This window comes from Streptomyces sp. NPDC002076 (assembly GCF_053593835.1).
On the sequence record NZ_JBSFDI010000006.1, the window covers coordinates 396,294 to 452,371 of the forward strand.

Consider the following 56,078-nt stretch of genomic DNA (forward strand, 5'->3'; position numbering starts at 1 on the left):
TGGTGGAGGAGGAACGGCTGCGCGCCCAGGGCGCCTTCCTGCGCACCGAGGAACAGCTCGGCGTGCAGCGGGAGAACCAGGCCCGGGAGATCGCCGTCGCCGCGAAGAACCGCGAGCGGGTCATCGCCGTCGAGAACGAGCGCATCGAGAAGGACCGCCTGCTGGAGGTCATCGCGCGGGAGCGGGAGACCCAGCTGACGAAGATCGCCGCCGAGAAGGAGGTCGAGGCGGAGAAGCGGGAGATCGCCGAGGTCATCCGGGAGCGGGTGGCGGTGGACCGTACGGTGGCCGAGCAGGAGGAGTCCATCAAGAAGCTGCGCGTGGTCGAGGAGGCGGAGCGCGAGCGGCAGGCGCTCGTCATCGCCGCCGAGGCGGAGGCGCAGGAGAAGCTGGTCAAGGACATCAAGGCCGCCGAGGCCGCCGAGCAGGCCGCCACGCACCGCGCCGCCGAGGAACTCACCCTCGCCGAGGCCCGGTTGAAGACCGCCGACCTCGACGCCCGCGCCAAGCTGCGGCTCGCCGAGGGCGTTCAGGCCGAGGCCGCCGCCGAGGGGCTCGCCGCGGTGCAGGTCCGCGACAAGGAGGCCGAGGTCACCGTGAAGGCCGGGCGCGCGGCGGCGGAGGCCACCGAGGCACGGCTGCGGGCCGAGGCCGAGGGCACCCAGGCCAAGGCGCTCGCCGAGGCGGAGGGCGCACGCGCCAAGGGCCTCGCGGAGGCCGAGGGCGCGCGGGCGGCCGCGGAGGCCACCGAGGCGCGGCTGAAGGCCGAGGCGGAGGGCGCGCGGGCCAAGGGTCTGGCGGAGGCCGAGGGGACCAAGGCGAAGGCGCTCGCGGAAGCCACGGCGATCGGCGAGAAGCTGAAGGCCGAGGCCGCCGGTCTGACCGAGAAGGCCGCCGCGATGGCCGCGCTGGACGAGGCCTCGCGCGGGCACGAGGAGTACCGGCTGCGGCTGCAGGCCGAGAAGGAGATCCGGCTGGCCGGGCTGGAGACCCAGCGGCAGGTGGCCGAGGCACAGGCGACGGTGCTGGCGACCGGGCTGGAGCACGCCGACATCGACATCGTCGGCGGGGAGTCGGTCTTCTTCGACCGGCTGGTGTCCTCCATCTCCCTCGGCAAGGGCGTCGACGGCTTCGTCGCCAACTCCCGCACCGCGCAGGCCCTGGCGAAGCCCTGGCTGGACGGCTCGGGCAGCTTCACCGACGACCTCTCCCACATCCTCGGCTCGCTCGGCTCGGCGGACGTGCGGAACCTGACGGTGTCGGCGCTGCTGGCGAAGCAGATCAAGAACGGCGGCCCGCAGGCCGGCCAGCTCCAGAAACTCCTCGACCGGGCGAGCGAACTGGGTCTGTCGGACACCCCGGTGACGGCCCTGAACGGAAGCGGCACGGGGAGCTGAGGGGGGCGGGCGTCGGGGCGCTGCCGGTAAGCGCCCCGAAGGGGCGCGGGGCTGTGCCGATATGCGGCTCCGCCGCGTGGGCGCGACCAGCCATCAGGCATCCGACACCCGGCAGACCACCCGCAGCCTCGAGATCGTAGCCGCACAGCCCACGAAGGGAACTACACGCAATGGCCACCGCTGAGGCGCCGCAGGTGGACGCCGGCACCTACGAGGTGCTCCGCGACCGGCTCGCCGGGCATGCCGCCGAGCTCGCCCGGCGGGCCGAGGACCTCAACGCACGCCGGGCCGAGGAGTTCGGCTCGGCGCGGCTGGACCTCGCGCGCACCGCGCGCCTCCGCACCGAGCAGGCGTGTGTGCCGAGCGACATCGTGGCCGTGGGGGACGCGCTCCTCTTCGGCGCGACCGGCGGAGTCACGGACGTCCTCGCGCTGTACGGCCGCGACGGCGAGCGGCGGGCCGATGACGCCGTACCCGGTCTGCTGGACGGCCCTGGGTTCGTAAGGGAGTTCGGCGCACTGCACCGTTACTACCGCGAAGCGAGCCTGCTGCGGCTGCGCCGGGTCGACGGCCGGCTGCTGGCGGTGTTCCGCACCGGCGAGAAGGCCGACGACGTCCGCGTGCTGCGCTGGAGCCTCGCCGAGGACGGCCACGTGGCGTTCCTGGACGCGCGCGGCGACCGCGACGACGTCTTCCCGCCGGCCCAGGACCTGACCTGGACGGAGACCACCCGCGAGGATCACGTCCTCGGCCGGGACCAGTACGTGGCCGTACCCGGGGGGCTGGGGGTGACCACCGTAGGCGGCTCCCTCACCGTGCGCACCCCGGACGGGGAGGAACTGTTCACCGAGCCCGTGCAGGAGCCACTGCAAGCACTCGCGGACGCCGAGGTCGCGCACGCGCGGGTCGGTGCGCTGGTACTGCTGCGGGTGCGGCCGTACAAGGAGGAGGACGACCGGTACCTCGTGTTCGACACGCTGTCCCGGACCGTCGTCCGGCTCGACGGGATCGGGCAGGCGTGCCGACGGCTGCCGGAGGAGCAGGGGATCGTCTTCCCGGGCGGGTACTGCCTGGCGGGCGGGACTCACAAGACGTACGAACTCGACGTGTCCGGCCTGGAGTTCGAGCGGGAGGTCCGCGCGCCGAACGGCGAGGACGTGCTGTACGCCTTCCGGTCCCGGGCCGGGGGGCGCGCGCTGCTGCTGTCGTACAACACCCTGCGCAAGGAGGTCGCGAGCCCGCTGCCGTGCCGGGGCTGGGCGCTGTTCGAGGACGGCGCGCTCGCCGTGCTGCGCGACGCGGGCGAGGAGCCCGCGCACACCCATCCGGTGCAGTGGTGGACCTCGCCGTACGTCTCCGACACGCACGCCGCCGCGCTGCGCACCGGCACCGGCGCGTTCGCCCGGGTCGGCAACGCGGATCTCGTGCGCGGGCTCGCCGACTGTCTGTCCGTGGCCCGGCTGGTCACCGACGGCATCGAGACCAGCGAGGGGTACCGGGCGCTGGTGGCGGCCTGTGTGCGGGCAGCCGACGCCCATCACTGGCTCGCCGATCCCGAACTGGGGGACCTGGCCGACCCGTTGGGTGAGGTCCGTACGGCCGCCGAGCAGGTGCTGGGCGAGTTCGAGACCGTACGGGAGCTGACCCGGCACGCCGCGGACGCCCTCGACGAGGCCGAGGGGCGGATCGCCGCCGTGGTGCGCCGGCTGCGCGGAGAGGCGCCGCGCGAGGCCGCGGCCTGGGTGCGCGGGCTGAGCGAACTCCGGCATGCGCACGGGCACTTGCTCACCCTGCGCGAGCTTCGGTACGTCGATGCCGCCCGGCTGGAGGAGCTGGCGGCCGCCGCCGAGGACGATCTCGCCGCCTTCGGGCGGCGCGCGGTTCAGTTCCTGGCCCGCGAGGACGCCTTCGCCGGGCAGCAGGCGGAGGTCGAGCGGCTGGTCGGGGAGGCGGCGGCCGTCGAGACCGTGGCCCAGGGCGCGCCCGTCGCCGCCCGGCTCGACGAGCTCGCCGACGGGCTGCGCACGGTCACCGAGCTGGTGACCGGCCTCGACATCACGGACGCCACCGTCCGTACGGCCGTCCTGGAGCGGATCGCCGAGGTGCTGGGCGGCGTCAACCGGGCCCGGGCGACCCTGGACGCCCGCCGCCGCAGCCTCCAGGACAGCGAGGGGCGGGCCGAGTTCGCGGCCGAGACCGCGCTGCTCGCCCAGGCGGTCACCGCCGCGCTCGCCGCGTCCGGCACGACCGAGGAGTGCGACGACCAACTCGCCTCCGTGCTCGCCCGGCTGGAGGACCTGGACGGCCGGTTCGCCGAGTTCGACGACTTCCTCGCCGAACTCGCCGACCGGCGCGCCGAGATCTACGAGGCGTTCGCCGCCCGCAAGCAGTCCCTCGCCGACGCCCGCGCCCGCCGCGCCGAGCAACTCGCGCTCTCGGCGGGGCGCATGCTGGAGTCGGTCGCCCGCCGGGCCGCCACCCTGGCCGACGCCGACGCGATCACCACGTACTTCGCCTCCGACCCGCTGGTCGCCAAGGTCCGGCGCACCGCCGACGAGCTGCGCGGCCTCGGCGACAGCGTGCGCGCCGAGGAACTGGACGGCCGGCTGAAGTCCGCCCGCCAGGAGGCCGCCCGCGCCCTGCGCGACCGCGCCGACCTGTACGCCGAGGACGGCCGTACCCTGCGGCTCGGCGGCCACCGCTTCGCGGTCAACACCCAGCCGCTCGACCTCACCCTCGTCCCGCACGGCGACACCCTCGCCTTCGCGGTCACCGGCACCGACTACCGCGCCCCGGTCACCGACCCGGACTTCGCCGCGTACCGCCCCTACTGGGACCGCCGGCTGCCGTCCGAGTCGCCCGAGGTCTACCGCGCCGAGCACCTCGCCGCCCGGCTGCTCGCCGAGCACGGCCCGGCCGCCCTCGCCGCCGCCGACGACCTGCCGGGCCTGGTCCGCCGGGCGGCGCAGGAGTCGTACGACGAGGGCTACGAGCGCGGCGTCCACGACCATGACGCGACGGTCGTGCTCACCGCTCTGCTGCCGTTGTGCGAGGGCGCCGGCACCCTGCGGCACGAGCCCGCCGCCCGCGCCGCCGCCCAGCTGTTCTGGGCGCACGGCACGACGGAGGACGCCCGGACGGCCTGGTCCCGGCGGGCGGTGTCGCTGGCCCGGGCCCGGGACGCCTTCGGTGCCGTACCGGCCATCGGGGAGCTGGAGCGGGAGCTGGCGGCGGCGATCGAGGCCTGGGACGCGTCGGTGGCGGGCGGGCCGGCCGCCGCGTATCTCTTCGAGGAGCTGACCGGCGGCCCGGAGGGCTTCGTCCTCGGTCTGACGGCACGCACCCTGCTGGAGAAGTTCCGGCACGCGGACGGCGGTTACCGCGCCGACCTGGAGGGCCTGACCGAGCTGGCCGCGCGCCGGCAGGTGGTGCACGCCTGGCTCGCCGCGTACGCCGCCGCCACCGGCACCGAGGCCGGTCCCGGCGAGCTGGCCGAGGCGGTCGCCGCCGAGCTGTGCCCGGACCTGCCGCGCTACGACGGCGACGCCCCGCTGACGGCGACGGCCGAGGGCCTGCTCGGCACGCACCCGCGGGTGACCGGCGGCCGACTGGCCCTCCGCCTGGACGAGTTCCTGTCCCGTACGGCCCGGTTCGCCGCCGACGAGGTGCCCGCGTTCCGCGCCTACCAGCGCCGCCGTACGGCCCTGGTGGCGGCCGAGCGCGACCGGCTCCGCCTGGACGACCACCGCCCGCGGGTGATGTCGGCGTTCGTCCGGGGCCGCCTCGTCGACGAGGTGTACCTGCCCCTGATCGGCGACAGCCTGGCCCGGCAGCTGGGCACCACCGGCGAGTCCAAGCGCACCGACACCGGCGGCCTGCTCCTGCTCGTCTCCCCGCCCGGCTACGGCAAGACGACCCTCATGGAGTACGTCGCCGACCGGCTCGGCCTGATGCTGGTCAGGGTCAGCGGGCCCGCGCTCGGCCACACCGTCACGTCACTGGACCCCGCCGACGCCCCGAACGCCACCGCCTGCCGCGAGATCGAGAAGATCAACTTCGCGCTGGCGGCCGGCAACAACACGCTTCTGTACCTGGACGACATCCAGCACACCTCGCCCGAGCTGCTGCAGAAGTTCATCCCGCTGTGCGACGCGACCCGGCGGGTGGACGGCGTCTGGGACGGCGAGCCGCGCACCTACGACCTGCGCGGCAAGCGCTTCGCGGTGTGCATGGCCGCCAACCCCTACACCGAGTCCGGCGAGCGCTTCCGCGTCCCCGACATGCTCGCCAACCGCGCCGACGTGTGGAACCTCGGCGACGTCCTCACCGGCAAGGAGGACGTCTTCGCGCTCAGCTTCGTCGAGAACGCCCTCACGGCCAACCCGGTACTGGCCCCGCTCGCCGCCCGCGACCGCGCCGACCTGGACCTCCTGGTGCGGCTGGCCGGCGCCGACCCGACGGCCCGCGCCGACCGCCTGAGCCGGCCGATGCCGGCGGCGGAACTGGACGCCGCGGTGGCCGTGCTCCGCCACGTGCTGGCGGTCCGCGCGACGGTGCTGAGGGTGAACGAGGCCTACATCGCCTCCGCCGCCCAGTCGGAGGCCACCCGCACGGAACCGCCCTTCCGCCTCCAGGGCTCGTACCGCGACATGAACCGGATCGCCGGGCGTCTGCGCCCGGTCATGAACGACGCCGAACGCGAGGCCGTCGTCGACGACCACTACACGGCCGAGGCCCAGACCCTCACCACCGGCGCTGAGGCCAACCTGCTCAAACTCGCCGAACTGCGCGGCACGCTGAGCCCGGCGCAGGCCGCCCGCTGGACCGAGGTGAAGACCGCCCACGTCCGCGCCCGCGCCCTCGGCGGGCCCGGGGAGGATCCCATGAGCCGTGCGGTGGCCGCGCTGGGACTGCTCGCTGACCGGATAGCGGCGGTGGAGTCGGCGATCGCACTCGCGCGGGAACGGTGAGCGCCGCGGGTTCAGCCGTACGCCTCGTCAGCCGAGGCAGAGCACGACCAGGCAGAGCTGGTTGGGGGAGGTCGACGACGGGGACGTCGGCGGGGTGGAGCTACCGCTGCCGGTGCTGGTGCCGCTGCCTGTGCTGCTGGAGGGTGGCTGCTGTGCCGTCGAACCCGTCGAACCCGTCGAACCGGTCGAGCCCGTCGAACCAGTGGAGGTCGCGGGGGTGTGCGCCGGCTGCGGGGCGGCCGGGACCGCCGGTGCGGCCGGGTGCTGGGCCACCGCCGTGGTGTGCGTGTGGCCGGCGGACTGCGCCGTGCGGGGTGCGGGGGCGAGGGACTGCTGGTGGGGGGCGGTCACGGCGGGCGTGTGTGCCGTCGGCGTGGCGGGGGTGCGCCGGTGCGTGGCGGTGGGCGGGGCCGGTGTGGACGCGGGGCTGCTGGGCGCGGCCGACGGGTCCTCGGTGAGGCCCATGCTCCGGTGGTCCGGTGCGGCGGCCGCCTGGGCCTTGTCGCCGTTGCCGCGGTCCAGTGAGGCGAGCGTCAGGCCGCCGCCGACGAGCGCGACGGCGGTCGCCACCACGGCCCGGCGCTGGTTCTTCTTCCAGCGCGCCAGCTGCCGGCGCCGGGCGGCGCGTCCCCGCGGGGCGGGCGGCGCGTCGGTGACGTCGGCGGGCGGTACGTCCGTGGCCGGGTCCGCGAGGCCGGCGGCCGGTCCGGTCATGGGTTCCCCGGCGCCGAACCAGCTGTCGGCGACGGGCGGTGCCGCCGAGGCGGCGGCGTCGGCGCGGGGCGATGCGGCGGCGTGGGCGCGGGGCGGGGCTATGTCCGGGGCGTAGGCACCGCACCCGGGACAGACCAGGGCGCCGTTGAGGTGCCGACGGCACGAGGAGCAGTAGTCCATCTGTGGTCTTCCTGAGTCCATGGGGGAGCGGGCGACCGTCACGGTAACGAGCCTTTCGAAAGGCTGTGTGCAGCCCGTGTGGCACTCCTGCACAGATTCGGAGGGTGCCTTCCCCGTGTCCCGGCCGATCCGGGCCGCCCGCGTGGGCATAGTGGCGGGCGGCTTCCGCACCGGACCGGCAGGAGGAGACACATGCTCGGCACAGAGTTCCGCACCGGCTCGCCCATCTGGATCGACCTCGGCAGCCCCGACACAGAGGCGGCCGTCGCCTTCTACAGCGCCGTCTTCGGCTGGGAGTTCGCCTCCGCGGGGCCGGAAGGCGGCGGCTACGGCTTCTTCCAGAAGAACGGCGGCACGGTGGCCGGTCTCGGCCCGCTGACCGAACCGGGGGCGAGATCCGCCTGGATGACGTACTTCCGCACCGACGACGCCCAGGCCACCGCCCGGGCCGTGAGCGACGCCGGCGGCAGCGTGCGGGCCGAGCCGATGAGCATGGGCGAGACCACCTTCGCCCAGTTCACCGACCCGCAGGGCGCGCAGTTCGCGGTGCTGGAGTCGGGGCAGGGGCTGCAGCGGGCGTCGGAGGACAACGCGCTGGTGTGGGTGGAGCTGCACGTCGGGGATCCGCGGGCGGCCATCGGCTTCTACCGCGGGCTGTTCGGCTGGCGGTCGCAGGAGATGCAGGCGCCCGGCATGACCTACCAGGTGCTCAGCATCGGGGAGGGCGACCAGCAGGAGGGGACCTTCGGCGGTGTGGCCCCGCTGCAGGACGACCGGGAGGACGCCCGCTGGGTGCCGTACTTCGCCGTGGCCGACGCGGACGCGATCGTCACGGCGGTCGGCGGCAGCGGCGGCTCGGTGCTGATGCCGGCGGCGAACGTCCCCGGCGTCGGCCGTATCGCCTGGCTGGCCGACCCGGCGCAGGCGGTGTTCGCCGTGCTCAGGCCGGACCCGCGCCAGACCTGAGGTCACTGGGGGATGTCGCGGCTCGCCTTGGCTCGTGCGCCGACGGCGAAGTTGACGTGAGCCGTCCCGCCGGCGTCTTGCGGGACACCGGCGGGACGGGCGTCTTGGGGTGCGGCCCTGCCCCGGAGCGGCCGCCATGGGGGTGCCTCAGTACGCCGTCCGCGCCAGCACCGGTGCGAGGACTGGGGCAGGCAGGGGCTGCTACTCGGAGTCGTCCGCCGTCGCCTGTAATCCGGCCGCGATCAGCCGCATGACGGCGAGCGGCGCGCACAGCGAGGCGGCCGACTCCATCGGCACCGACCAGTACGACACACACGCCCGTGGGTCGAACCGTGTCACGTCCACCCGCGGCACACCGAGATAGGTGCCACCGCCGAGAACCTCGACGTCCGCCTTCGCCCGCCACTCTTCGGCAGCCTGGCGCCAGCTGCGGGCCACGGTCGCCGGCACGAGCGCGTAGTAGCGGCGGCCGTGGGGGTCGCAGATGACCGGACCGCCGTTCAGAGCGTCGTCTAGGAAGGTGTCGACCTCTTCCAGGTCATCCGTCAGCGCCACCGCGGAGATCAGGCGGCCCGGGATGCAGACGGCGGCGAACAGGGCGCCCAGGGGCAGCAGGGTGATGCTGTGTTCCTGCCACTCGGCCCGGATCCGCTCGTAGCTGGACGGGAGGCAGGTCGCCATCAGCCAGTGCTCGGCTGCCAGCCGCCGGTCGGCGGTGCTGTGCAGCGTTGGCCATGCCCCCGGGCCGTGCCCTCGGTCGCGGGGGTCTGTGGTGTCCATGCATCGAGAGTCGCCGCCAGCGCGCAACTGAGGTATGACCGACAGGTGTTACCGAGGTGGTAATACACTCGTTCTCGGTTCGGCACGGCGTGACGAAGCGCATACGATCACCTCCGGAAGCTGGCCCCATGGACGCCATCACCCCCGGCCCGCTCGCACCCGACGTTCTCGAACGAGACGACGTGAAACGAGCCCTGGCAGAGCACGACTTCGCTGCGGCCTTCTCGCTCATCAAGAAGTGGGCCGGCCTCTCGCAGAACCGCATCGCAGTGGCCTGCCAGCTCACCCCGGGCAAGGTCTCCACGATCATCAGTGGCCAACAGCAAGTGACCAGCTTCGAGGTGATCTGCTGCATCGCCGACGGGCTACGCATTCCCGGACACATGATGGGCCTTGCCAAGCGCCCCTGGGAGAGAGAGTCCGAGGACCCAGAACCGAAGCCGCAACAGCCCCCGGCCTCACGGTTATCGGACGACGCACCCTGGCGCCCCGCCGCAACCGTGCACCTGGCGGCAGACCTGACCAGGAGTGATCTCGTGATGGACCGCCGAGCAGCCACACGCGCACTCGCTGGCGTAGCCCTGTCCGGTGCCACTCTCCTCGACTCCCTGGAGGGCTGGCTCCAGCCCGCACCAGCCTCCGAGGACGGCAACCGCCGGGGCCGGATCGGGATCCGGGAGGTACAGGAGCTGGAAGGGACGGCGCGCGCCTTCCGGGCCTGGGACCACCGGTTCGGCGGAGGCCTGCGCCGTAAGGCCGTCGTGGGCCAGCTCAACGAGGTCGCGGGCCACCTCGAAGAGCACCAGGCACCGGATGTCGAGCGAGGTCTGTTCCGGGTGATGGCCTATCTCGGAGGTACGGCAGCGACGATTGCGTGGGACTCCGGACTCCAGCGGCAGGCCCAGTCCTACTACCTGCTCGCACTGCGTGCGGCACACGCCGGCGGTGACGCAGCCTTCGGCGCCAACGTGCTGGCGGGCATGGCCAGGCAGATGCTGTACCGGGACCGCCCACAGGACGCCCTTGAACTCGTGCACCTGGCGCAGAAGGGCGCGGGCACAAGGGCGGGGGCGCGGCTGCGCGCGATGCTGCATACCCGGGAGGCTTGGGCATACGCGGCGATGGGGCGCCCATCCGCCTTCAAGCGAGCCACCGAGGAAGCCGTCAAAGCCCTCGCCGACGCCGACGCCTGGGCCGAGGAAGAACCGCACTGGATCGCGTACTTCGACCAAGCCGAGCTGGCGGGTGTCACCGGTGGCCGACTGCTGGACATGGCCCGGCAGCACCCCCAGGAACACGCCCAGGCAGCCGCCGACTCCATCCGCCAGGCCGTGAAGCGGCGCGGCCCCGAAGCGGGGCGCAGTCACGCCCTCGACGCGATCGGCCTGGCCGAGTGCCATTTCCTCATGGGTGACGTGTCCGGCGCGGTCGACCACACCCGGAGCGCCGTAGAGGCGGCCGCCCGGACGCAGTCCACTCGCGTTCGCGCCCAGCTCGGCCAGCTGTACCCGTACACGGTCGGGCGGAGCGCTTCGCAGCGTGTGGCGGAAGCCCGCACAATGATCCGCGACCTGCTGTCGAGCTGAGGGAGAACCGTGACCACGATCGCCGTGACGGGGCACATGGACCTGACCGAAGCCAGCGTGACCCTCGTACGTGACGCGCTGCGGGAGATGCTGAAGCCGTACGCAGCCGGTGGCGACCTGATCGGTGTCTCGTGCATCGCGAAAGGCTCGGACTCGCTGTTCGCGGAGACCGTCCTGGAGCTCGGCGGTCAGCTGATCGCGGTCATCCCCTCGCAGGACTACCGGCAGAACAAGGTCAAGCCGGACCATGCCGAGACGTTCGACCGGCTCACGGAGTCGGCAGCGGAAGTCGTGGTCCTGGACCACGCAACCGCGAACCGCTCGGCGTACGAGGACGCCAACCGCACACTGCTTCAGCGTGCCGACCGTCTCGTCGCCGTCTGGAACGGCGAACCGCCGTCCGGCAAGGGCGGCGGTACTGCGGACACCGTCCTCGAAGCCCGGGAAGCCGGACTGCCGGTGGATGTCGTGTGGCCGCAGAATGCGGCGCGCGAAGGTTGAGGCTCCACGCAAAGGCAGCCAGGCCCTGGGTGCTTGTTGGGCTCGCAGACGATCGCCGCGGTTCTCTGCGCGCCCGTGGCCGCTGCCGCTCATCCTCCGCGGCGAGCGAAGGAGTCCCGCACCGGCCCGGGGACCCGCCGTCCCCACGGCTTGAAGACGGACAGCACGACCATCGCCAGGTACAGCGACAGCGCGACGGACGGCGCGATCACCGTGTTGTCGCGGACGAACCCCAGGTGCATGGCCGCGATCGGGCCGGTCGGATGCCGGTCCACGGCGTGCACCGCGTCGTGCAGCCGGGCGGTGAGGGCGAAGATCGAGGCCACCGTGGCCGCGAGGGTCAGCCAGAACTTGACGGCGACCCAGTAGTAGCGGAACAGGCCCCAGGGTGTGCCGAGGCTCAGCACCACCCCGCTGAGCAGGGTGAGCAGGCTCAGCGGGACGATCAGCGCATCCCCCAGCATCCCCATCGCCCGGTACGCGCTCCGCAGCGTGTCCGCGTCGTCGGTCGCCAGTGCCGTGGCCCCGAGGGCGAGCAGGCAGAGCATCAGCGCCAGCCAGCTGACCGAGGCGACCACATGGACGACGACCCAGCTCTTCCGGGCCCTCGGTGACAGTCGACGGCTCACTTCACTTCCTTCAGGTCCGGATACGGGCGCCCGACCAGCGTCCCCGGCCGACCGACCCGACGCGTCCACCGACGGGAGCAACGTCGGCTGCGCCGAGCGGAGTACGCCCGCTGCGGCCAACACCGAGCGCAGTGCTGATCCAGTAGCTCCGAGCCCGTGAAGTAGCTTGCGAATCCGCCCGGAACCACGTCACCGACCGGAGGGTCGCCCATGCCCCGAAAGGCGCCGTACCTCGCCGTCGCCGACGCCCTGCGCACGCGGGTGCTCGCGGGGGAGTGGGATATCGGGACGCGGCTGCCGTCCCGGGCGCGGCTCGCCGAGGAGTACGGCGTCGGGCGCAATGTCGTACAGCGGGCCGTGGACCGGCTGATCATCGAGGGCCTGCTGGAGGGCCGCGCGGGCTCCGGCACCTACGTCCGCGCGCCCCGCGAGCGCCTGCGGATGCTCCGCTCGTGGCACTGCGAGCACCGCGGCGCCCGCGCCCTCGGCGGCACGCCGGAGCGGGGTCGGGCCGGTTCCTGGGACGCGCACAGCCTGGTACGCGTCCCCGCCCCCGAGGCCATCGCCGAGCGGCTCGCCATCAACACCGGGGACCTCTGCGTCAACACGCAGTACGAGTTCCTCGCCGACGGGCAGCCCGTCCAGCTCTCCGACTCCTGGGAGCCGATCGCCGTCACGCGGGGAACGCCGGTCGTCCTGCCCGAGCGGGGGCCGCTCGCGGGCAGAGGGGTGGTCGCGCGGTTGCGTGCCATCGGCGTGGACGCCGAGACCGTCGTCGAGGTGCCGCGCCCGGCGCGGGCCGGGCGGGCGGAGGCGCATCTGCTGGGGATCGGTGTCGGGGACCTTGTGCTCCGGATCGAGCGGATCATCTACGACACCGAGGGCCGGCCGGTGGAGACCGCCGACATCGTCATCCCGGACGTACGCCGGGAAGTGGTCTACGAGTTCGCGGTGGACGTGCGTTGAGCGGGCGGCCCGCGGTGTCCCGGCTCGGGCTGCTCCGCGAGCCGGACTTCGGGCGGCTGTTCGCCGCGACCGCACTCGGTCAACTGGGCGACCGTGTCGTCTTCCTGGCGTTGCCGCTGGTCGCCCTCCTCGCCCTGCACGCCGACGCCTTCCAGGTCGGGCTGCTGAGCGCGCTGACCACGGCCGGCTCGCTGCTGGTGGGGCTGCCGGCCGGGGCTTGGGTGGACCGCCTGCCCAAACGCCGGGTGCTGGTCGGCACCGATCTGGTGCGGGCGCTGGTGCTCGCGACGATACCGGCGGCCTGGTGGGCGGGCTTGCTGTCGATCCGGTGGCTGTACGCCGTCGCCCTGGTCCATGGCGTGCTGACCGTCTTCTTCGACGTCGCGTACGTCAGCTGTCTGCCGCACCTGGTGGGGCGCGGCCGTCTCGTCGAGGGCAACGCGAAACTCTCGGCGATCCAGTCGGTGACGAGTATCGGCGGACCGGCCGTGGCGGGCCCGCTCGTCGGCTGGGCCGGTGCCCCCGCGACGCTCGCGGTGAGTTCGGCCGGGATGGCCCTGTCGGGGCTCCTCGCGAGCCGGATCCGCGGACGCGAACCGAGACCGGAGGCGGGCGGGCGGCCCCCGATGCGCCGGGAGATCACGGAGGGGCTGACGTTCGTGTTCGGGCATCCCGTCCTGCGCGCGACAGTCCTCGGCGACGCACTGTTCAACCTCTTCCTCGCCCTGTACCAGAGCATGCTGCTGGTCTTCCTGGAACGGGAGTTGGGCCTCGGTCCGTCGGCCGTCGGTCTGGTGCTGTCCGGCATGGGCTGCGGTGCCCTGCTGGGCGCTCTGCTCGCGGCCGGCGTCTCACAGCGGCTCGGGCAGGGCCCGGTCATCTGGCTTGCGCCGCTCGTCACCTGTCCGCTCACGGCGCTGATGCCGGCCGCGCGACCCGGCTGGAGCGTGTGCGCGGCAGCGACCGGCCTGGCGGCTCTCTCACTGGGCGGCGTCGTCCGCGTCGTGGCCCAGACCGGCGTGCAGCAGTCCCTCACCCCGGACCGGCTTCTGGGCCGGACGATCGGCACGGCCCGGTTCGTGTCATGGGGAGGGCTGCCGCTGGGCGGGGTCCTGGGCGGGGCCGCGGGCTCCGCCTTCGGAGCGGCGGCCACGCTGGGGATCGGCGCGGCCGGCATGACGCTGAGCCTTCTGCCGGGCTTCCTCTCGCCGCTGCGGACCCTGCGCATTCCCCCGCTCGGGAACAAGTAGCGCTCCTGCGCCTTTTGTTCACCCACTGTTCGAACTCACTTTCCGGTGCCCCCCGCGCGTCATCACATACGGTCCTGCTGCCGACGAGTGATCGCTGGGACCCGAAGGAGCGCTGCGCGACAGCCGCGTGCGCCGAGGACGCCCGGGCTGCACACACGTTCCCGGGATGCGACGGGCGAGACGCTCGCGGCGGACAAGCAGGCACTCTTCAGGGGGCTACTCGTTGAGATCTCGCACGCGCCGTCGTCTTGCGGCGCTCACGTCGGCCGCCTCGCTGGCGGCCGGCCTGCTCGGTGCGGCGGCACCGGGCGCGCGGGCCGCGACGGATGACGTGACGGCAGGTCAACTCGGCCTGTACGGCGGTTCCTCCGGGGTGGAGACCGTCAACGCGGATGGAACGGGACTGCGTTCCGTCCCCAACATCCCGAACGGCGGCTACACCCCGAACTGGGCGCCGGACGGCAGCAGGGTCGTGGCCGGCTGGAGCCAGCTGGCCACCGGCCGGGTCACCGGCACCACCTCGCTCGTCACGCTGCCGTGGGCCACCAAGGTGCGCTCCAGCGCGTCGTACGAGGACCCCACGTTCTGGCTGGACGGCCGGTACGTGGTGTTCAGCACGGCGGGCCAGCTCGCCTACGGGCCCTCGGACGGATCCTGGGCGCCGGAGCCGCTGCTGACGGGCACCCAGGAGCCGTCGACGGTCTGTGACGTCCACCCGACGTCGAGCCCGGCGGGCACCCTGGCCTTCGAACGGCGCCACAACTACGGCTGCTACGACAGCCAGGGCATCTGGACCTACAACCCGTCCACCAAGGCGCTGAAGAACATCATCGCCGCCGGCTCCTCGCCGGTGTTCTCGGCGGACGGCACCAAGCTGGTCTTCACGCGTGAAGTGGACGGCTGGACCCAGCTGTTCACCGCCGACGCCGACGGCGGCAACGTCAAGCAGGTCACCACCGACGCCTCCGACCACCTGTCCCCGACCTGGGACCCGGCCGGTGGACGGATCGCCTACGAGGCGCACAGCTCGCACGCCGGCTGGTCCGACGACGTGCAGACCGTGCGGATCCTCGACCTGGCGAGCGGTACGTCGGCCGAGGTCACCGGCGCCGGCAAGGGCGCCAAGCCCACCTGGCAGCCGCTGCGGAAGAACTCCCTGATCCGGGTCTACGGCACCGGGTCCACCGGCATCGACGGCGCCGCCTCCCGGTGGACGTTCGACACCGTGGGCGCCACGCACGTGCCCGGCCTGCTCACGGCCAAGTCCGCGGTGCTGGTCAACAAGGGCAACGCCACCTACTCCGCCCCGGCGGTCGCGCTGGCCGCCGAGAAGCAGGGCCCGGTGCTGATGACCTCCGGCAGCGGACTGGACTCCGCCGCGGCCACCGAGCTCAGGCGCTCCCTGCCCAAGGGCAGCACCGTCTACCTCAACGGCAGCACGGGCATCCTCGGCTCCAAGGTGGCGAGCCAGGTCCAGGCGCTCGGCTACAAGCCGCTGCGGCTCGACGCCCCCGACCTCTCCTCGCTGTCGGTCCGGGTCGCCAAGCAGATCAGCGCCACCCCGAGCTGGATCTTCGTCGCCGACGGCAGCGAGTACCACGACCCGATCGCCGCCTCCACGGCCGCCGGCGCGCTGGGCTACCGCGGCACCGGAGTGGTCCTGCTGACGAACGGCAGGACGGTCCCGGCCTCGGTCAAGAACTACCTCAACGCCCTGGACCCCAAGACCACCAGGATGGTGGCGGTCGGCTACAACGCCACCCAGGCGATGGAGCACGTGACGCTGAACAAGGCGTGGAGCTTCTGGACGATCGGCGGCAAGACCCATGAGGAAGTGGCCGCCAACCTGGCCCGCTTCTGGTGGACCGCGCCGACCGAGGCCGCCGTCGAGGACACCTGGACCTGGCAGAACGCGGTCGCCGGCGGCGCCGCCTCGGCCACGTACGGCCCGATGCTCTGGTCCGCCGAGTCAACGCTCTCGGCACCGGCCTCGTACTACCTGAGCCAGGAGGCCGCGAGCATCTGGTCGGTGCAGACCTTCGGCGGGAACACCTCGTACCCGTCGGCCAACCGCACCGCCATCGCCTCGGCGATCGCCGCGAGCAGCGCCTGGACGACCACCTACTGGGTGCCGAACGGCAACCCGCCGACGACGACCGCCACGGCCCAGTCCTTCGGCACGTCGTCCCGGTCCTCCGGAACGCCGTCCCACGCCACCACCCATCCGACCCCCGACCCCACCGTGCTCCCCGGCAGCCACCTGCCCACGCCTGACGCACACACCGCCCGCTAGCCGGCGAGGCGGTTCGCGGTCCGCAACCCCCGGGTCCCGTCCGACCCGGGGGTTGCGCATGGATCCGGCGCCGTACTGCGGCGGCCCGCCCGCGGCGCGCGGGCTAGGATCCCGGGCATGGCTCTGACCGTGAGCGACGTGGACCGGTTCGAGGCGGCCAGGCCCCGGCTGGAGGCCATCGCCTATCGGCTGCTGGGGTCGGCGAGCGAGGCCGAGGACGCCGTGCAGGAGACGTTTCTGCGCTGGCAGTCCGCTGATGTGGAGCAGGTCGAGGTGCCCGAGGCCTGGCTGACCAAGGTGCTCACCAACCTGTGTCTCAACCAGCTCTCCTCGGCCCGCGCGCGGCGCGAGACCTATGTGGGTCAGTGGCTGCCCGAGCCGCTGCTCGCCGGGGACCCGATGCTCGGGCCGGCCGACACCGTCGAACAGCGCGAATCGGTGTCGTACGCGGTCCTCGCCCTGCTGGAGCGGCTCACCCCCAACGAGCGGGCGGTGTATGTGCTGCGGGAGGCCTTCGGCTACCCGCACCGGGAGATCGCCGGGATCCTCGACCTCACCGAGGCCGCCAGCCAGCAGATCTTCCACCGGGCCAAGAAGCACGTCGCCGACGGCAGGGCCCGTACCGAGATCGATCTGGCCGCCGCCCGGCGGGTCGTCGAGGAGTTCCTCGCGGCCGCCACCAGCGGCAGGACCGAGCCGCTGGTACGGCTGCTCACCCAGGACGCGGTGGCGATCGGCGACGGCGGCGGGAAGGTCCCGGCCCGCGCCAAGGCGTTCGAGGGTGCCCGCGCGGTCGCGACGTTCATGCGGGGCCTGTTCAAGCCCAGCGAGGCCAAGCGCCGCCTCGTCGGCGGCTCGTCCGAGCTGTACGTCACGACCGCCAACGGCGGCCCCGCCGTCGTGGCGGTCGTCGGCGGCCGGGTCATCGGCGTCATGTGCCTGGAGATCACCGCCGAGGGCATCGCCGCGTTCCGCAACCAGGTCAACCCCGACAAGCTGGAGCGCGCGAGCCGGCGGTGGGCCGCCGCCGACCACGGCGAACCCCTGCTCAGCCTCTACTGATCCGTATGTGAGCTGGTTCACACCCGACTCCTGTCAGGAATCGGCGGGCCGCCCGGTTCAAGGGGCGAATCCGCTGAAGGCAGCGGCTGAAGACTGCAGACAGGAGCCGGGAAATGCAGCACCGCATCGTCGTCCTCGGAGCGGGATACACCGGAGCCGTCGCCGCCGGGCGCCTCGCCAGGCGGCTGCGCCCCGAAGACGTCGCCATCACCCTCGTCAACCCCGAGCCCGACTTCGTGGAACGCGTCCGCCTGCACCAGCTCGCGGTCGGCCAGTCCCTCAAGCCCCGGCCCTTGGCCGGGATGTTCGCGGGCACCGGCGTCGAACTGAGGCTCGGCAGGGTCACCGGCGTGGACGTGGACCGCAGGACCGTCGCCGTCACCGGCGCGGACGGTCCGCGGGAGCTGGCGTACGACACCCTCGTGTACGCCCTCGGCAGCGGCTGGAACGACCAGGGCGTCCCTGGCACCGCCGAGCACGCCGAGCAGCTCGCGAGCCGCCCCGGCGCGCTCCGGCTGCGCGAGCGGCTGGCCGCCCTGGACGCCGGACGGCCCGTGGTCGTGGTCGGCGGCGGCCTCACCGGCGTGGAGGCCGCGACCGAGATCGCCGAGGCCCGCCCGGACCTCGACGTCGCCCTCGTCGCCCGCGCCGGCCTCGGCGACTGGCTGTCCCCGAAGGGCCGCAGGCACCTGCGGAAGGTCTTCGGCAAGCTGGGCATCACCGTGCACGAGCACGCCGCTGTCACCGCCGTCGAGGCCGACCATGTCAGCCTCGCCGACGGCACGGCCGTCCCGGCCGCGGTCACCGTGTGGACCGCCGGCTTCGCCGTGCACCCGATCGCCGAGGCCACCACCCTGGAGGTCACCGGCGAGGGGCAGATCGTGGTCGACCGGACCATGCGCTCGGTCTCGCACCCGGACGTGTACGCCATCGGCGACGCGGCCATGGCGATGGGCCCCGGTGACAAGCCGCTGCGGATGTCGTGCGCCTCGGGCGGCTTCACCGCGTGGCAGGCGGCCGACGCCGTCACGGCCCGCCTGACCGGCGGCAAGTTGCCGAAGGTGCCGATCCGCTACTTCAACCAGTGCATCTCGCTGGGCCGCAGGGAAGGCCTGATCCAGTACGTCACCGCCGACGACCGAGCCGTCCGGGCGGCCCTGACGGGACGGCTCGCCGCCCGCTACAAGGAGCTGGTCTGCAAGGGCGCGGCCTGGAGCGTCGCCAACCCGATGTTCGGGATGCCGACCCGGCGGCGCCGTGTCGTACCGGAACCGGCCCGGGTGAGCGCGGAGGCCACGGCATCGGCCTGACCTCCGTCACACCCGCCCACGCTCCCTGGCGGCGGGGAAGCCGTCCGCACCGGCATGAACTCGGCTAGGTCCTGTCGTCAAACTCCCGCCGTCCGCCCGGAGGGCGGGCCTCGCGCCCGCCGCGGAGCGGCTGATGTATGCAGTAGGTGCGTGCTCTGGGGGTCCCCCCGGCCGAAGGCTGGGGGAGTGCCGGGCTCTGGCCCTCGTACTGGATGTACTTGGGCCCGGGCCCGGTGCGGCGAGTGGGGGTGCCCCCTTTGGGGGAGCGTGCATGGCGTCGTGGGGCTGGGGGCACCGCCCGGCCGAAGGCTGGGGGAGGGAGTTTGACGACAGGGCCTAGTGCTTCCCGCCGCTCCGGCCGCTGCCTGCCCGGCCCTTCGCGGCGGAGTCGCCCGTGCCGCCGGAGCTGTTGCCGGATGTCCCGTTGCCCGAGGTGCCGGCCTTGCCCGTCGTGCCCTTGCCGGCGCCCTCGGTGCTTTTGCCGGACTTGCCGGTGCCGGCCTGCTTGCCCGGCTCGGCGGTCGCCCGCGCGAGCTGCTCGGAGCAGTACGCGGCGATCTCGTCCTTGCCGCCGGCGGCCGTGACGAGCCGCTGCCAGGTTCTCGAGTCGAGGGCTTTGCCCCGGGCCCGGACCTGCTCGTAGGCACGGCAGTGGGCCTCGGTGTCCTTCGCGGACGGCGGGCGGTCCGCCGGCCAGGAGCCGGCGGAGGGCGCCGACGACGCCGTGCCGCCCGGCCGCTGCGGGGCGGCCGCCGACGGACGCGCGTGCGGTCCGGAGCCGGTACCGCCCGTCGACGAGCCGGCGGAACCGATGGCCGCGACGGCGACACCACCCAGGGTGAGGCTGGCGAAGACCACGCCGAACGTCATCTTCACCGGGCGCCGGAGCCGCCGCTCCGCGGCCGGCCGCCAGTCGTCCCGCCGCCGGCTGCGAGCGCGGTGCGCGCCCGTGGCGTGCGCGTCCCGGAACGCGGCCACGGCCCGCTGCTCGGCCCGCGGGTCGAGATCGCCGGCGCGCAGGACGGTGGCCAGCGCCGTTTCCAGCGCGGCGGCCTCGGCCGCACCCGGCGCACCGGACACGGCGCCGGGCCGCACACGTCGACGGCCCTGGACTCCGTCGCCGCTCAGCCGTTCACCCATGTCCGTTTTCCGTTCCCGTCCGTTCCTGTCCGGCCGTTTCGTTTCGTTCGGTGTTTCATGTCGACTCCCCCAGCGTCCGGGAAGCCCCATCCGTCACACCCATCTCCGCCTCACCGCCGATGCCGAGCTGGCGCGCGAGGCGTTTCAGGCCTCGGTGGGCCGCTGTGCGCACCGCTCCGGGGCGCTTGCCGAGAACGCGTGCGGCGGCGGGACCGTCGAGGCCGACCACGACCCGCAGGAGCACGGCCTCGGCCTGGTCCCGGGGCAGTGCGCGGACCAGTTCCAGGGCCCGCTCGGTGGACATGGACTCCAGGGCCTGCTCATGGGTGCTGTGCGGACCGGGCAGGTCCAGCACGTCCTGCTCGGTCCCGCCCGCCCGGGGCCGCACCCGCTGGCGGCGCAGATGGTCCAGCGCCCGGTGCCGGGCGATGGTCGCGGTCCAGCCGCGGAAACCGGCGCCGTCGCCCTTGAACCGGCCGAGGTCGCGGGCTATCTCCAGCCAGGCGTCGGCGGCCACGTCCTCGGCGTCGTCGCCGACGATGCCGTGCAGATAGCCGAGCAGACCCGGCTGCACGAACCGGTAGGCGACCGCGAAGGCGGCCTCGTCGCCCTCCTGGGCCCGTGCGACCGCCGCGCCGAGTTCCCCGTCGTACGCCTGCACGCGCCGGGGTTGCCGTACCTGGCCCAAGATTGTCCTCGTTCGCGCCGGTTCATAGCGAGCTCATGCCGTCCACCGCGTCCCTGCCGCACCGACGGCCCCACAGTTACCAGCGCCTGAGCTCACAGAAATGTCACAACGCGCCGGGAGCCCTTCACGCAGCCGCCGGTGACCTGCGGTCGCGGCCGCGTGACGTTTCCCGTGGGCCGTGCGCTGGGGGAGTGCCGGGTGCGGTACCGCGCGGGCCCGGCCGCTCGCCCGCGCCGGTACCGCAGCCCGCCCCCGGACCCCTCTCCGTGTCGTCCCCTACTCCCCCCTGGGCAGCACGGAGAGGGATGGGGCGGCCAGGGCCCCGACCACTGCACAGGGCCCGGCCGCCCCGCGCCCGGCACATCGGTGGCGTGATGCTTCGGCGGCCCCGTGCGCTCCTTGGGGCATGAGCGCGTACCTCCGTCTGCGCGCGGTGCCGTCGCCGGCACTGCGCAACAGCTCGACCTGGCTCGAACGGATCTTCGAGGACGACTCGGAGACCGTCCGCCGCTACCGCGACCAGGAGCGCATCTACGCCGGCGCTTCCCCGCACCACCCCCTCGCCCAGGACCGGCCCCAGAGCCAGGTGGTGCTCGGCGGCCGGCCGGTGTTCCGCGTCGACCGGCACAAACCACCGCTGCTGGTGCTGACGGCGGCCCAGACCCGCCGGGTCTCCGGGTTCCTGGCGATGGCCGACTTCGACGCCCTGTGGCACTTCGCCCGGGACGCACTGCTGCCGCGCTACGGCGGCCCGCGGGCGGAGCCCGAGACCTGGCGTGCGTTCGCGGCGGCGCACCAGGAACTGAAGGCGTTCTACTCGCACACGGCCGAGCGCGGGGACGCGGTGGTGAAGTGGCTGCCCGAGGAGTGAGGAGTGGCTGCTGAGGCGTGAGGTGTAACAGTTCCGGGCCGCCGCGCTCTGTCCATGCGGACGACCATGCCGGTCGGCCAGGACAGGGGACACGACTCGTGCGGTGGACGGACGAAAGCGGCAGAACGTACGGCGAGGAGCCGTACGGCGGTGCGGGGTACGCGTATGCCCCCGGGCACGAGGGCGACGGCGCCCACACCGACACGGCCACGCTGCCCTGGGCCGCCGCGCACCAGGCGCCGTCCGACCCGTACCCCGTGCCTTTCGTGCCGGAACCGGACTGGGGGACCGCACCGGCCTGGGAGACGGAGCCGGACCGGGACACGGCACCGGACTCACCGGCGAGCGAGCCGGTGCGGCCCGTCTTCGTGGACGCCTCGGGGCGCCGCCAGCGCCACGTGCTGCGCGCCGCCCGGCTGCTGATGATCCCCGCCGGCGGCTATGTCGTGCTGCTGGTCAGCACCCTGCTGGGCGGCCCGAGCGTCAGCGCCCCGTTCGTCCCGCAGCCGGACGCCACGCACCCGGCCACCGCCCGAGTGACCAGCTCCGACGCCCCCTCCGGCACCGGCCGCGCGGCGGAGCACGCGAACCCCGGACCCACGACGCACAGGACGGCGTCCGGCCGGACGGCGGCCCAGGCCGCCCCCGCGACCGGGCCCGCCGCGGCGCCGACCAGGGCCACCTCCGCCATCCCGGCCCGCCCCCGCACCTCGAAGGGCCGCGCCCTCGGCTCGTCCCACAAGCCCGTGAAGTGATCCAAGGCCCTGACGTGACAGACCGACGGCACCGCACCGCCCCCTCCCGCCGCAAGACCCCCGTCCGCCGCCGCGACCGCACCGGCCAGATCACACCGCGCACCCACTGGCTCCTGCTGAGCGTGCTCGGGGTGACCCTGTCGACGGCCCTCCTGCTGCAGGGCTACACCCACCACATGTTCGGGATCAGCCAGGACGACGTGACCGGTGCCCGCGGCCGGAGCGACACCGTGCCCGGCCGGGTGGTCCACGGCGGCCCGGTGATCGCGAACGCCGCCTCCTCCGCGCAGGCCGTCCAGGTGAAGGACCGCACCATCGCCCTCACCTTCGACGACGGCCCCGACCCCGTCTGGACGCCGCGCATCCTCGACGTACTGCGCCGCGACCATGTGCACGCGACCTTCTTCGTCGTCGGCACCGAGGTCGTGGACCACCCGGAGCTGGTCCGCCGGATGATCGCCGACGGCCACCAGATCGGCATCCACACCTTCACCCACCCCGATCTGTCCCGCCTCGCCCCGTGGCAGCGCTCCCTGGAACTGCGCGAGACACAGCTCGCGGTGGCCGGCGCGGCCGGGGTCACCACCGCGCTGCTGAGACCGCCGTACTCCTCGGAGAGCGCCGCACTGGACGACGCCGACTGGTCCGTCCTGAAGCAGGCCGACCAGGCGGGCTATGTCACGGTGCTCACCACCCAGGACGCCGAGGACTGGCAGCGCCCCGGCACCGCCCGCATCCTCGCGAACGCGACCCCGCACGGCCACGCCGGGCAGATTGTGCTGATGCACGACGGCGGCGGTGACCGCTCCCAGACCGTCGCCGCCCTGAACGCCCTGATCCCGCGGCTCAGGGCACACGGCTTCCGGTTCACGACGGTCGGCGCGGCGGTCGGCATGGCCGGTCCCGTCCAGCGCGCCGGCCTTGGCGACCACCTCCAGGGCATGGCCCTCATCGCGGTGCTGCGGACCGGCGGCTGGATCGTATGGCTGCTCGGCGCGCTGATGACCGCGGCCGGAGTGATCAGCGTGCTGCGCGCGGCGGTCGTGCTGATCGCGGCCCGTCGGCACCGAAAGCTGCGGACGGGGCGCCGGGGCCGCTCCTGGGGGCCGCCGGTGACCGAGCCGGTCAGTGTCATCGTGCCCGCGTACAACGAGAGCGCGGGGATCGAGGCGGCCGTGCGTTCCCTGATCTCCTCGGACCATCCGGTGGAGGTCATCGTGGTGGACGACGGTTCCTCCGACGGCACCGCGGACCTGGTGGAGTCGCTCCGGCTGCCCGGGGTGCGGGTGATCCGCCAGGAGAACGCGGGCAAACCGGCCGCGCTCAACACCGGTCTCGCCGCCGCCTCCTGCGAGCTGGTGGTCATGGTCGACGGCGACACGGTCTTCGAACCCGACGCCGTCCGCACCATCGTGCAGCCCTTCGCCGACCCTCGAGTGGGTGCCGTCTCGGGCAACGCCAAGGTCGTCAACCGCGGTGGCATGCTGGGCCGTTGGCAGCACATCGAGTACGTGGTCGGCTTCAATCTCGACCGCCGGCTGTTCGACCTCGCCGAGTGCATGCCGACCGTGCCCGGAGCGGTCGGCGCCTTCCGCCGCCGGGCGCTGCTCGCCCTCGGCGGCGTCAGCGACGCCACCCTCGCCGAGGACACCGACCTCACCATGGCGCTGTGCCGCGACGGCTGGCGCGTGGTGTACGAGGAGGGCGCGGTGGCCTGGACCGAGGCGCCCGCGTCCCTGAACGCCCTGTGGCGGCAGCGGTACCGCTGGTGCTACGGCACCCTGCAGGCGATGTGGAAGCACCGCGGCGCGCTGGTGCAGCGCGGCGCCGCCGGCAAACTGGGCCGCCGGGGCCTGCTCTATCTCCTGCTCTTCCAGGTGCTGCTGCCCCTGCTCGCGCCGGCCGTGGACATCTTCGCCCTGTACGGCCTGGTCTTCCTCGACCCGCTGCGGATCGCCGGCCTGTGGCTGGCCTTCCTGCTGCTGCAACTCGGCATGGGCCTGTACGCCTTCCGCCTGGACGGCGAACGCCCCGGCCCGCTGTGGAGCCTGCCGCTGCAGCAGTTCGTCTACCGGCAGCTGATGTACCTGGTGGTGATCCAGTCCGTCTTCACCGCCGTGTCCGGCTCCCGCCTGCGCTGGCAGCGCATGGAGCGCTACGGCAGCCTGGTGTCGGCCCCGGCGGCCACCGGTCCGTCCGGGGAAGACCGCACCGCCGCCCTTGAGCAGCCGGACCCGTACGGGGCCGTCCCCGGTCCCGGAACGTACGCGGCCGTCCCGCAGCCCGCACCCTACGGCTCCCTCCCACAGCCGGAGCCGTACGGGGGCCCTGCCCGGCCCGCGCCCCAGGCCGGCCACCGGCAGCAGCCCGTCCCCCACGACACCACCCAGTGGTCCTGAAAGGAAAGTGATCCGAGCCCATGAGCGGAACCCGGCGCCGACAGCCGCAGCGCAGCAGCTCCGGCAGCCGTGCGGCGGTCGGCCGCGGCAGGCGGCGCCGTAGCGGCGTGCAGAAACGTTGGATCGACTACCCCAGGGCGGGCCGCACGGGCCCGCGCCGCTGGCTGCCGTCGTGGCGCCAGGTGCTCGCGTCGTTCCTGCTCTGCGTCGGCGCAGTGGCCGCGGCCGTCGGGTACGCCTACGCCACGATCACCATCCCCGACCCGAATCCCAAGGCGCTGCTCCAGAACAACGTCTACTACTGGTCCGACGGCACCGTCCTGGCGACCGACGGCAGCGTCAACCGGGAGAACGTCACCCTGGCGCAGGTCCCCGCCGATGTGCAGGGGGACTTCATCGCCGCCGAGAACGCCTCCTTCTACACCGACCCGGGCATCGACCCGCAGGGCATCGCGCGCGCCGTCGTGCACATGGCAGAGGGCGGCTCCGTCCAGTCCGGCTCGACGATCACCCAGCAGTTCGTCAAGAACACCTACCTCGACCAGTCGCAGACGCTCTCCCGCAAGTTCAAGGAACTGCTGATCTCAGCCAAGATCGGCGCGAGCATGAGCAAGCAGCAGATTCTCCAGGGCTATCTGAACACCTGCTACTTCGGCCGCCAGGCCAACGGCATCCAGGCCGCCGCCCGCGTGTACTACGGCCTCCCGGTCGAGAAGCTGAACGTGAGCCAGGGCGCGTTCCTCGCCGCCGCGGTCAACGAGCCGAGCCTCTTCCAGTACGCCGACGCCGATCCCCGGGCCCGGGCCCGGGCGCAGGCCCGCTGGTCCTGGGTGCTCGACCGGATGGTCACGACGGGCAAGCTGACGCAGGAGCAGCGCGCCCGCATCGCGGCGGCCGGCTTCCCGACGCCCAGGAAGTGGGCCCCCGGGTCCGGGCTCACCGGCCAGACCGGCTATCTGGTCCAGCTGGCCCGCTCGTACGCCCAGGCCCACGACCCCTCCATCACCGACAGCGCCCTGAGCCGGGGCGGTTACCAGATCCACACCACCTTCGACCGCAAGCGGACGGCGGAACTGGCCAAGGCCGTGGCGAAGGTGCGCGCGGAGCGCCTCGACCCCGCCCACCGGGCCGCCGACCGCGATGTCCAGGTCGGCGCCGCCTCGGTGGACCCGGCGACCGGCCGGATCCTGGCCGTCTACGGCGGCCCCGGCTACCAGCAGGCCCACTACTCGGACAACGCCGACACCTCCGGAGTCCCGGTGGGGTCGACCTTCAAACCGCTCGTCCTCGCCTCCGCGCTTCAGTACGGGGCCGTCCTGAAACCGGGCACGCCTCCGGCGCCGATCACCCCGGCCAGCAAGTTCGACGGCGACGACGGCATCCAGATCAAGGACCAGCAGGGCAACTACGTCACCGACGACAAGGACCCCACCGGCCTCCTCCACCAGCACAACGACACCACGCACCGCTGGGGGTACATCTCCCTGCGCACGGCGATGGAGCAGTCGGTCAACACGCCGTACGTGCAGTTGGGCGAGGACGTCGGCTACGCCGACGTGGCCCGTACGGCGAAGACCGTGGGCCTGCGCCCGGAGAGCCTCGCCGCGCCCAGCGCCGGCTTCTACATCGGCACCTCCACCCCGAGCGCCATCCGCATGGCGGGCGCCTACGCGACCTTCGCCGCCTCCGGGATGCAGGCCACGCCGTACTCGGTGACCAAGGTGACCCACGACGGCGCGGCCCTCCCCGGCTTCACGACCCCCACCCCCGTACGGGCCCTGCCCGCACCGGTCGCCGACAACGTGACCGACGTCCTCAGGGGCGTCATCGCCCGGGGCACCGGCACCAGGGCCCAGGCCCTCGGCCGTACGGCGGCGGGCAAGACCGGCACCACCGACGACTACCGCTCGGCCTGGTTCATCGGCTACACCCGCCAACTGGCCACGTCGGTCGTCCTCTTCAAGGAGGACCCGGCCCACCCCCAGCTCCAGTCCCTGGCCGGCGTCGGCGGCCTGCAGAAGGTGTTCGGCGGAGACATCCCGACCGAGATCTGGACCCGCTACATGCACGACGCCCTCTCCGGCCTCCCCGACCTCCCCTTCCCCACCCCGGCCCCCCTGGGCCGCGGCACCGACGAGCCCGGCGTCCCCTCTCCCTCCCCCAAGCCCACGCACTCCCCGGCCAAGCACACCGGCACCCCGGGCAAGCGAAGGCCCGGCGCCACGACCCCCGGTCCGGGCGCCCCCTTGCCCGGGACCAAGTGCCATGCGCACAAGTGCCGTTGACTTCGGCGACAGGTCAGCGCCCCGGGTCCTTCGCGTGCGCATCTGTGGCTCAGTTCCGTGCAGTGCGGCAGCGAGGGCAGCGGCACGGCGGCCAGGCGAACGAGTCCGCGAGGCGTTCCGGATCCGGGTTGGCCGTGACCGTAAGTCGTCTGGACTGTGCGAGGCGCTTGCCGTCGGGGGTGAGTCGGTAGATGTGGATCGTCAGGCGGGATTCCCCGGGCTGGGGTGGGCTTCCGGCGTTCACCGCGCGCCTCCTGCAATCGGCGCGTGGCAGGCGCAGGGGCAGCGACGAATTAGCAGCAGGCCCACGCTGCCGGGCAGCGGTACGTTCGCCGTCTGACGGCAGGCGCCGTGCAGGTCCTCGTAGCCGGGTAGGAGGGCGAGCGCGCACTCGGCCGACGGCCACGACGTGTCCGTGCTGCTCCCCGTCCCCTGTGGCCGCTTCACGGTTGCGCCCATCACGCCACCGCCTCGGCGCCGACCGCATGCCGGTCGAGGTCGATACCGAAGTCGGCCGCGAGGACCAGGGCCAGCCGCCGCCGACTCTGCCGTGCCGACTCGCGCTCGCTTTCGAGAAGGTACGGTCGGACGACCGCGTTCGCACTGCCGTCGAGCGGCGTGTCCAGTCCGTATGGGGAGCGGTGGGCCGGCGGCCATGGTGCGGCGGCACGGGCTGCCCGGGGCCTGTATGCGGGGACCGGTACGGCAGCGTGGCGGGTCTCAGTGCGGCGCCTGCCGGTGCCGGGGACGAACACGCCCAGTGCCCACCGCAGTAACGCGTGGATAATGCTCACCGTCATCAACTCCCTTGAAGTTGGTGGCCATGCCCCGGGAGGTCGCACAACCTCGCCGGGGCGCTTGTTTTCCCGCAGCCTAGAGGAGGTGTACTACCCCCGTCTATCCTCTGGGGTAGCTATGGCAGGTACACGCTCGCCGCCTAGTGTCTCGATCATGAGCATTGACCGGGAAGGGCCAGTCCCGCCGTACCGCCAGATTGCCGAGATCCTGCGCGCCCGTATCGAGAACGGCAGCATCCCGCCCGGTCGCCGCATCCCAAGCCTTGTGGCACTGGAAGCCGAATTCGCCGTAGCGCGTGACACCTTGCGCAAGGCCGTGAAGGTGTTGAAGGACGAGGGGCTCGTGGAGACCGTGACGGGGATGGGCGTGTACGTGGTCGACAAGCACTCCCGAGGAGGCCCCGCAACGTGACGGGCGTGCGGGAGCGATTGGCAGATCTGGGCCACCAGCGCCCGCAGTGAGACCTGGTCGGAGCCGTCGGGGTGGCCCAAAACGGCCAATCGCCGGCCTGGCCTGACGGCTCGGCGCCCCGGCGAACGGCGGCGGGGGCGCTTCCCGGTGGTGTCCGCATCCCGTCTTCGCCCACGACGACGGTGAGGTGCGGCACTGTGTGTGGTGTGCAACTCGGTGTCACCCACCGCGCATCCTTCGGGCTTCAAAACCGTGTGCGAGCGACTGGGACAGGTCCTTACCCTCCGGTCATGGATCTCCGGGAAGAACTTCCGAGCGACAGAGAGTCTGTGCGGGACATCCACCTGCGGGCCTTCGGTGACCACGGCCTTGTCGTGGCCGACCTGGTCGACACCCTGCGGGGCACGATCGCGCCCGCGGACGGACTCTCACTGGTCGCTGAGCTCGACGGGCAGATCGTCGGACACATCATGTTCACCCGCAGTCTGCTCGATGCCCCTCGGCGACTGGTTGAGGTGCATGTACTCAGCCCGTTGGCCGTCATGCCCGAGCATCACAAGTGCGGTATCGGCTCGGCCCTGGTCCGAGACGGCTGAAGACCCTCGCTGAGCGGGCCGTCCCCCTGGTCTTCCTGGAGGGCGATCCGGGCTACTACTCCCGCTTCGGCTTCGCGCCCGGTGACGACCAGGGCTTCCGAAAACCATCCCTGCGCATTCCTGATGGCGCCTTCCAGGCCCTCAGACTCCCGGAGTACGAGCCATGGATGACAGGGACACTGGTCTACGCAGAGCCGTTCTGGCGGCACGACGCAGTCGGCCTCCGCGACCCCAGCGCATAGTGCCCGCGAGAACCTCTACCCCTGTCGTGACGTGACGCGCCGTGCGGATGCTGGTCCGGACGGCGATGTCGCCAGGCTGGACATCAACACCCAGTCGGTGAAGGCGGGTGCGCGGCTCGGAGTGAAGCAGACACTCGTGCTCGGCGTGGGCAAGCCGACGTGGCGCGAGCGTCATCACGGTCACCTGCCCTGGCCGAAGGGGGGCGCCGCACAGCACTTCGCCCCGCCGGGCAACCGGCGGGGCGAAGGAGAACGATTGCGCTGGACTTCTACTTGGTGAAGGCTGCCACGCCGTTCGGGGTGCCGAGGCCCGTCGGGCCGTCGTAGCCCTTGCCCGCCTTGCACAGGTAGGTGCCGCAGGATCCGTTGGCGCCGTCGGTGACGTCGTTCAGCTTGTCCGGGTGGGCGTAGGGGTAGGACGCCGGGACGTCACCGGAGCCCGGGGTGCCCGCGAGGGCGTAGACGCCGGCGATGAACGGCGCGGAGGCGCTGGTGCCGCCGTACACGTTCCAGCCGCTCGCCTGGTAGGTGTCGTAGACGGCGAGACCGGTGGCCGGGTCGGCGACGGCCGCGACGTCGGCGACGGCGCGCTTGGCGCAGCCGGTGTCCTTCTGCCAGGACGGCTTGGCGTCGTACTGCGAGCAGCCCGAGCCCGCTCCGTCGCCGCCGGCGGAGGCGCCCCACACGGACTCGGACCAGCCGCGGGTGCTGCTGTCCTTCTTGAGCGAGGTGCCGCCGACGGCCGTCACGTACTGCGAGGCGGCCGGGTACTCGGTGCCGTAGCCGCTGTCGCCGGAGCTGACGGTGATGGCGACGCCGGGGTGCTTGAAGTACTGGTCGTCGGCCTTGGTGTCGGCGGCCTCCTCACCGCCGCCGTAGCTGTTGGAAACGTACTTGGCGCCCTGCTTGACCGCCTGGTTCACGGCCGCGCCGAGGTCGTCCATGCTGGCCGACTTGGCCTCGACGAGCAGGATCTTGCACTGCGGGCAGGCCGCGCTGACCATGTCGACGTCGAGGGAGATCTCACCGGCCCAACCCGAGTCGGGCGCCGGGTAGTTGGTGCCGCCGTCCTGGTCGGTCTTCTTGAAGCAGCCGTTGCTCGTGCTGCACTCCGGCAGGCCGTACTGGGAGCGGTAGGCGGCCAGGTCCTTCTCGGCGTTCGGGTCGTCGTTGGCGTCGACGATCGCGACCGTGGCGCCCTTGCCGCCGTCCTTGGGCAGGTTGTAGGCGGCCTGGAGGTCGGCCGGTCCGAAGCCCTTGGGGGTGTCGTGGCGGCCCAGGGACTTCTGCGGGGTGAGGTCGGTGCGGACGACCGCCTGGCAGGCCATGTAGCCGGGCCTGGTGGGCTGTGAACACAGCGAGCGGGTGTGCACCGTGGAGGTCGTGGTGGCCGCGGGCGATGCGGCGGTGGTGGTCGTGGCGAAGGCCGCCGACTGGGTGGCGACGGCCAGGCCGCCGGTGATCAGAGCTGCTGCAGACAGGAGCGCGGGCGCGCCGCGGCGTATCGGGTTCCTTCTGCGATGAGACTGCAATGAACTGCCCTCCGTGGGGGGATGGGTGGCTCCACGACGGCGGCCGGAGGTGGCGGTGTTATCAGGTTCATGACAACCGCTTTCCGTTGGGGGTGGCCGGGTGGAGTCGATTCGGGCATCCTGCTGATGCTGCCACCCTGGTCAGTGGTGGCTACTGATGAGGCTATGGACACTTTGCTGAAGAGAACAGAGCCAGTTGGTAAAATTCTTGGCCTCAACTCTCGGCGTTGCCCGGTACGTTGTGCAGCCATGGAGCTTGAAGACGGAACCATCAACGACCTGATGTCGCTGGGCCTGGCCCGGTACGAGGCACGGGTCTACCTGACCCTCATCAGGCGTGGTTCTTACACGGCCGCCGAGGTGGCCCGGGAGGCCGACGTACCGCGCCAACGCGTGTACGACGTGCTGGACACCCTCGTACGGCGGCAGCTGGCGACCACCCACCCCGGCCGGGTGGCCACGTACTCCGCCGTCACGCCCGAGCTGGCCCTCGCCCGTCTGATGGCCGCGCAGCGGGAGACGATCGACCGACTGGACCGGGTCTCCCAGGACTTGGCCGGCATCCTCCAGCCCCTGTGGTCCCAGGGCCGGGAGCACACCGATCCGCTGGACTACATCGAGATCCTGCGCGACCCGAAGGCGATCGCCGAACGCTTCGCCGACATCCAGCGGCAGGCACGGCACGAACTGCTCACCTTCTGCAAACCGCCGTTCGTCGCCCCCACCGAGAACACGGACGGCCTGGCGGTGGTCGACCGGCTCCACCACTCGGGCGGCACGGTCCGCGCGATCTACCTCGACGACGCGCTGAACGACCCCGAGCAGGTGGAACACGTACGGCGCTTCGCTGCGGCGGGCGAGGAGGCCCGCTTCGCCCCCGAACTCCCGCTGAAACTCGTTATCGCCGACGCTTCCCTCGTCCTGTGCGACATGCCCGACCCGGTGGCCGGCGCCGACTCCACCACCACCCTCTTCATCGAGCACCCGGCCCTCGCGGCCTGCCTGCGCCTGGCTTTCCACACGGTGTGGACGAACGCCACACCCGTCACCCGGCGGGCAGGCTGACCGTGAACCTCGCCCCGGGCAGGGGTCCGGGGGCGTACGACACCTCGCCCCCGACGGCCCGGGCCAGGCGTCGGGCCAGCGGCAGCCCCAGGCCCGCGCCGTCGTGGCCGTCGCCGGAGTCGGCGCGTCGGCCGGGCTGGAACAGCTCGGCCACGAACGCCTCCGGCACGCCGGGACCGTCGTCGGCGACGTCGATCCGCACGACGCCGGGCACGCGCACCGCGGACACGGTCACCCGGGAGCGGGCGTAGCGGGCGGCGTTGGCGAGCAGGGGACTGAGGATGCGTTCGAGGAGCGCGGGGGCGACTCCTGCCTCCAGCACCGGTGCTTCCGCCTCGACCGCCGTCTTCACCCGGTCCGGCGTGTCGAGGTGCTGGAGCAGCCGGTCCAGGACGGGCACGACATCGGTCGTCCCCGGGGTCGTCGCCGGGTTCAGCGCGTTCTCGCGGGCGTCGTTCAGCAGCGTGTCGCAGATCGTGCGCATGGACTGGGCGGCCTCGTAGATCACTTCCTGCGCGGCACGGGTCTCGGCGTCCGTGCGGGGGCGGCCCCGCCACCAGTCGAGCTCCATGATGATCCGGGTGAGCGGGGTGCGCAGTTCGTGGGACAGCTCTCCCGTCAGCTGCTGTTCATGGCGCAGCACGGTGCGGGTGCGGTCCAGGAGCTGGTCCAGCGACGCGCCGAGGCGGGCGAGTTCGGCCGGGTGGTCCGCCGTGCCGAAGCGCTCGTCGGAGCCGATGGCGCTCCACTGGGTGGCCTGGTCGGTCATCGTCCGCACCGGGCGCAGGGCCCGGCTGACGGAGAGCCGGGTGAGGACGTAGGTGCAGCCGAGCATCACGGCGTCGAGGATCAGTGATCCCAGCAGCAGGGTGTCGGCCGAGCCGCGGTACGGAGCGAGATCCAGGGCGGTGACGACGGTGGCCGGGGAATGCCGGCCGGGGAGGGGCTGGGAGCACAGCCTGATGGGCGGGTGGCCGTGGGTGTGGACGGTCGCGCAGGCGTGCCCGGGCCGCTCGGCCAGCCGGTGGGCGGCCCGGGTCAGCGGGCTGCCGGCCCTGGCGGACGGCGGCTTCTCCAGTAGGCGGGGTCCGGCGTAGATCCACACGTTCGCGTCGAGGAGGCGGTCGTTGACGGTGTCCAGGACGCGTACCCGGGGGGCGTTCGTGTCGACGGTCGTGGCCACCGCCGCCGCGCGGTTGCGCAGTTCGTCGTCGGCCTGGTGCTGCAGGTGCCGGTCCATGACGGCGTTGAACACCACCGTCAGGATCGTCATCAGCAGGGCGGTGGCGGTCAGCGCCGCGAGCGAGAGCCGGCCGCGCAGGGTGCGGGGGGCCATACGGCGGAGGTGACGGAAGGCACGGTTCATGACAGACGGTGTCCGATCCCCCGCGCCGTACCGAGGGTGAGGCCGCTGCCCGCCTCGCGCAGCTTGCGGCGCAGTCGGCTCAGGTACTGGTCGAGGGTGTTGTCGCTGACCTGCGCCCCCTCGGGCCAGCCGGCCCGCACCAGGTCGCGGCGGCGCACGAGGGCCCCGTCGGCGGCGACGAGCGTGGCCAGCAGCCGGAACTCGGTCGGGGACAGGGCGGTGCGGGCACCGTGCACGGTCATGCTGTGGTGCACCGCGTCCAGGACCAGATCCCCGGCGGTGGCCACCGGCGCCGTCGCGGCGGTCCGTCTGAGGGCGGCTCTCAGCCTGGCGGCGAGTTCCGCGAGGTGGAAGGGCTTGGGCAGGTAGTCGTCCCCGCCGGCGGAGAAGCCGGACAGCCGGTCCGTGAGGTGGTGCCGGGCGGTCAGGAAGATCACGGGGGCGAGGAAGCCGTTGGCCCGCAGCGCCTGGCACACGTCCCGGCCGTCCGCGTCGGGCAGGCCGACGTCGAGGACGGCCGCTGCGATGTCGGCGGTGGCCAGCCGCAGGGCGGTGGCGCCGTCGGCGGCCAGGACCGGCTCGAAGTCCTCGTCGTACAGGCCCCGGCGCAGTACGTCCCGCAGGGCGTGATCGTCCTCGACGACAAGGATCTTGAGGCGCATGATGCTCCAGAAGCCTTCCGGTCGGAGTCGTACGTGTCAGGTCCGCTGCGGCGGCCGCCGGGCCGCCGCGGGGCCGTCCGGGCCGATGCGCCAGCCGCTGGGCCATCCATCGTCGGCGGACCGCCTGTCGTCCATCATCGGCGGACTGCCTGCCGTCCTCGTCGGTGGACCGCCTGCCATCCATCGTCGGTCGACTGCCGCCGTCCGACATCGGCGACCGCCTGCCGTCCGGGGTGACGCACCAGCCACCGGGCCGTCCGGGCCGCTGCGGCAGCCACCGGGCCGTCCGTCGTCGGCGGACAGCCGCTGTCCGACATCGGCGACCGCCTGCCGTCCGGGGTGACGCACCAGCCACCGGGCCGTCCGGGCCGCTGCGGCGGCCGCCGGGCCTTCCGTCGTCGGCGGACAGCCGCTGTCCGACACCGGCGACCGCCTGCCGTCCGGGGTGACGCACCAGCCACCGGGCCGTCCGGGCCGCTGCGGCAGCCACCGGGCCGTCCGGGACGCTGCGGCAGCAGTGGGTCCGCCCGTCATCGGCGGACCGCCTGCCGTCCGACATCGGCGGACCGCTCACCGGCCGACGGCGCACCAGCGCACCACCCACCGGCGGCGCGCCCCGCGCACCGCAGGCGCCCGGCGCGCCACCGGCCACCGGCGCCGGCGTCACGGCTCATGGGGTCACCAGAAGGGCGCCCAGGCGTCTGGCGGTGAGCCATCGTGCCAGGGTTCCCGCCTGCCGTCGCGCCGCGGACATCGCCCCGAAGGCCACCAGCGCGCCGACGACGAGGCCGGCCAGGACGTCGTGCGGATAGTGTGCGCCGACCCACACCCGGGAGACTCCCATCGCCAGTGCGGCCACGACGGCGACCGCTCCCAGACGGCGCGAGACGAACACCAGGGCCACGGCAGCGGCGGCGGCGATGGCAGCGTGGTTGCTGGGGAAGGACCAGTCGCCCGGCGCCGGACACGCCTCCAGCGTCCGAACGTGCAGGCTCTGGCACGGCCGGTCCTCCCGCACCGCCAGCTTCAGCACGGCGTCCACGCCGTACGCCAGGACCACGACCACCGGGACCACCAGCGCGGTCACCGCGGCGGCGGCACCGGCGTGCCGGGCCCGCCACCAGCCGAGGGCCGCCAGTACGGCGAACACCGCGAGCCCGTACGTCGACCAGGCCGAGACCGTGTCGTCCAGCCAGCCGGGAGAGTGCTGCGCGAGACGCACCACGTCCGAGTAGACGGAGCCGTCGACGGAGGACCCGTCGACGGCCAGGATCACTGGTTCCCTCCCGTCGCGTCAGCGCCCCGGAAGAACACGTGGAGGGCGGGCTGGGGGGCCGGCTGCGGCGGATGGGTCATGGGTGGGGGGCCTTCCTGCGCACCGGGCGAGGGTGAACGCCCGGCAACAGCTGACTACAGCGAAGTAGACGGTCTACGGAACTGTAGACGAACGGCGCCCGGGGAACGTTCCCGGGTGACGCGCACCACGCGAAGGCCATCCGTGGTCACGCAGCCGCCCGACCTCGAAGCCCCGCTCCGCGCAGGTGTCGAGGATGCGGGGCAGGGCGCCGAGGGCCGAGTGCCAGGCGCCCGGGGCGGAGGTGCAGTCGGAGTCGTGCAGCAGGATCGTTCCGCCGCCGTCCAGATCGCGGGTGACGGTGCGGTGGACGGACTCCGCGGTGGCCCGCGCCGTCCAGTCCTCCCCCCAGCAGGTCCACAGGACGGGCGTGAGGCCGAGCCGGTGCGCCGCCAGATGGGCGCCGGCCGACATGACGCCGTACGGCGGCCGGAACAGCGTGGGCTGCCGCCCGGTGATCGCGGCGACGGTGTCGCGGGCGCGGGCGAAGTCGTCGTAGGTGGCGCGCGGGCCGCGCAGGAGCAGCGGGCGGTGCAGCCAGCCGTGAATGCCGATCTCATGGCCGGCCGCGGCGATCTCGCGCACCAGACCCGGTGAACGGCGCGCCTGCACCCCGAGCAGGAAGAAGGTGGCGTGCACCTCGCGCGCGGCGAGCCGGCGCAGGAAGTGCGGGGTGGAGACGGGGTCGGGTCCGTCGTCGAAGGTCAGGGCGACGTGGTCCGGGCGGCCGCGGCCCGAGAGGCGGGGCAGGGCGCGGTTGCGCAGGGGCCCGAACGTGGAGACGACGGGCGCGGCGTGCGTGGCGAGCACGGGCAGGGCGGCCAGGGCGGCCGTGCGCAGGGTACGGGCGGCGGTCATCAGTGGTTCCCTTCCGGCTGGGGGGCGTACTGCGGGGCGCGGTCGTCCAGATCGAGCCCGTGGCTGATCGCGCGCGCCAGCCCGGGGCCCTCGTACGCCGTCGCGATCCCCGTGCCGACGGCGCACGCCCACACGGCGCACGCTACGGCGACCGTGGCGGCGAGGCGCCCCGGAGGGGTGCGCCTGCGGCGGGAGGGGGGCCGGTGGCCGGGCCCCGACAGCCCGGCCGCCTGGTGCACCCGTGCTATCTCGGCCGCCGGGCCCTGGTCCGGCGCCGCGGCGAACAGGGCGAGGCCCGTCTCGCGCTGGAGCTTTCCTCGCGGGCCGTCGATCAGGTCCTGCAGTACGGCCTTGAGGTCGGCCGGCTCGCGGATCCACGCCGCGGCGCCGGCCTCGTCCAGGGCGGCGGCGTTGGTCAGCCCGTGGCCGGGAATGCAGCGGTAGCTGGCGACGGGCAGGCCCGCGGCGAACGCCTCCAGGGAGGTGAGTCCGCCGGCGTTCTGGACGAGGACGTCGGCGGTGCGCATCAGGCCGGGCATGTCGTCCATCCAGCCGTAGACGTGCTCGATGCCGTCGGCGCGCAGCTGCTCGGCCAGGGCCTCGTTCCGGCCGCAGACGACGACCGGTACGGCGGCGCCGCAGTCGCGCACCTCCCGGGCCACCGTGCGGACCGGTCCGACGCCCCAGGAGCCGGCCACCAGCAGGGCGAGCGGGCTGTGCGCCGGCAGCCCGAACCGGGCCCGAGCACGCTCGCGCTCCTGGCTGTCTCCGGGCCTGAACCGGGGATCGGTGACGGGCCCGCACACGCGTACGTCCCGGGCGCCGACGGCACGGGCCTGGGCGCCGGGGACGGCGTGGGCGGCGAGGTGGACGTCCACGCCGTCCGCCACCCACAGCGGATGCACCGAGAAGTCCGTCAGGTAGGTCAGGACCGGGACGGTCAGCCGTCCGGAGCGGCGCAGGTTGCCGAGCACCCGGCTGGCTCCGGGGTAGGTGGACACGACCGCGCCGGTGCCCGGGGCGAGGGCGCGCAGCACCCGGTTCTCGGCGGAGCGCAGCAGGGCGCGCGCCGCCGGGCCGCCGCCTCCGGCGCGCTCGGTGCCGGCGTAGATCCGCTGGTAGGCCCACGGTGCCCGGACGAGCAGCCGGTGGTAGCCCCGCTGGACGGCGCTGCCGAGCCCGGCGGGCAGCAGGTCCAGCAGGTCGTGCCGGTCGACGGTGAAGCCGTCTTCGACGAGGCGGCGGGCGAGTTCGGTGGCGGCGCCGTCATGCCCCGCGCCGACGCTCGCGGAGATGATCGCGACCCGGCGGGAGGGAGCGGCCTCGCCTTGCGGGCGCGGTGCGGCGCCCGCGAGTGCGGGCACGGGGAGAGTGCGTCCGGCATACGGCATGGGCTGGTCCTCCGGGCGTCGGGAGAGCTAGCGGCTCTACAAGATGTAGTAGATGCCTGTCGAAGCCCGGAGCATACCTTCTACAACTGGTAGGAGATGACCGGGTAGCCTGTCCGGACGAAAGGCCAGGATGGGCCGGGGAAGGACGGACGTGAGCGACCCGAACAACCGGGAGAATCCGGGCCGGCGGGCGCGCGGCGAGCTGGAGAACGACGTGCTGGCCGCGCTGTGGTCCGCCGACGGCCCCCTGACCGCGCGCCAGGTCCTGCAGCGGCTGCCCGGCGGCCTGGCGTACACCACGGTCCTGACGATCCTGTCCCGTCTCCACGACAAGGGCATGCTCGTCCGGCACCGGGAGGGCCGCGGATACGCCTACGCGCCGGTCCGGGACGAGGCGTCGCACACCGCCCGGCGCATGCGGTCGCTGCTGGAGGAGGGTTCCGACCGCGAGGCGGTGCTGACCCGCTTCGTGTCCGAACTCTCCACGGAGGACGAGCAGTTGCTGCACCAGCTGCTGGCCGGGCACGAGACACGGGACGAGCGCTCCGACGGGAAGCGGTGAACCGGTGCTGATCAGCGTCTACGTCCCGTTCGTCGTCACGGCCGTGCTCACGCTGCTCGCGCCGCGCCTCGCCCGTCGGCTCACCCCGCGCCCCGCCGCCTGGGCCCTGGCCTGCGCCGCGCTCGTCACGGCGGTCGGCTGGACCGGCTCACTCACGCTGCTCGCCTTCACCGGCATCGCGCAGATTCCCCAGGTCGCGGCCGAGGGCCACTGGTCCGCGAGCGCCCTGCGCGCCGAGGACCCGGTCTACCTCGTCGTCGCGGCCGTCAGCGCGCTCGTCCTGGCCGCGAGCGTCGTCTCACTGGGCGTCGCCACCTTCCGCCAGGTCCGCCAGGTCGTCCGCGTGCGGCGGGAGTGCGCCGCGCTGCCCGGGAGCGCGGAGCTGGCCGTGCTCGACGACGACGCTCCGCTGGCCTTCGCCCTGCCCGGCGTGCCGGCACGGATCGTGGTCTCCCGTGGCATGTTGTGCTGTCTCGGCGATGACGAGCGCGCGGCCCTGCTGGCGCACGAGCGGGCCCATCTGCGCGGCAGACACCACCTCTTCCTGAGCCTGTGGCGGCTCACGTCCGCCCTGAACCCCCTGCTGCGTCCCTTGGCTCACACCGGTGCCTTCGTCCTGGAACGCTGGGCCGACGAGGAGGCCGCCGCCCGAGTCGGCGACCGGGCGGCGGTGGCCCGCGCGGTCGGCCGCGCCGCCCTCGCCTCCGCGGGCGCGTCCCGTCCCGCCCTTGCCGCCACCGGCGGGGAAGTGCCGCAGCGGGTACGGGCCCTGCTGGCGCCGCCGCCCGCCCGGCGGACGTCGCCCTTCCTGGCCGGCGCCCTGTTGCTGACCGTGTGCTGCGCCAGCCTGGCCAACGCCGCCTCCGACAGCGATCGCATGGTCGACAGCGCGATTCGAGCGCAGTGCGCGGCACTTCCGGCCACCACGACCGCACCGCCGGCGGATGCCCACCGGCACGGCCCCGGCTTCTGCTGCGGCCCGCACCACCGCGGCGAGTTCGGCGAACACCGCTCGTAGACCCGCGGCCGTGCTCCGGCGGCCGCGGGGCGCGATACGTTCGACGCCCACGGCACCCACGAGAGGAACCCAGCGTGACCGTCGAACGCATAGGCCCGCCCCTTTTCGGTACGGAGCGCGAGACGCTGCGGGCGTTCCTGGACTTCCACCGGGCGACCCTGGCGATGAAGTGCGAGGGTCTGACGGAGGAACAGCTCAAGGAGCGGTCGAGCCCGCCGTCGACCCTCTCCCTGCTCGCCCTGGTCCGGCACCTGGCCGAGGTCGAACGCGCCTGGTTCCGCCGGGTGTTCGACGACAACGCCGCCCCGATGCTCTGGTCGGACAAGGAGTTCGACTTCCAGGCCGCCTACGACACCACGGGCGCCGGCGCCGAGGAGGCGTTCGCGGTGTGGCAGGCCGAGGTCGAGCACTCGCGTCGTATCGAGCGCGAGGCCGAGTCCCTGGACCTCGCCGGGTACCAGCCGCGCTGGGGCGAGGACGTGTCCCTGCGGATGGTGATGCTCCACATGATCCTGGAGTACGGCCGCCACAACGGCCACGCGGACTTCCTCCGCGAGGGCGTGGACGGCACGGTGGGGGCCTGACTCACTCAAGCAGGCCCAGGTCTGCGACCTGGGCCTGCTTCATGGAGCCGGTGACGGGCAGGTGAGGGCTTCACCAGTCGAGCGCACGCTCGTCGGCTTGCGGGTCCGGGGCCGGCGTGGCCGGGCGCGCGTCGTGGCAGGTGAAGCCGAGCCGGGTCAGGGCCCGCCGCATCTCGATCGTGGTGAAGTCGCGGCGGTCCAGCCGGGTGATCACCTGCCCGACCTGCATCACGGGGTAGACGTGGCGGCCGATGGTCACGGACACGCCGGTGACGGGTTCCGGCGTGATGCCGCTCATCGACTGCTCGACCTCACTCTTGATCAGGTCGAACGGGAATCTGGCGATGACACAGCGCATGGATGCCTCCACAGGGGGGTGGGAAATCACCGGGGGAGTCGACTCGACCGCGCCACGGCGGCTGGACGAAGGTCAGGGCGTGAGGGCGAGGACGCCCAGGGCGTAGCCGTGCTCGTCGATGACGGGGGACACGTCCAGGTTCCGGCCGCGCATGGCGGCTTGCGCCTCGCCGAGCACGGCCATGGACGAGGTGAACGGTCCGCGGTCGAGCGGGATGTCCCGCAGCCGCGTCCCGTCGCGGTACCACGTGCCGCCGCGGTGCGCGGCGAGCTGGGACCGCGTGACCAGACCCGCGCACCGCCCGTCCTCGTCGCGGAGGAGCAGGTGCGGGACGCGGGCGCCGATGAGCACGGACAGCGCCACGTCCACGGCCATGTGGTCGTCCACCTGGGGCCCGGGACCATGCATGGCGTCACGTGCGGTCAGACCGGTGCCTTCGGCGCCGTCGGCCTGTCGTGTTCGGGGTGGAATCGGCATCAGGCGCTTCTCCTCTTCGTCGGGCCGGACGGGCCGGGCGGGCCGGACGACGGCTCCCGGCGATGACCGGGAGCGCATCCGCGTGCCCGGGCTATGCGTTCTTCCTCGTGGCGAAGCGACGGGCTCGGGCGGCGGTCCGGTCGTTCCCGCCCCGGCCGGCGGCCCGGCCCCTGCGGCTGCGGGCGGCGGATCCCTCGCCCTGGCGTCCCGCGTCGACCGGGGCGCTGAGGGTGACGGGCACGCCGGAGGGGGTCCGGGCGCCGGTGATGCGCTGCAGTTCGGCCTCGCCCGGGCGGATCCGGACGGCGTGCGGGGTGATGCCGGCGTCGGTCATCAGACGGTCCACCGCGCGCCGCTGGTGCGGCAGCACGAGGGTGACGACGGTGCCGGACTCGCCGGCGCGTGCGGTACGGCCGCCGCGGTGCAGGTAGTCCTTGTGGTCGCTGGGAGGGTCGACGTTCACGACGAGGTCGAGGCCCTCGACATGGATGCCGCGGGCGGCGACGTTGGTGGCCACCAGGACCGTGACGTGGCCTTCCTTGAACTGGGCGAGCGTCCGGTTGCGCTGCTGCTGGGACTTGCCGCCGTGCAGGGCCGAGGCACGCACCCCGACGGACAGCAGGTCCTTGGCGAGCCGGTCCACCGCGTGCTTGGTGTCCAGGAACATCAGCACGCGTCCGTCGCGGGCGGCGATCTCCGTCGCGGCGGAGTGCTTGTCGGCGTCGTGCACGTGCAGCAGATGGTGCTCCATCGTCGTGACGGCTCCCGCGGACGGGTCGACCGAGTGCACGACGGGGTCGTGGAGATAGCGGCGCACCAGGAGGTCGATGTTGCGGTCCAGGGTCGCCGAGAACAGCAACCGCTGGCCACGGGCCGGGACTTGGTCGAGCAGCGCGGTCACCTGCGGCATGAAGCCCATGTCCGCCATCTGGTCGGCCTCGTCCAGGACGGTGACGGCGACCTGGTCCAGTCGGCAGGCTCCCCGCTCGATGAGGTCCTTGAGCCGGCCGGGCGTGGCGACGACGACCTCGGCGCCGTCGCGCAGGGCACTCGTCTGCCGGCCGATCGACATGCCGCCCACCACGGTGGCGAGCCGCAGCCGCAGGGCGCGGGCGTAGGGGGTGAGCGCGTCGGTGACCTGCTGGGCCAGTTCCCGGGTGGGGACGAGGACGAGGGCGAGCGGCCGCCGGGGCTGGGCGCGCTGCCCGTCGAGGCGGGCCAGCAGAGGCAGACCGAAGGCGAGCGTCTTGCCCGAGCCGGTACGGCCCCGGCCCAGGACGTCCCGGCCGGCCAGCGCGTTGGGCAGGGTGGCCGCCTGGATCGGGAAGGGCACGGCCACGCCCTCGGCGCCGAGCGCGGCCAGCAGCCGTACGGGCATGTCCAGTTCGCCGAACGTCTCGACGGCCGGCAGCGGTTCGGTGAGGGTGACCGGCAGGGCGAACTCCTGTCGGCGCGCGGTGGAGCGTGCGCCCTGGCCGCTCTTTCGTCCGCCGCCGGGGCGGGGAGCCTGGCGGCCCGCGCCCTGCGTACGGAAGCGGCCGCCGGAAGCGGTGCCTGTCGAGCGGGTGGTGCCTGCCGAACGCGTGGACCTTCGGTCCGCGCGGAAGCCACCGGAAGTGCCCCCGGTGCGACGGGTGCGGTTCATGGAGGAACCTTCCTCGATGCGGCGTATCGAGGAATTCCGTCTGGCGGCGATGGCCGCACCGGGATTCGCAAGAATGAGCCGAAGAAAAAAGAAGAGCCGGGCCTCGTGGCGCTGCGGCCGGGACAGCCGGCGGTCCGGGAAACCCGGGAACCCGGAAACCGGGAAAACCAATGGGCTGGGGCCCGCACCCCAAGAGCGCGGGCCCCAGCCACATGATGCGCGAACCAGTGGCTCGCGACGGTTCGCGTCAGCGTCAGGCGGGAACGATGTTCTCGGCCTGCGGGCCCTTCTGGCCCTGCGTGACGTCGAAGGTCACCTTCTGGCCTTCCTGAAGCTCGCGGAAGCCGGAGGTGGCGATGTTCGAGTAGTGGGCGAACACGTCAGCGCCGCCGCCGTCCTGCTCGATGAAGCCGAAGCCCTTTTCCGCGTTGAACCACTTCACGGTGCCAGATGCCATATTGAATCTCCCTTGGGGGGCAGTGCCGGACTCCGCACTCTGCGGAGCCGAGTCGCCGCGATGATCACCCCTCCGGAAAGATCCGGAAAGCTCTGCAAAGAAAAAATCTCTGGCAACCAAAACTGCAACTGGTATCACGCTAACACAGCCGGGTGGCAGCGTGAATGCGTTTTCTGGTGTGTCCGCTGATTCTCGTTCCGCCGCACTCCGTAATTCTGTAGTGGCGGGACTAGGTATCCGCGTCGCGCTCGGCCAGCTTCCGGCGCATTTCCCGGTTCAGCCGAAGGGCGTCGTCGAGCCGGTCCTCCAGGGAGATGATGCGGCACGCGGCCTCGATGGGGGTGCCCTGGTCGACCAGTTCACGGGCGCGCGCGGCGACGCGCAACTGGCGGCGGGAGTAACGGCGGTGGCCGCCTTCGGAACGCAGGGGGGTGATCAGTCCGGCTTCGCCGACGGCCCGGAGGAAGGCGGGGGTGGTGCCCAGAACGTCCGCGGCCCGCCCCATGGTGTAGGCCGGGTAGTCATCGTCGTCGAGGTTGCCGGCGGCAGGGGCGTTCTCGGCGGGCATGGCACCTTCGTTTCGGGGGACGCGGCGTGGCACCCGCGCTCCGAAGACCCAGCGCCATCTGCCTCGTCCGACAACCCTAACTCCGCCGTGCGCGGAGATGTGGCCTCGCCGTGACAGATTTCCGCACGCGTCCGGACCAGCCGTCGTCGCCGGCCGCTGTGGCGCGGTCTCGGGCCCGGGTACGGCCCGATGCCGCGCTCATCTACCCTCCTCTGGTGGACGACTCCTCCTGCTCCTGCCTCCTCTGCGAACCGCCCGCGGACGGCCCGGCCTGGGAAGAACGAGACAGCCGGGTGGCCAAGAACGTCACCGACTTCGGCTGGCACGTCATGGGCGTCGGCGCCGGCGACGGCGCACCCGCCGACTGGGCCTACTCCATCGGGCTGTGGCACACGCTGCGCAGTCCCGAGGTCTGTGTCTTCGGGCTGCGGACGGACGTCGGAATGCGCGTCGTGAACGCGGCCGGAGCCGGGATCCGCGGTGGCCTTCCGCTGGGGCCGGACCAGCGCAGAGACGACGTCCTCACGGGCTACGACGTCGCTGTCCGGCCCGTTCACCCCAGTTGGTACCGGGACTTCTTGGGTGCCGGCATCGACTTCTACCAAGCCCCTCCGCTGCCGGTCACGCAGTTGTTCTGGCCCGACAGGTCCGGACGCTTCCCGTGGCAGGACGGAGTGGACGACTACTGCCGCACGAGTCAGCCCCTGCTCTGGATCCCGAAGTCCGAGACCGAGGGGCCGTGGTCGCGAGTCGCGTGAACCACGCCGGCCGACCGGTCGGTTCACGACCTCGTCAGCATCCCCGAGGAGCAGCGGGCGCCCGTACCCGACCGCTTGATCGAACCCCGAGGTCTCCGACCTCGGGGTTCACGGCCGGATCGTCGTCCGCGGTCGTCAGATGCGGCCCCGCCTGCTCCGTCAACTGCACGATCTCGGCACTCACCTGATCCCCCGGCACTCGCGGCCACGGATGACCCAGCGCAGGAACAGAGTCCTGCTCACACAGCCCGAACGCCCGAACCCGCGGGTCAGGGACTCAGTCCGAGGTGATGTCGCGCGAAGTCGGCAAGCGCCTCCTTCACAGCCCGAACAGCCGCGCCGCGTTGTCGTGGCACACCGCCCGGAGCCACTCCCGGCCGAGGTCCAGGCGTTCCAGGGCGTGGAGTTGGTGCACGTAGGGATAGGGGATGTTGGGGAAGTCGGAGCCGAGCAGGATGCGGTCGCCGAGCGCGGCGAGCCGGGGCAGGGCGCGGCGGGGGAACGGCAGGAATCCCTCGGTGAAGTCGGTGAACGCCATCGTCGTGTCCAGCCGCACCTGGTCGTACCGTTCGGCGAGGCCGAGGAACTCCTCGTACTCGGGCATCCCCAGATGGGCGACGACCAGCCGAAGCCTCGGATGCCGGGCCAGCAGCCGCGCGATCGGCTCGGGACCGGTGTGCTTGCCCGGCGCGGGCCCGGAGCCGCAGTGGATCACCACGGGGATCCGCGCCTCCGCCAGCAGCCCCCAGGCCGGCTGGAGCAGTTCGTCGGCCGGGTCGTAGGCCCCTACCTGTACATGTGCCTTGAACACGCGCGCGCCCGCCTCGACGGCCTCGCGGACGTACGTCTCGGCACCCGGCTCGGGATGGAGGGTCGCGGTGTGCAGACAGTCGGGGGTGCGGCGGGCGAAGTCGGCCGCCCATCCGTTCAGCCACCGGGCCATGCCGGGCTTGTGCGGGTAGAGCATCGCGGTGAAGGCCCGGACCCCGAACTCCCGGAGCAGGGAGGTGCGTTCCGCCTCCTGCCGCCGGTAGATGATCGGCCATTCGAGACCGCCGATCAGGGGTCCGTTCGTGTCGAAGTAGTCCCACACCTTGTGCAGGACACGCTCGGGCATGAAGTGCGTGTGCACGTCGACCAGCCCGGGAAGACCGAGCCCGCCCCAGAAACGGCGGACCTCATCGGCCTCGGCTGGGCCGGCGGGCGCGCTGCGGTGATCGTCCATGCCGCTCACGATCGGCCTTGGCGGCGGGCCGGGTCCAGCCCTTTCGGGCTCCGGGGCGGATCCCGTTCGCCGTAGTACCCGGGTACCACCGGCCCGGCAGTGTTCAGTCCCCGGTACCACCGGATCCGGGAGATGGCGGACTTAGCGTGGCGGAGGAGGCGTCGGGCGTGCCGGGCGCCCGAGTCCGAAAGAGAGAACGCGAATGATCGAGGCCCAGCAGCTCACCAAGAGGTACGGGGAGAAGACAGCCGTAGATGGTCTGGACTTCACCGTGAAGCCGGGTACGGTGACCGGCTTCCTCGGCCCCAACGGTGCCGGCAAGTCCACGACGATGCGCATGATCGTCGGACTCGACGCACCGACGAGCGGCTCCGTCACGGTGAACGGTCACCGCTACGCCCGTCACCAGGCGCCGCTGCAGGAGGTCGGGGCGCTCCTGGAGGCGAAGTCGATCCACCCGGGCCGCTCGGCCTACAACCACCTCCGGGCGCTCGCGCTGACCCACGGCATTCCGCGCCGCCGGGTCGACGAGGTCGTCGAGCTCGCCGGTCTCGGCAGCGTCGCCAAGAAGCGGGCCGGCGCCTTCTCCCTCGGCATGGGTCAGCGGCTCGGCATCGCGGCCGCGCTGCTGGGCGATCCCCAGACGGTGATGCTGGACGAGCCCGTCAACGGACTGGACCCCGAGGGCGTGCTGTGGATCCGCAATCTGCTGACGTCGCTCGCCGCCGAGGGACGGACGGTGTTCGTCTCCTCGCACCTGATGAGCGAGGTCGCGCTGGTGGCGGACCACCTGATCGTCGTCGGCCGGGGCCGGCTGCTGGCCGACACGACCGTACGGGACCTGGTGCGCGAGGCGGGCGGCGACACCGTGAAGGTCGCCACGCAGGATCCCGCACGGCTGCGGGACGTGCTGGCCGGGCCGGGCGTGGAGATCACCGGCCGCGTCGGCACCGAGGAGCTGCAGGTCACCGGGATGAGCGCCCGTGAGATCGGGCTGAAGGCGGCCGAGCACGGCATCCCGCTGTTCGAGCTGACCACGAAGGCGGTGTCGCTGGAGGAGGCATTCATGGAACTGACCAGGGACGCCGTGGAGTACCACGGCTCCACGACCGGCACCGAGACCTCCGGGAGCGCGGCATGAGCACCCTCACGGCGACCCCCGAGACCCCCGAGGCCGCCCCCAAGGCTCCGGCCCGCCCCGCCTACCGGGTGACCGGACGGCGCGTGCTGGCCTCGGAGTGGGCCAAGCTCTGGTCCCTGCGGTCCACCTGGATCACCCTCGGCCTGGGCCTGCTGTTCCTCGTGGCCTTCGGCGTCATCGCGGCGAGCCACTACAAGTCCAATCTGGACTCCGGCCGCCACATGGACCGCGACTTCGCCACCGCGACGGCGGTCAGCCTGTCCCTGTTCGGCACGAACTTCGCCCAGCTCGCCCTCGGCGTGCTCGGCGTGCTGGTCACGGCGGGCGAGTACTCCACCGGCATGATCCGCTCGACCCTCGCGGCCGTACCGCGCCGGCTGCCCGTGCTGTGGTCCAAGGCGGCGGTGTACGGACTCGTCGCCCTGGTGGTCGCGACCGCCGGCGCGTTCGTCGCCTTCCTCGTCGGCAGTCGGATCGTGTCCGGTACGCCCGCTGCCATGGGCCTCGGTCACGCCGGCGTCGTACGCAGCCTGCTGGGCGCCGGGCTCTACCTCGGCCTGGTCGGTGTGATCGGCGCCGCCCTCGGAGCGCTGCTGCGGTCCGTCGCCGGCGGCATCTCGGTCCTGGTCGCGGCCCTCATGCTGGTGCCCGGACTGGTCTCCCTGCTGCCCACCTCGTGGCAGGGCGACATCGACCCCTACCTGCCGAGCCACGCGGGCGAGTCGATCTTCGCGCTGACCCACGACTCCACCACCCTGTCGCCCTCCGCCGGGCTCCTGGTCTTCCTCGGCTGGACGGCGCTGGCGCTGGCGGGGGCGGCGTACCGGCTGCTGCGCAGCGACGTCTGAGCGACGTATGCATGACGCACCCGCATCATGGACGGGTGGATGTCGTGACCACCGATGAGCTCAGCGGGATGGGGCCGCTGGTCGCCCGGCTCGGCCGGGTGGGCCAGCGGCTCCGGCACGCCGACCGGGCCCGTCCGTGGGTGCTGGACACCGCGGTGGTGGTGCTGGCCTTCCTGATGCTCTGCCTGCCGGACCTGCTGCACGAAGCCCATGGGGACGGCGACGGCCCGCGCCGCTTCCGCCTCGTGTTCACCCAGCTGCCCACGCTCGGCATGCTGGCCCTGCAGGCCGGGCTGGTGCTGCCGCTGCTGTGGCGGCGGCGCGCGCCCGCGGCGGCCTTCGGTGCCGTCGCGGCCGTGTTCGTCGTCCAGTGGTCCCTCGGCGCCGCGCTCCGGGCGGACGTCGCCCTCTTCGTCGCCCTGTACAGCCTGGCCCTGCACGGGCGGCTACGGCAGCTGCCGTGGGCCTGTGCGGTCATGGCGGGTGCGCTGGGCCTGGTGGCGGCGCGGGTCTCGGCGGCGGTGTCGGTCTGGGACGCGCTCTTCTTCCTGCTCAGCACGGCGACCGCGGCCCTCGCGCTCGGCCTGATGATCCGCATCCGGCGGGCTCAGCTCGCGGGGCTGCGGGATCGCGCGGCCCGGCTGGAGACGGAACGCGACCAGCGGGGCAGGCTCGCCGTCGCGGCCGAGCGGACCCGGGTGGCCCGTGAGATGCACGACATCGTCGGCCACAACCTGTCCGTGATCATCACCCTCGCCGACGCGGGTGCCTACGCCACCGCCGCCGCCCCGGAGCGGGGCAAGGAGGCCCTGCACCTCATCGGCGACACCGGTCGCCAGGCCCTGAGCGAACTGCGGCGGGTGCTCGGCGTACTCCGTGAGGCGGACGGCCCGCGGGGCGAGCCCGAACTGAGCCCGCAGCCCGGTCTCACGGACATCGACGCGCTGTGCGAGGGCGTCCGCGCCGCCGGCCTGGACGTCGTCTACCGTACGGCCGGTGACGTCGACGCCCTGGACAGCGGGGTGCAGCTCACGGTCTACCGGATAGTGCAGGAGGCCCTGACCAACACCCTCAAACACGCCGGCGCGGGGACGCGTGCGAACCTGGCGATCGTCGTGGAGGACGCGCGGCTGACCATCACCGTCCAGGACTCCGGGCCGGCCACACCGGCCGGCGGCCGGCCCCGCACGGCGAACGAGGAAGGACACGGCCTGGTGGGCATGCGAGAACGAGCGGCTCTCTACGGCGGACACGTCAGCGCGGGTCCCGCGGGCCCGGGATGGACGGTGCGCGCCGCCCTCGACCTCGCTCCCCAGGGCGGTGCCCGGTGACCACGGTGCTCGTCGTGGACGACCAGCCGCTGCAGCGGTACGGCTTTCGCATGCTGCTGGACTCCGTGCCCGAGACGGAGGTGGTCGGGGAGGCGGCACACGGCGCCGAGGCCGTGCGCAAGACCGCCGAACTCCGTCCGGACGTCGTCCTGATGGACGTCCGTATGCCCGGCATGGACGGCATCGAGGCCACGCGCCGTATCGTCGCCGCCGGCGACCGCTCCCGCGTCCTCGTCCTGACCACCTTCGACCTCGACGAGTACGTCTACGCGGCCCTGCGCGCCGGAGCCAGCGGCTTCCTCCTCAAGGACGCCCGGCCCGAGGAACTCCTCGCCGGCATCCGTGCCGTAGCCGTGGGAGACGCGGTGATCGCCCCCGCGCTCACCCGCCGTCTCCTGCACGAGTTCGCCCGGCTCGTGCCGTCCGGGGGCGACGGCTCCGCCGAGGATCCGCGCCTGAGTGCCCTCACCGACCGTGAACGCGAGATCCTCGTCGCCATCGGCAAGGGCTGGACCAACGGCGAGATCGCCACGCGTTTCGTCCTGTCGGAGTCCACGGTGAAGACGCATGTCGGCCGTGTCCTGTCCAAGATCGGCGCCCGCGACCGCATCCAGGCGGTGATCTTCGCCTACGATCACGGTCTGGCCCGACCGCACGCGGACTGAGCGGCGGGTCACGTCCCGGACGATCTGGGCTTGGTCAGGGGCTCCGCGACTAAGCCCGGCGCCTCACCGGTGAACTCCTCCTCGTTGACCCAGACGATGCCGACCTCGCCCTCCGGGGCGTCGATGACCACCTTCGCACCGTGCGGGATGCCCCGGACTCGCTCCACACGCCATTGCCTGGTCTCCATGCGGACACCCCATCCCAGATACCCGTTGCGGTCATACCCCGCCAGAGGTAGACGGAATGGAACCACGCAGATACGGCGCGTGTGTGGTGATTGAGGGAAAATCCTCAGATGTCTATTTATCGAGAGAGTCACCGTCGCCCGCGAGCCCGCGCAGCCGGCGTTGCACACGCGTCCATTCCCGGATGTCCTCGGCCTTCTCGGCCCTGTCCTCCGGGGCCTGCTCGGGGTCGCGCGTCGCGAAGACGATCAGACGCATGCCCTTGCGCTTCAACTCGATGACGTCGGTGTCCACGAGCTCCCCGTCGGCGAGTTCGTGCTGGATGCGGGCCGGGAGCCGCGAGACGAACCCGGCTGCGTCCCCGGAGGCGGATGCCGGAGCCTCGGCGACCGGGCCGGATATGGCCGAATCCGTCACCAGGGTCGGGGCACCGCCCTCCAGGACCGTCCTGGCGCTTCCGGGTGCCCAGCCGAGAGCCCGTTCGAGCTTGTCGATGGTGAGCGGCATGGTCTTGTAGCCGTCGCTGGACTCGGCGCGCTGCACCGTGGAGTAGCCGATGCCCGCCGCTTCCGCGAGGTCTTCCTGTCTCCAGCCGCGCGCCTTGCGTGCATCACGGATGGCCGCTGCGAGGCGCTTCCAGTCTCGGGGAGTGGTGGTCACAGTCGTCATGATGCCTCACCGTATGGCAACACCTACAGATACTTTCAAGCTGTTGACCAGTAACGAGTCTGCTTGTGAACCGGTAAGGCGTTGCCTGGCGGATTCAGCCTCACCAGTGACACGTTCATCTCATCGATGACACGTTATGTGACACCTCCGTGCGGTCGACGAGCCTGGTCAACGCATCACGGTGATGTATTCCTGCCCCTTTCGGTTGCATTCACTCCTTGCGGTGAGGTTTCTTCCTCGCTAGTGTCCTCCCCGTGACACCTAACGGAGCCACGATTCGCGCCTTCCGTGAGGCGCGCGGGCACTCGTTGAGGAGCCTTGCAAGCCTCACAGATAGGCATCCCAGCACCATCATGCGCATCGAAGAAGGATGCCGGGGTACGACCCCCGAGACCCTGAGGCGGATCGCCGCAGCGCTGCAGATCCCCGTCGAGGCCATCACCAGGGAGGGGCCGTGAGCGAGGAATCGTTCCTGTCCCGTCGGGTGGGCGGTGGCGGGCAGCCCAGGGGAGGGGACCGGGAACGGTGGTCTCCCGGGTGTCGGCAGGGCCGGTCGTACCCCGTTCCTCGCCGATGCCCGAGCCGAAACGGAGACAGTCAAGTGACTCATCCCTGGGCCGAGACCGGTCCGCTGAGAGGGCTGGAGCCCGAGCTCATCAGCCGAGCGAGAAGCGGCGACCGGAAGGCGTTCGCGGCCTTGTACCGCCAGCACCGTGACACGGTCTACGCCGGCATCGTCCGCCGGGTGAACAACCGGGACCTCGCGGAAGACCTCACCCAGGAGGTGTTCGTGCGGGCGCTGCGCCGTATCGAGACCTTCACCTGGCAGGGAAAGAACATCGACGCCTGGCTGCTGACGATCGCCCGGAACCTGATCGCCGACCACTACACCTCCAGCCGGGCGCGGCGCGAGGTGCCCACCGGCGAGTTCGGGGAGTGGGGCGAGTGGGACGGCAACACCGAGGACACCGTGCTCCTCAGCGTCCTGGCGGCGGAGGCGCGGAAGGTGGTCGGCGACGCGCTGCCCTTGCTCAACCCGCACCAGCGCACCTGCCTCCGGCTCAGGTTCCTGGAGGAGCTGTCCGTCGCCGAGGCGGCCCGGGTGATGGGCCGGCAGCCCAACGCGGTCAGGTCGCTCCAGCATCGGGCCATGCGCAACCTGACCGAGCTCGTCCGGGAGACCTGGGCGGTGGGAGCGTGACGCAGGAGGGGAGCATCCGAGCGGCCGCCACGGTCATCCGCGAGTGCTTCGCGAACTTCGAGGCGGAGGTCGCGGTCAGGCTCGCACTGGCGCTGGACACCGACACCGTGTCGCGGCTGTGTTCCGGGAGGTCCGAGGAGGAGCGGGAGCCGCAGCGGGCGCGGGGGCGTGACACGGTGATCCTGCGGCAGGCGCCGGCCCTCGCCGGGCAACCGGACGCCGAGCCGGTGAACTCGCTGGAGGCCGAAGCCGTCGCGTGGCAGGCGAAGTGCGCCCAGGCCAAGGACGTCTGGGCCGCGCTGGGGATGCGGTTCCACGGCCACAGGCCGGAGGTCATGGCCATCGAGTGGGACCGCGACCGGGTGGTGGTCTGCGTCAAGGCGGTGTCCCTGGCCGACTGGTACTTCTGGCTCGCCGTCATCGGCGCACCGGTGGACGCCGACACGCGGCAGGCCGGCTATGCGCAACTGGCCTTCGGCGAGTTGGACGGGGTGCCGGTGCATCTGGTCGCGCACGACGTACCGCGCTTGCTCAGCGAGGCATGGGACGCGGCCCGTGAACCGTACTTCCTGTGGGGCCGCGTCTACGACCTGGCGCGGCCGCTGACCGACCGCAACGGCGTCACCTGGCACCACCACCGCTTCCGGCCCAAGGACCACGTCCCTCTCCTGCGAAGGGACGGCGACGACGAGCCCTCGGCCCTGACGTACCTGATCCACGAGGCGGGTCCACTGACCGCCGGGACCGATCGCCGCGGCCCCGATCCGGCGGCGGGGGTTGTCGGTTGCGGGCCGGATGTGGCGGCGGGGGTTGTCGGTTGCGGGCCGGATGCGGCGGCGGGCGTCGTTGTTGGCTGTGGCCCGGATCCGGCGTCCGGGATTGCCGGCTGCGGGCCCGATCCAGCGGGCGGGATCGCTGGTTCCGCTCCCGACTCGGCGGCGAGGGTCGCGTTCGCTCCCGATTCGGCGGCCAGGATCCCTGGGCGCGCTCCCGATCCGGCGGCCAGGATCCCTGGGCGCGCTCCCGATCTGGCGGCGAGAATCGCTGGATTCGCTCCCGATTTGGCGACCAGGGTCGCGTTCGCTCCCGATTCGGTGGCCATGACCGCTGGTTGCGCCCTCGATCCGGCGGCCGGTTTTGCCGGCTCTGCCCCCGATTCGCTGGGCGGGTTTGTCGGGTTCGGTGCTGATTCGGCGTCTGGGGTCGCTGGGTTTGCTCCCGATCCGGCGTCCGGGACGGCTGGTTGCGCCCTCGATCCGGCGGTCGGTTTTGCCGGCTCTGCCCCCGATTCGCTGGGCGGGGTTGTCGGGTTCGCTGTTCCCGATCCGGCGTCCGGGGTCGCTGGGTTTGCTCCCGATCCGGCGTCCGGGACGGCTGGTTGCGTGCTCGATCCGGCGGTCGGTTTTGCCGGCTCTGCCCCCGATTCGCTGGGTGGGGTTGTCGGGTTCGCTGTTCCCGATCCGGCGTCCGGGGTCGCTGGGTTTGCTCCCGATCCGGCGTCCGGGACGGCTGGTTGCGTGCTCGATCCGGCGGTTGGTATTGCCGGCTCTGCCCCCGATCCGCTGGGCGGGGTCGTCGGGTTCGCTGCCGATCCGGCGTCCGGGATCGCCAGTTGCACCCCCGGCCCGGTGGGTGTCGAGGATGGCGGCGACGCGTGAGTCCGGCATCCCCGTTCGACTCCGGAGAGCACCTGGTGCCTCTTGCCCGGTTGAGCCGGGTGCTCTCCGGTACTGTGCCCGCCTCGGGCACAGGGGCCGCACCGTACCGCCCCCGAAGCGGTGCGGCCCGCCCGCCCGCCTCACCACGGCCGGTGGCGTGGTGAGGCGGGTGTGGGGGGCCGGCGCGGACGACCGGCTGCTCCAGCCCGCCGAGGGAACCTCCGGCGCCGCGCACGACTGCGACGGACCCGTCTTCGTCGACGCGTCCGGGCGTCGCAGCCGCCGCTTCCGCCGCCTCGGCATCGCCGTCGGTCTCGCCTGCGCGGCCTATCCCCTCGTCACCCTCGCCACCCTCCTGTCGGGCAACTCCGGTGCGCCCTGGCTGTCGGTGCCCGACCGGAAGGCCGGCACGTCGGCCGTCCGGGTCGACACCTCGCCGCGGCCTTCCCGCTCGGCCGAGCCGTCCCGTTCGCGGAGCGACTCGGCCGAGCGGGTCCGCTCCGCGAGCGGTGCTTTCGTACCCCGCGCCCAGGCCCGTCGCCGTACCACCCCGTCGGCGGGCGCGACCGCCCTGCCCGGGTCCTCGGGCAGCCCGGTCACGCCGGGGGCATCCACCGTCCCGAAACCGTCGGCGAGTTCCGCCGAGCCCACCTCCGGCCGCACCACCGATGCCCCCGACCCCGGCCCGTCCACTACGGCAGACTCCTCGCCGGACCCCACCACGTCCGGCGGCGATGTCACACCCGGCCCAAGCCCGTCCACGGTGTACGACGGCTCCATGGCCGGCGGACCCGTCCGTCCTGTACGCGTCGGCGCCGGCTCCACCCGCCTTTCGTCTCCGGAGAACGTCCGCTGATGGCATCCAGCCCCGTCCTCCACACCCCCGCGACGAAGAACACGCGGAACAACACGCGGAAGACCACCGCGAGCGTCCGGCGCGCCCGGCTGCGCATGCGCTTCCTACTGCCCCTGCTGGTCCTCCTCGCCATGATGGCGATGCTGATGCTGCGCGGGTATGTGCACAGCGAGATCCTCGCCGACTACCGCGTCCGTTCCGAGGCCCCCACCGACAAGGTGCCGGAGAGCGTTCTCGAGGGCGGCCCGGTCATCGACACCCGCAACGGGCGAACGACCAGCCTGCGCGTGCCCGACCACCGTCTCGTCCTCACCTTCGACGACGGCCCGGACCCCACCTGGACCCCCAAGGTGCTGGACGTGCTGAAGAAGTACCACGCGCACGCGGTCTTCTTCGTCACCGGCACCATGACCTCGCAGCACCCGGGCCTCGTCCGCCGCATGGTGGCCGAGGGCCACGAGGTCGGCCTGCACACCTTCGACCACCCCGACCTCGCCTACCAGTCCAGACGGCGCATCGACTGGGAGCTGTCCCAGAGCCAGCTCGCGCTCACCGGGGCGGCCGGCATCCGCTCGTCCCTGTTCCGGCCGCCGTACTGCTCCTTCGCCGACGCCATGGACAACGCGTCCTGGCCGGTGACGAAGTACATCGGTACCCGCGGCTACATCACCGTCGTCAACGACACCGACAGCGAGGACTGGCGGAAGCCGGGCGTCGGCGAGATCGTCCGCCGGGCCACCCCCGAGGGCGGCAGGGGCGCGATCGTCCTCATGCACGACGCCGGTGGCGACCGCCGCCAGACCGTCGAGGCGCTGGACGAGTTCCTGCCCCGGCTGCAGGCCGCGGGCTACCGGTTCCAGAACCTCAGCGAGGCGCTCCACGCGCCCAGCGCGAACACCCCGGTGACCGGCCTGAACCTGTGGCAGGGCAAGGCGTGGATCTTCCTGGTCCGGGTCTCGGACAGCATCACCGACGGCCTGGTGGTCGCACTGGCGGTCACCGGCGTGCTGGTCCTCGCCCGCATCGGTCTGCTGCTCCTGCTGTCGGGCGTGCACGCCCGCCGCGTACGCCGCAAGGCCTTTCGCTGGGGTCCGGTCCCGGTCACCGAACGGGTGTCGGTGCTGGTGCCCGCGTACAACGAGGCCGCATGCATCGAGAAGACGGTCCGTTCCCTGATGGCGAGCGAGTACCCGATCGAGGTGGTCGTCGTCGACGACGGGTCCGGCGACGGCACGGCCCGCATCGTGGAGGACCTGCGCCTGCCGGACGTGCGCGTCGTGCGCCAGCCCAACGCGGGCAAGTCCGCCGCGCTGAACAGGGGCCTCGCACTCGCCCGTCACGACCTGGTGGTGATGATGGACGGCGACACGGTGTTCGAACCGTCCACCGTGCGCGAGCTGGTGCAGCCCTTCGCGAACCCCCAGGTCGGCGCGGTCGCCGGCAACGTCAAGGTCGGCAACAAGGACTCCCTGATCGGTGCCTGGCAGCACATCGAGTATGTGGTGGGCTTCAATCTGGACCGCAGGATGTACGACGTCCTGGGCTGCATGCCCACGATCCCGGGCGCGGTCGGGGCCTTCCGCCGGTCGGCACTGGAAGGCGTCGGCGGCATGAGCGACGACACGCTTGCCGAGGACACCGACATCACGATGGCCCTGCACCGGCACGGCTGGCGGGTGGTGTACGCGGAGAACGCTCGCGCCTGGACCGAAGCCCCCCAGTCCGTGCGGCAGTTGTGGTCGCAGCGCTACCGCTGGTCCTACGGCACGATGCAGGCGATCTGGAAGCACCGTCGTGCCGTCGTCGACAAGGGCCCGTCGGGCCGGTTCGGGCGCGTCGGTCTGCCGCTCGTCTCCCTGTTCATGGTCGTGGCCCCGCTGCTGGGACCGCTGATCGACGTGTTCCTGCTGTACGGCGTGGTCTTCGGGCCCACGCAGAAGACGCTGGTTGCCTGGCTGGGCGTCCTGGCGCTCCAGGGGGCCTGTGCGGCGTACGCGTTCCGGCTCGACCGGGAGAGGATGACGCACCTCGTCTCCTTCCCGCTCCAGCAGATCCTCTATCGGCAACTGATGTATGTGGTCCTGCTTCAGTCCTGGATCACCGCACTCACCGGAGGCCGCCTGCGCTGGCAGAAGCTGCGGCGCACGGGCGTGGTGCAGGTCCCGGGCACGGTCCCGCGGCAGCAGGCGCGCGGAGCAGGAGTGATCGGAGGCCCGTCGGATGACGACACACGAGTACGCGGCGGAGACGACCTTGTCCCTGAGCCCACCCCGGCCCGCCCCGCCGGCGATCCCGGCGCCCACGCCGGCCCCCGCTCCGGCCGCGTCGAGGCCGGCCCGTGACCGCTACCTGGACCTGCTCCGCTCGATCGCCCTGGTCCGGGTGGTGGTCTACCACGTCTTCGGCTGGGCCTGGCTGACGATCCTGTTCCCGTCCATGGGTGTGATGTTCGCGCTGGCGGGCTCGCTGACGGCGCGCTCGCTGAACCGTCCGGCACGGGACGTGATCAGGAGCCGGCTGCGCCGCCTGCTGCCTCCGCTGTGGGTGTTCGGCGCGGTGGTGCTGGCACTGATGTGCGCGGCCGGCTGGAACCCGGTGAAGGACCCGGACCACGGCGGCAGCTGGGGCCTGCTCGAACTCATCGATTACGTCGTTCCGATCGGCACCCCGCCGTACCCCGAGCACCTCGGCGCCAACTCCGGTCTGCTGGAGGACACCTGGGCGGCGCAGGCGGTGGGTCCGCTGTGGTACCTGCGCGCGTATCTGTGGTTCGTCGTCGCGTCCCCGCTGCTGCTGTGGGCCTTCCGCCGCGTCCCATGGGTGACGCTGTTGGCACTGCCGGCACTGACGGCCG

General features: G+C 72.6%; 52 protein-coding genes and 1 pseudogene (2 of these 53 cut by a window edge). 33 read left to right on the forward strand and 20 right to left on the reverse strand.

Annotated features, from left to right (window positions below; translation table 11 throughout):
- Both ACWCQS_RS16285 and ACWCQS_RS16290 read left to right on the forward strand, forming a co-directional pair.
- Positions 1-1,397 carry the 3' portion of a flotillin family protein gene (locus ACWCQS_RS16285; RefSeq protein WP_451005018.1) on the forward strand. Its footprint begins 793 nt before the window's first position, so 1,397 of the gene's 2,190 nt are visible here — the last part of the coding sequence; the start codon falls outside the window, past its left edge; it ends in the stop codon at positions 1,395-1,397.
- 170 nt (positions 1,398-1,567) lie between these two features.
- Positions 1,568-6,367, forward strand: coding sequence for a DNA repair ATPase (locus tag ACWCQS_RS16290; protein ID WP_451005019.1), 4,800 nt, complete (start codon positions 1,568-1,570; stop codon positions 6,365-6,367).
- Positions 6,368-6,394: 27 nt separating this feature from the next.
- On the opposite strand, the gene ACWCQS_RS16295 is transcribed toward ACWCQS_RS16290, so the two are convergent.
- The gene (locus ACWCQS_RS16295) at positions 6,395-7,261 is read right to left on the reverse strand and encodes an SCO2400 family protein (protein ID WP_451005020.1); all 867 of its coding nucleotides are present in this window, start codon (positions 7,259-7,261) and stop codon (positions 6,395-6,397) included.
- A gap of 192 nt (positions 7,262-7,453) precedes the next feature.
- Between ACWCQS_RS16295 and ACWCQS_RS16300 the strand changes: the two genes are divergently transcribed.
- Entirely contained in the window at positions 7,454-8,227 is a 774-nt protein-coding gene (locus ACWCQS_RS16300) for a VOC family protein (RefSeq protein WP_451005021.1), read from the forward strand.
- A gap of 201 nt (positions 8,228-8,428) precedes the next feature.
- Here ACWCQS_RS16300 and ACWCQS_RS16305 read toward each other — a convergent pair whose 3' ends face one another.
- The gene (locus tag ACWCQS_RS16305) at positions 8,429-9,007 is read right to left on the reverse strand and encodes a hypothetical protein (protein ID WP_451005022.1); all 579 of its coding nucleotides are present in this window, start codon (positions 9,005-9,007) and stop codon (positions 8,429-8,431) included.
- Between the two features lie 128 nt (positions 9,008-9,135).
- On the opposite strand from ACWCQS_RS16305, the gene ACWCQS_RS16310 reads away from it, so the two are divergent.
- Together ACWCQS_RS16310 and ACWCQS_RS16315 are read left to right on the forward strand one after the other, a co-directional pair.
- The gene (locus ACWCQS_RS16310; RefSeq protein ID WP_451005023.1) at positions 9,136-10,593 is read left to right on the forward strand and encodes a hypothetical protein; all 1,458 of its coding nucleotides are present in this window, start codon (positions 9,136-9,138) and stop codon (positions 10,591-10,593) included.
- Between the two features lie 9 nt (positions 10,594-10,602).
- Positions 10,603-11,094 (forward strand): hypothetical protein, encoded by a 492-nt coding sequence (locus ACWCQS_RS16315; protein ID WP_451005024.1) that lies wholly within the window; start codon positions 10,603-10,605, stop codon positions 11,092-11,094.
- Between the two features lie 89 nt (positions 11,095-11,183).
- Here the strand turns inward: ACWCQS_RS16315 and ACWCQS_RS16320 are convergent, their stop codons facing one another.
- The gene (locus tag ACWCQS_RS16320; protein ID WP_451005025.1) at positions 11,184-11,723 is read right to left on the reverse strand and encodes a DUF2269 domain-containing protein; all 540 of its coding nucleotides are present in this window, start codon (positions 11,721-11,723) and stop codon (positions 11,184-11,186) included.
- Between the two features lie 210 nt (positions 11,724-11,933).
- On the opposite strand from ACWCQS_RS16320, the gene ACWCQS_RS16325 reads away from it, so the two are divergent.
- The 5 genes from ACWCQS_RS16325 (at position 11,934) to ACWCQS_RS16345 (ending at position 18,604) form a co-directional block, all read left to right on the forward strand.
- Entirely contained in the window at positions 11,934-12,689 is a 756-nt protein-coding gene (locus ACWCQS_RS16325) for a GntR family transcriptional regulator (RefSeq protein ID WP_451005026.1), read from the forward strand.
- A complete protein-coding gene (locus ACWCQS_RS16330; RefSeq protein WP_451005027.1) occupies positions 12,686-13,939 on the forward strand; it encodes an MFS transporter in 1,254 nt (417 codons plus the stop codon). The genes ACWCQS_RS16325 and ACWCQS_RS16330 overlap by 4 nt, the downstream gene beginning before the upstream one ends.
- 223 nt (positions 13,940-14,162) lie before the next feature.
- Entirely contained in the window at positions 14,163-16,232 is a 2,070-nt protein-coding gene (locus ACWCQS_RS16335) for a cell wall-binding repeat-containing protein (RefSeq protein ID WP_451005028.1), read from the forward strand.
- 117 nt (positions 16,233-16,349) lie between these two features.
- Entirely contained in the window at positions 16,350-17,294 is a 945-nt protein-coding gene (locus tag ACWCQS_RS16340) for an RNA polymerase sigma-70 factor (protein WP_451005029.1), read from the forward strand.
- A gap of 113 nt (positions 17,295-17,407) precedes the next feature.
- Positions 17,408-18,604: an NAD(P)/FAD-dependent oxidoreductase gene (locus ACWCQS_RS16345; protein ID WP_451005030.1), complete on the forward strand. Its 1,197-nt coding sequence runs from the start codon at positions 17,408-17,410 to the stop codon at positions 18,602-18,604.
- Between the two features lie 336 nt (positions 18,605-18,940).
- Here the strand turns inward: ACWCQS_RS16345 and ACWCQS_RS16350 are convergent, their stop codons facing one another.
- Both ACWCQS_RS16350 and ACWCQS_RS16355 read right to left on the reverse strand, forming a co-directional pair.
- Positions 18,941-19,744, reverse strand: a complete 804-nt coding sequence (locus ACWCQS_RS16350; protein ID WP_451005031.1) for a hypothetical protein — start codon at positions 19,742-19,744, stop codon at positions 18,941-18,943.
- 55 nt (positions 19,745-19,799) lie between these two features.
- Positions 19,800-20,432, reverse strand: coding sequence for an RNA polymerase sigma factor (locus ACWCQS_RS16355; protein WP_451005032.1), 633 nt, complete (start codon positions 20,430-20,432; stop codon positions 19,800-19,802).
- A 406-nt stretch (positions 20,433-20,838) separates the two neighbouring features.
- On the opposite strand from ACWCQS_RS16355, the gene ACWCQS_RS16360 reads away from it, so the two are divergent.
- The 4 genes from ACWCQS_RS16360 (at position 20,839) to ACWCQS_RS16375 (ending at position 26,742) form a co-directional block, all read left to right on the forward strand.
- Positions 20,839-21,303, forward strand: a complete 465-nt coding sequence (locus ACWCQS_RS16360; RefSeq protein WP_451005033.1) for a DUF1877 family protein — start codon at positions 20,839-20,841, stop codon at positions 21,301-21,303.
- 98 nt (positions 21,304-21,401) lie between these two features.
- A complete protein-coding gene (locus ACWCQS_RS16365; RefSeq protein WP_451005034.1) occupies positions 21,402-22,058 on the forward strand; it encodes a hypothetical protein in 657 nt (218 codons plus the stop codon).
- Between the two features lie 14 nt (positions 22,059-22,072).
- Positions 22,073-24,457, forward strand: a complete 2,385-nt coding sequence (locus tag ACWCQS_RS16370) for a bifunctional polysaccharide deacetylase/glycosyltransferase family 2 protein (RefSeq protein ID WP_451005035.1) — start codon at positions 22,073-22,075, stop codon at positions 24,455-24,457.
- Positions 24,458-24,477: 20 nt separating this feature from the next.
- The gene (locus tag ACWCQS_RS16375) at positions 24,478-26,742 is read left to right on the forward strand and encodes a transglycosylase domain-containing protein (RefSeq protein ID WP_451005036.1); all 2,265 of its coding nucleotides are present in this window, start codon (positions 24,478-24,480) and stop codon (positions 26,740-26,742) included.
- Between the two features lie 458 nt (positions 26,743-27,200).
- Here ACWCQS_RS16375 and ACWCQS_RS16380 read toward each other — a convergent pair whose 3' ends face one another.
- The gene (locus ACWCQS_RS16380) at positions 27,201-27,542 is read right to left on the reverse strand and encodes a hypothetical protein (protein ID WP_451005037.1); all 342 of its coding nucleotides are present in this window, start codon (positions 27,540-27,542) and stop codon (positions 27,201-27,203) included.
- 151 nt (positions 27,543-27,693) lie between these two features.
- On the opposite strand from ACWCQS_RS16380, the gene ACWCQS_RS16385 reads away from it, so the two are divergent.
- From ACWCQS_RS16385 to ACWCQS_RS16400, 4 genes are all read left to right on the forward strand, one after another.
- The gene (locus ACWCQS_RS16385; RefSeq protein WP_451005038.1) at positions 27,694-27,951 is read left to right on the forward strand and encodes a GntR family transcriptional regulator; all 258 of its coding nucleotides are present in this window, start codon (positions 27,694-27,696) and stop codon (positions 27,949-27,951) included.
- Positions 27,952-28,241: 290 nt separating this feature from the next.
- Positions 28,242-28,547, forward strand: coding sequence for a GNAT family N-acetyltransferase (locus ACWCQS_RS16390; RefSeq protein ID WP_451005039.1), 306 nt, complete (start codon positions 28,242-28,244; stop codon positions 28,545-28,547).
- Positions 28,511-28,789 (forward strand): hypothetical protein, encoded by a 279-nt coding sequence (locus tag ACWCQS_RS16395; protein WP_451005040.1) that lies wholly within the window; start codon positions 28,511-28,513, stop codon positions 28,787-28,789. The genes ACWCQS_RS16390 and ACWCQS_RS16395 overlap by 37 nt, the downstream gene beginning before the upstream one ends.
- A 31-nt stretch (positions 28,790-28,820) precedes the next feature.
- Positions 28,821-29,069 (forward strand): hypothetical protein, encoded by a 249-nt coding sequence (locus tag ACWCQS_RS16400; protein ID WP_451005041.1) that lies wholly within the window; start codon positions 28,821-28,823, stop codon positions 29,067-29,069.
- On the opposite strand, the gene ACWCQS_RS16405 is transcribed toward ACWCQS_RS16400, so the two are convergent.
- Positions 29,059-30,321 carry a S53 family peptidase gene (locus ACWCQS_RS16405; RefSeq protein ID WP_451005042.1) on the reverse strand — a complete coding sequence of 421 codons (1,263 nt, stop codon included), beginning with the start codon at positions 30,319-30,321 and terminating at the stop codon, positions 29,059-29,061. The two genes, ACWCQS_RS16400 and ACWCQS_RS16405, sit on opposite strands and share 11 nt — an antisense overlap.
- A 249-nt stretch (positions 30,322-30,570) precedes the next feature.
- On the opposite strand from ACWCQS_RS16405, the gene ACWCQS_RS16410 reads away from it, so the two are divergent.
- Complete coding sequence (locus ACWCQS_RS16410; protein WP_451005043.1) at positions 30,571-31,386, forward strand: TrmB family transcriptional regulator; 816 nt, start codon at positions 30,571-30,573, stop codon at positions 31,384-31,386.
- Here the strand turns inward: ACWCQS_RS16410 and ACWCQS_RS16415 are convergent.
- From ACWCQS_RS16415 to ACWCQS_RS16435, 5 genes are all read right to left on the reverse strand, one after another.
- Positions 31,367-32,722: a sensor histidine kinase gene (locus ACWCQS_RS16415; protein WP_451005044.1), complete on the reverse strand. Its 1,356-nt coding sequence runs from the start codon at positions 32,720-32,722 to the stop codon at positions 31,367-31,369. The genes ACWCQS_RS16410 and ACWCQS_RS16415 overlap by 20 nt on opposite strands.
- A gap of 26 nt (positions 32,723-32,748) precedes the next feature.
- The gene (locus tag ACWCQS_RS16420; protein ID WP_451005045.1) at positions 32,749-33,414 is read right to left on the reverse strand and encodes a response regulator transcription factor; all 666 of its coding nucleotides are present in this window, start codon (positions 33,412-33,414) and stop codon (positions 32,749-32,751) included.
- Between the two features lie 670 nt (positions 33,415-34,084).
- Positions 34,085-34,690 (reverse strand): phosphatase PAP2 family protein, encoded by a 606-nt coding sequence (locus tag ACWCQS_RS16425; RefSeq protein WP_451005046.1) that lies wholly within the window; start codon positions 34,688-34,690, stop codon positions 34,085-34,087.
- Between the two features lie 153 nt (positions 34,691-34,843).
- On the reverse strand, positions 34,844-35,626 hold the full coding sequence (locus tag ACWCQS_RS16430; RefSeq protein ID WP_451005047.1) for a polysaccharide deacetylase family protein: 783 nt from the start codon (positions 35,624-35,626) through the stop codon (positions 34,844-34,846).
- Positions 35,626-37,017, reverse strand: a complete 1,392-nt coding sequence (locus tag ACWCQS_RS16435) for a glycosyltransferase (protein WP_451005048.1) — start codon at positions 37,015-37,017, stop codon at positions 35,626-35,628. The genes ACWCQS_RS16430 and ACWCQS_RS16435 overlap by 1 nt, the downstream gene beginning before the upstream one ends.
- A gap of 130 nt (positions 37,018-37,147) precedes the next feature.
- Here ACWCQS_RS16435 and ACWCQS_RS16440 point away from each other — a divergent pair, with 130 nt between their 5' ends.
- The 3 genes from ACWCQS_RS16440 to ACWCQS_RS16450 all read left to right on the forward strand — a co-directional run bounded on the left by ACWCQS_RS16440 (position 37,148) and on the right by ACWCQS_RS16450 (position 39,181).
- On the forward strand, positions 37,148-37,579 hold the full coding sequence (locus ACWCQS_RS16440; protein ID WP_451005049.1) for a BlaI/MecI/CopY family transcriptional regulator: 432 nt from the start codon (positions 37,148-37,150) through the stop codon (positions 37,577-37,579).
- A 4-nt stretch (positions 37,580-37,583) separates the two neighbouring features.
- The gene (locus ACWCQS_RS16445) at positions 37,584-38,597 is read left to right on the forward strand and encodes a M56 family metallopeptidase (RefSeq protein ID WP_451005050.1); all 1,014 of its coding nucleotides are present in this window, start codon (positions 37,584-37,586) and stop codon (positions 38,595-38,597) included.
- Positions 38,598-38,671: 74 nt separating this feature from the next.
- Positions 38,672-39,181: a DinB family protein gene (locus ACWCQS_RS16450; RefSeq protein WP_451005051.1), complete on the forward strand. Its 510-nt coding sequence runs from the start codon at positions 38,672-38,674 to the stop codon at positions 39,179-39,181.
- Between the two features lie 70 nt (positions 39,182-39,251).
- Here ACWCQS_RS16450 and ACWCQS_RS16455 read toward each other — a convergent pair whose 3' ends face one another.
- From ACWCQS_RS16455 to ACWCQS_RS16475, 5 genes are all read right to left on the reverse strand, one after another.
- Positions 39,252-39,539, reverse strand: a complete 288-nt coding sequence (locus ACWCQS_RS16455) for an SCO5918 family protein (RefSeq protein WP_451005052.1) — start codon at positions 39,537-39,539, stop codon at positions 39,252-39,254.
- 72 nt (positions 39,540-39,611) lie between these two features.
- Positions 39,612-40,016 (reverse strand): CBS domain-containing protein, encoded by a 405-nt coding sequence (locus tag ACWCQS_RS16460; protein WP_450981397.1) that lies wholly within the window; start codon positions 40,014-40,016, stop codon positions 39,612-39,614.
- Between the two features lie 91 nt (positions 40,017-40,107).
- On the reverse strand, positions 40,108-41,661 hold the full coding sequence (locus tag ACWCQS_RS16465; protein ID WP_451005053.1) for a DEAD/DEAH box helicase: 1,554 nt from the start codon (positions 41,659-41,661) through the stop codon (positions 40,108-40,110).
- Between the two features lie 253 nt (positions 41,662-41,914).
- Positions 41,915-42,118, reverse strand: a complete 204-nt coding sequence (locus ACWCQS_RS16470; RefSeq protein WP_007383480.1) for a cold-shock protein — start codon at positions 42,116-42,118, stop codon at positions 41,915-41,917.
- A 229-nt stretch (positions 42,119-42,347) separates the two neighbouring features.
- Complete coding sequence (locus ACWCQS_RS16475; protein WP_451005054.1) at positions 42,348-42,686, reverse strand: MerR family transcriptional regulator; 339 nt, start codon at positions 42,684-42,686, stop codon at positions 42,348-42,350.
- A 215-nt stretch (positions 42,687-42,901) separates the two neighbouring features.
- Between ACWCQS_RS16475 and ACWCQS_RS16480 the strand changes: the two genes are divergently transcribed.
- Positions 42,902-43,444 (forward strand): DUF4262 domain-containing protein, encoded by a 543-nt coding sequence (locus tag ACWCQS_RS16480; protein WP_451005055.1) that lies wholly within the window; start codon positions 42,902-42,904, stop codon positions 43,442-43,444.
- A 319-nt stretch (positions 43,445-43,763) separates the two neighbouring features.
- On the opposite strand, the gene ACWCQS_RS16485 is transcribed toward ACWCQS_RS16480, so the two are convergent.
- Entirely contained in the window at positions 43,764-44,669 is a 906-nt protein-coding gene (locus tag ACWCQS_RS16485; protein WP_451005056.1) for an amidohydrolase family protein, read from the reverse strand.
- 202 nt (positions 44,670-44,871) lie between these two features.
- Between ACWCQS_RS16485 and ACWCQS_RS16490 the strand changes: the two genes are divergently transcribed.
- Genes ACWCQS_RS16490 through ACWCQS_RS16505 form a run of 4 tightly spaced genes read left to right on the forward strand, consistent with a single transcriptional unit; the run spans position 44,872 to position 48,654 of the window.
- On the forward strand, positions 44,872-45,810 hold the full coding sequence (locus ACWCQS_RS16490) for an ATP-binding cassette domain-containing protein (protein ID WP_451005057.1): 939 nt from the start codon (positions 44,872-44,874) through the stop codon (positions 45,808-45,810).
- Positions 45,807-46,658, forward strand: coding sequence for an ABC transporter permease (locus tag ACWCQS_RS16495; RefSeq protein WP_451005058.1), 852 nt, complete (start codon positions 45,807-45,809; stop codon positions 46,656-46,658). Before ACWCQS_RS16490 ends, ACWCQS_RS16495 begins: the two co-directional genes overlap by 4 nt.
- A gap of 11 nt (positions 46,659-46,669) precedes the next feature.
- Positions 46,670-47,989 carry a sensor histidine kinase gene (locus tag ACWCQS_RS16500; RefSeq protein ID WP_451005059.1) on the forward strand — a complete coding sequence of 440 codons (1,320 nt, stop codon included), beginning with the start codon at positions 46,670-46,672 and terminating at the stop codon, positions 47,987-47,989.
- Positions 47,986-48,654 (forward strand): response regulator, encoded by a 669-nt coding sequence (locus ACWCQS_RS16505; RefSeq protein WP_451005060.1) that lies wholly within the window; start codon positions 47,986-47,988, stop codon positions 48,652-48,654. The genes ACWCQS_RS16500 and ACWCQS_RS16505 overlap by 4 nt, the downstream gene beginning before the upstream one ends.
- An 8-nt stretch (positions 48,655-48,662) precedes the next feature.
- On the opposite strand, the gene ACWCQS_RS16510 is transcribed toward ACWCQS_RS16505, so the two are convergent.
- Entirely contained in the window at positions 48,663-48,842 is a 180-nt protein-coding gene (locus ACWCQS_RS16510; protein ID WP_451005061.1) for a hypothetical protein, read from the reverse strand.
- A gap of 112 nt (positions 48,843-48,954) precedes the next feature.
- Entirely contained in the window at positions 48,955-49,509 is a 555-nt protein-coding gene (locus ACWCQS_RS16515; protein WP_451005062.1) for a helix-turn-helix domain-containing protein, read from the reverse strand.
- A gap of 254 nt (positions 49,510-49,763) precedes the next feature.
- On the opposite strand from ACWCQS_RS16515, the gene ACWCQS_RS16520 reads away from it, so the two are divergent.
- The 6 genes and pseudogenes from ACWCQS_RS16520 to ACWCQS_RS16545 all read left to right on the forward strand — a co-directional run.
- Positions 49,764-49,967: a helix-turn-helix domain-containing protein gene (locus ACWCQS_RS16520; protein WP_450981387.1), complete on the forward strand. Its 204-nt coding sequence runs from the start codon at positions 49,764-49,766 to the stop codon at positions 49,965-49,967.
- Between the two features lie 143 nt (positions 49,968-50,110).
- Positions 50,111-50,710, forward strand: coding sequence for a sigma-70 family RNA polymerase sigma factor (locus ACWCQS_RS16525; protein ID WP_451005063.1), 600 nt, complete (start codon positions 50,111-50,113; stop codon positions 50,708-50,710).
- Entirely contained in the window at positions 50,707-52,368 is a 1,662-nt protein-coding gene (locus ACWCQS_RS16530; RefSeq protein WP_451005064.1) for a BN159_2729 family protein, read from the forward strand. The genes ACWCQS_RS16525 and ACWCQS_RS16530 overlap by 4 nt, the downstream gene beginning before the upstream one ends.
- 157 nt (positions 52,369-52,525) lie before the next feature.
- Positions 52,526-53,224, forward strand: coding sequence for a hypothetical protein (locus ACWCQS_RS16535; RefSeq protein WP_451005065.1), 699 nt, complete (start codon positions 52,526-52,528; stop codon positions 53,222-53,224).
- Positions 53,225-53,319: 95 nt separating this feature from the next.
- A pseudogene (locus ACWCQS_RS16540) lies at positions 53,320-55,448 on the forward strand (bifunctional polysaccharide deacetylase/glycosyltransferase family 2 protein).
- Positions 55,445-56,078 carry the 5' portion of an acyltransferase family protein gene (locus ACWCQS_RS16545; RefSeq protein ID WP_451005066.1) on the forward strand. It continues 623 nt past the right edge of the window, so only the first 634 of its 1,257 coding nucleotides appear in the window; its start codon is at positions 55,445-55,447; its stop codon lies off the right edge, out of view. The pseudogene ACWCQS_RS16540 and the gene ACWCQS_RS16545 overlap by 4 nt, the downstream one beginning before the upstream one ends.

Coding starts and splice junctions, on each gene's coding strand:
- ACWCQS_RS16290 (WP_451005019.1), top strand. CDS start 1,568: ATGGCCACCGCTGAGGCGCCGCAGGTGGACGCCGGCACCTACGAGGTG.
- ACWCQS_RS16295 (WP_451005020.1), bottom strand. CDS start 7,261: ATGGACTACTGCTCCTCGTGCCGTCGGCACCTCAACGGCGCCCTGGTC.
- ACWCQS_RS16300 (WP_451005021.1), top strand. CDS start 7,454: ATGCTCGGCACAGAGTTCCGCACCGGCTCGCCCATCTGGATCGACCTC.
- ACWCQS_RS16305 (WP_451005022.1), bottom strand. CDS start 9,007: ATGGACACCACAGACCCCCGCGACCGAGGGCACGGCCCGGGGGCATGG.
- ACWCQS_RS16310 (WP_451005023.1), top strand. CDS start 9,136: ATGGACGCCATCACCCCCGGCCCGCTCGCACCCGACGTTCTCGAACGA.
- ACWCQS_RS16325 (WP_451005026.1), top strand. CDS start 11,934: ATGCCCCGAAAGGCGCCGTACCTCGCCGTCGCCGACGCCCTGCGCACG.
- ACWCQS_RS16340 (WP_451005029.1), top strand. CDS start 16,350: ATGGCTCTGACCGTGAGCGACGTGGACCGGTTCGAGGCGGCCAGGCCC.
- ACWCQS_RS16345 (WP_451005030.1), top strand. CDS start 17,408: ATGCAGCACCGCATCGTCGTCCTCGGAGCGGGATACACCGGAGCCGTC.
- ACWCQS_RS16350 (WP_451005031.1), bottom strand. CDS start 19,744: ATGGGTGAACGGCTGAGCGGCGACGGAGTCCAGGGCCGTCGACGTGTG.
- ACWCQS_RS16360 (WP_451005033.1), top strand. CDS start 20,839: ATGAGCGCGTACCTCCGTCTGCGCGCGGTGCCGTCGCCGGCACTGCGC.
- ACWCQS_RS16375 (WP_451005036.1), top strand. CDS start 24,478: ATGAGCGGAACCCGGCGCCGACAGCCGCAGCGCAGCAGCTCCGGCAGC.
- ACWCQS_RS16380 (WP_451005037.1), bottom strand. CDS start 27,542: ATGACGGTGAGCATTATCCACGCGTTACTGCGGTGGGCACTGGGCGTG.
- ACWCQS_RS16385 (WP_451005038.1), top strand. CDS start 27,694: ATGAGCATTGACCGGGAAGGGCCAGTCCCGCCGTACCGCCAGATTGCC.
- ACWCQS_RS16390 (WP_451005039.1), top strand. CDS start 28,242: ATGGATCTCCGGGAAGAACTTCCGAGCGACAGAGAGTCTGTGCGGGAC.
- ACWCQS_RS16410 (WP_451005043.1), top strand. CDS start 30,571: ATGGAGCTTGAAGACGGAACCATCAACGACCTGATGTCGCTGGGCCTG.
- ACWCQS_RS16415 (WP_451005044.1), bottom strand. CDS start 32,722: ATGGCCCCCCGCACCCTGCGCGGCCGGCTCTCGCTCGCGGCGCTGACC.
- ACWCQS_RS16420 (WP_451005045.1), bottom strand. CDS start 33,414: ATGCGCCTCAAGATCCTTGTCGTCGAGGACGATCACGCCCTGCGGGAC.
- ACWCQS_RS16430 (WP_451005047.1), bottom strand. CDS start 35,626: ATGACCGCCGCCCGTACCCTGCGCACGGCCGCCCTGGCCGCCCTGCCC.
- ACWCQS_RS16435 (WP_451005048.1), bottom strand. CDS start 37,017: ATGCCGTATGCCGGACGCACTCTCCCCGTGCCCGCACTCGCGGGCGCC.
- ACWCQS_RS16440 (WP_451005049.1), top strand. CDS start 37,148: ATGGGCCGGGGAAGGACGGACGTGAGCGACCCGAACAACCGGGAGAAT.
- ACWCQS_RS16455 (WP_451005052.1), bottom strand. CDS start 39,539: ATGCGCTGTGTCATCGCCAGATTCCCGTTCGACCTGATCAAGAGTGAG.
- ACWCQS_RS16460 (WP_450981397.1), bottom strand. CDS start 40,016: ATGCCGATTCCACCCCGAACACGACAGGCCGACGGCGCCGAAGGCACC.
- ACWCQS_RS16465 (WP_451005053.1), bottom strand. CDS start 41,661: ATGAACCGCACCCGTCGCACCGGGGGCACTTCCGGTGGCTTCCGCGCG.
- ACWCQS_RS16470 (WP_007383480.1), bottom strand. CDS start 42,118: ATGGCATCTGGCACCGTGAAGTGGTTCAACGCGGAAAAGGGCTTCGGC.
- ACWCQS_RS16475 (WP_451005054.1), bottom strand. CDS start 42,686: ATGCCCGCCGAGAACGCCCCTGCCGCCGGCAACCTCGACGACGATGAC.
- ACWCQS_RS16485 (WP_451005056.1), bottom strand. CDS start 44,669: ATGGACGATCACCGCAGCGCGCCCGCCGGCCCAGCCGAGGCCGATGAG.
- ACWCQS_RS16490 (WP_451005057.1), top strand. CDS start 44,872: ATGATCGAGGCCCAGCAGCTCACCAAGAGGTACGGGGAGAAGACAGCC.
- ACWCQS_RS16495 (WP_451005058.1), top strand. CDS start 45,807: ATGAGCACCCTCACGGCGACCCCCGAGACCCCCGAGGCCGCCCCCAAG.
- ACWCQS_RS16500 (WP_451005059.1), top strand. CDS start 46,670: ATGACGCACCCGCATCATGGACGGGTGGATGTCGTGACCACCGATGAG.
- ACWCQS_RS16510 (WP_451005061.1), bottom strand. CDS start 48,842: ATGGAGACCAGGCAATGGCGTGTGGAGCGAGTCCGGGGCATCCCGCAC.
- ACWCQS_RS16515 (WP_451005062.1), bottom strand. CDS start 49,509: ATGACGACTGTGACCACCACTCCCCGAGACTGGAAGCGCCTCGCAGCG.